Genomic DNA, 57,671 nt, shown 5'->3' with positions numbered 1-57,671 from the left:
AACTGCGGGTATCGTCTGCCGTGCTCGTCCTCCGTGGCCTGAAGCGAGATGCAGTCCGGCGGGCATGCCGCGGCGCAGAGGTAACAGGCCACGCAGCGCTCGCCGCCGTCCGGGTCACGGGTGAGAACGATTCGCCCTCTCCACCTGGGCGGCAGGTAGGGTTTCTGCTCCGGGTACTGGACCGTAACCCGCCGTCGAAGGGCGTGCACACAGACGCGCCACAGAGTTTTCACAAGGCTGAGCATCGCGCACCACCCATTGTCATGTCCTCGAACTCAGCGCCAGCACAATGCCGCCCGTGACGATCAGGTTCAGCAACGCAAGCGGCAGCATGACCTTCCATGCGAACGCCATGAGCTGGTCGTAGCGCGGCCTCGGAAGCGCGGCCCGAAGCAGGATGAAGAAACAGACGAAGACGAAGGTCTTCAGCAGGAACCAGACGAGCGGCGGCAGCCAGGGGCCCAGCCACCCGCCAAAGAAGAGTGTCACGATCATGGTTGATATCAGGGTCATCCCGAGATACTCACCCACAAAGAACATCCCGAACTTCATGCCGGAGTACTCTGTGTGAAAGCCCGCGACGAGCTCGCTTTCCGCCTCGGGCAGATCGAACGGCAGACGGCGCGTCTCAGCGATGCCCGCCACAACGAAGACGAACAGGCCAAGCGCCTGCGGAATACAGAACCACAGATCTTTCTGGGCGTCCACGATGCTGCGCAGATCAAACGTTCCGGCCAGCATAACCACCCCCATCACCGAAAGCCCCATGAAGACCTCATAGCTCAGCATCTGCGCTGACGCGCGCAGCCCTCCCAGGAGGGCATACTTGTTATTGGACGCCCAGCCCGCCAGAACGATGCTGTAGACTCCGAGCGACGACATCGCCAGGAAGAACAGCAGCCCGATGTTCAGATCCGTCACGCCGATGCCCGGCGCGATAGGCACGACCGCGAACGACAGCAGCACGGCGACCATGATCACAGCCGGCGCGAGAATGAAGACCGCCTTCTCGGCGAATGGGGGAACCCAGTCCTCCTTGGCGAACAGTTTGATCGCGTCGGCCGGCACCTGCAGCAGGCCGAAGGGCCCGACACGGTTCGGACCGTACCGATCCTGCCAGAGCGCCAGCAGGCGCCGCTCGAGCCAGATCAGGAACGCAGCCGTGGTGAGCGCCCCGATGAGCACAGCGACGATATTCGCGCCCGATCGCATCAGTTCATTCATGCCGACTCGGCTTTCACTATCCTACCCCACGCAGGCAGGTCGATCCCGATCAAGCCGGGCACGCCGACAGGGAGTCCGGCTAACCCAACAGGCAGCGACGCATTGAGGATCACCGGCAGGCGGTAACCAACCTCGCCCAGGACCAGGTTCACCTCCTCACCAGGACCGGCATCGAGCGCTACGGCATCGGTAGGATTCAGCGCCAGATAGGGCCGGGGCGCGCGTTCCGCCACGGCAGGGGCCAGCATGCTCAGCTCCTCGGTCCCGAAGATGTGAAAGAACGGCGCCACCAGCCACGCATCGCTCCTGCGCTCGAAGGCTCGAGGAGGGTCGCTGAAGTAGCGCGCTGTTCCATTCCCGGCCGGCTCAAGCAGCCGTACGCCGGGATCTCCACCGTGTAATGGGCCACCCACCTCGCTCTGGAACTTGTTGACCGACTGAACGGAGTTCCAGCCTGGCGCCCAGAAGAACGGGATGAGCGGGGACGGCGGTTCACCCGGGTACCCTTCCATCGAAAAGGCGAAAGGCGAGTCGGGATCGTCGGACGCCTTCGGCTCGTGAACGCTCACTTGGGCGTGCATGGCCGTACGGCCGCTGTACCGGGCCGGCTCGCGCGGAATCTTCTGACCCGCCATGCGAAAGTCAGCCGACGGCGCCGCCTCCCGGAGCCGCTTGAACGCCGGCACGGTATGCGCGCACGCAGCAACAATCTCGTCCAGGGTCCGCCAGACGGGGCCGTCCGCGCGGCCAGCGGCTGTCAACAGATCGCGAACCCATTTCCAGCTTTCCTGAATCTCCCCATCCGGCGTCATGACGCTATAAAAGCGTTGAGCGCGTCCTTCACTGCTGAGCAGTGTGCCGCTCGTCTCGGCAAACGTCGCGGCCGGGAGCGTGACGTCGGCTTTTGAGACAGTCGCGTGGTCCAGGTGATCGATCACAATAATGTTGCGGACCGTGTCCAGGAACGCGTCCACAGCGACAGCATCGGCCCGCCGGTAAAGATCGTTCTCCAGAACGATGACCGTATCCGCCCGTCCCTGCTGCGCCATTTCGAAGGCCCGACCGAGACTGTCGCCGCCCATGAGCGCAAGACCAAGGCTGTTGCACTCCGGCATCGTGAAGCACAAGCCGGCGGGCCGGCCTTTCCCGCACAGGGCCCAGGCCACGTTGGCGGCAGCCTGGATCACGGGCTCGCTCCCACAACCGATCCCGGAGATCACAAGCGGACGTGCGGCGCTCGCTAACGCCTGCGCAATACGCCTGGCCACAGGTCGCAGTTCTGCCGGCAGATCAGGCACTGGTGGAGCGTCGTCGCTCACCTCGTGAGCGACCGCGAACCCGAGCCGGGCCAGATCGTCAGGGGCTGCCCGATAGCTCTCCGTCGTCACGTCGTCCAGTCCCGTGCTGCTTGTGGCGGCGAGGAACAGCGGCCCGTTCGCGTGCTGGATCGCTGTCCGGACGGCAGCATCGTGCCACACGGGGATGCGCAACGCGTCGGCGATCTTCATCGGCGCTTGCCGCACCGATTGGCGAAGGGCCAGCGCCAGTCGCGGCGCCGTGTTGGTCACGTCCTCACCCAGCACGAACACGGCATCGGATAGCTCAATGTCCCGGAGCGACGGCGATCGCGCCGGCCCGTCTTGCAGAATCGCGACGATCGCGGACAGCAGGCGCACGTCCCGTTCGCAGATGCCGACAGAAAACTGGTCCGGACCGACGAGGGTACGCAATGCAAAGTTCGCTTCGATCGAGGCCCGAGGCGATCCGATCCCGATCACCCTCGACCGATCTGAAAGAAGCCGGACCAGATGCGGAAGGATGCTGTCCTTGGAGATAGGCTGCTTCTCCTCACCGCGCCCGGTGCGGAGCATCGGGCGGCGGATCCGGCGCTCACTGTTTACGCACTCGTAGCCGTAGCGCCCGCGGTCGCACAGGAAATAGCCGTTGACCTCGCCGTTGTAACGGTTGCGAATGCGTCGCAGCGTACCGTAGCGCTCGCCCGGGATTGTGTTACAGCCCAGCCCGCAGTGGACGCAGATGGAGGGAGCCGTCTGAAGATCCCATTTGCGGGTGTAATGACGCTTCAGGGTCTTATCGGTGAAGACCCCTGTGGGGCAGATCTCCACCAGATTGCCGCTGAACTCGTTTTCCAGCACCCCGTCCTCATGACGGCCGAAGTAGACGTAATTGCGCGCGGCAAAGACGTCGAGGTCCCGGCCTCCCGCATAATCCCGATAGAAGCGAACGCACCGGTAACACTGGATACATCGATTCATTTCATGATTGAGAAAGGGGCCGAGGTACTGATTCCGGTGTGTTCGCTTCTTGAACCGACAGCGGCGATAGATATGACCCGTCATCACCGTCATATCCTGCAGGTGGCACTCGCCTCCTTCATCGCAGACGGGACAATCGTGCGGGTGGTTCTCCATCAACCACTCGATCACGCCGGCCCGGAATGCTGCCGCCTCCGGATCGTCGATCGAGATATGTGTTCCGTCGACGGCCGGCGTCATGCAGGCCATGACGATCCTGCCCTTCGTGTCCTCCTCATCCTCGAACTGCTTAATGGCGCATTGGCGACAGGCGCCCACTGAGTTCAATGCCGGGTGCCAGCAGAAGTACGGAAGGTCGAAGCCCAGCGACAGGCAGGCGTGCAGAAGATTATCGCCGGCATCAACCTCGTACGGCAGCTTGTCGATGTAGATCACGGCCATCGGCTATCTCCACGGGCAACGCCTCTCGCGGATATGCCGTTCGAAGTCTTCGCGGAAGTATTTCAGGGCGCTCCCGAGCGGCTCCATAGCGCCGGGAGCAAGCGGGCAGAATGTCAACCCCGGACCAAGGAACTTGGTGTGGAGAGCCAGCCGCTCCAGATCGCCTGCCTGTCCACTCCCCTCTTCGAGCGCCTGAAGGATCTTGGCCGTCCACGGCAGTCCCTCACGGCAGGGCGTGCACCACCCGCACGATTCCTGCGCAAAGAAAGCCTCCAGATTCCCTACAAAGCCGACCGGACAGGTCCGATCGTCCAGAATGATCATCGTACCGGTGCCCATCCGGCTCCCGGCTTTCGAGACCGACTCAAAATCCATCTTGACATTGAGGTGTGCTTCGGTAAGGAAATCGGTTGAGGCGCCGCCGGGCAGCAGACCATGAAATCTGAATCCGTCGCGCATACCCCCCGCATGCTCTTCAAGGAGCGCCCCGATCGTCGTACCCATCGGCAACTCCCACACGCCCGGCCGCCTGACCCTGCCACTGACGCCATAGAGCTTGGTCCCGCTGTCGCGTGTATCACTCAAGCCTTTGAACCACTCGACCCCATTGTTGACGATGTGAGGGATATTGCAAAGTGTCTCGACATTGTTCACAACGGTAGGCTTGCCCCACAGGCCGGAGATCACCGGATGAGGAGGCTTGTATCGCGGCGTGGCCCGCTTGCCTTCGAGGGCATTGAGCAGGCCCGTCTCCTCACCGCACATATAGCGGCCGGCGCTGATGTGCACATGGAGTTCCAGATGATAGTCGGACCCGAGGATGTTCCTGCCAAGATAGCCGCCCGCGTAGGCCTCAGCGATGGCTTTGGTCAGGAGCCGCTCCGCCTCCCGATACTCCCACCGCAGAAAGATGTAGGCCACCTCAGCCTCGATGGCGTATGAGCCGACGATCATGCCCTCGATGAGTTGATGCGGATTACCTTCGAGGAGGAGGCGATCCTTGAAGGTTCCCGGCTCCATCTCATCGGCATTGGCGATAAAGTACTTGGGTCGAGGCGCCTCCTCACCCATCGGCACAAAGCTCCACTTCAGACCGGTGGGGAAGCCGGCCCCGCCGCGCCCGCGCAAGTTGGAGTCCTTTACCAGCGCGGTCACGCCTTTGGGTGTCATATCACGAAGGGCCTTGCGGACCGCCGTATACCCCCCTGCCCGTTCGTACCCCTTCAGGTCAGGAGGCGGCTCACCGGGCCTGATGTTCATGGTCAGCGGTCGTTCGTTCCCCATCTCCCTTTCCCGGCGTGCCCGCGCAGCCGTACTGGTGAAGGATCGGGTCCAGCGTTGCTGGGCTCACGTCGCCATAGAGGTCCTCATCGACCATCATCGCAGGCGCATGATCACAGGCGCCAAGACAGACATTCGGAAGCAGCGTGAACCGGCCATCGGCGCTCGTCTCCCCGAATGCGATTCCAAGCCGGGCCGTTACCTGTTCGCGGAGACGCTCATATCCCATGATCCAGCAGGAGATACTGTTGCAGAGCAGGATCACGTGCGTCCCCACGGGCTTTCGAAAGATCAGGTTATAGAATGTTGCGACGCCATCAAGCTCGTCCGTCGTCATCTGCAGCAGCCGAGCCAGCTCCTTGAGATCATCATCCGAGACCCAACTGTGATGTCGTTGTACGATCTGCAACGCCTCGATGCACGCGCCCCGCCTCTGCGGGTAGCGCCGTGTCGCGGCCTCGATCGTCTGCTCAATCTCCTTGGGAAGCATCATGCCCTCTCCTCAATCGCCGGGCCACGCATGCCTCATCGGTCCACATCCGCCAGCACGTAATCGAGGCTGCCCAGGATCGCCAGCAGATCAGGAATCATCATCCCGCGACTGATCAGCGGGATCATCTGCAGGTGCGGAAACGACGGCGTCCGGATACGTACCCGGTAGGCAATCGTGCCGCCATCGCTGACCAGGTAGTAGCCGTTGTTGCCCTTGGTCGCCTCGATACCGACGAACGCCTCACCCGGCGGGATGACCGGCCCCCAACTGACGCTGAGGAAGTGCGCGATGAGCGTTTCGATATCGTACATCGTGCGCTCTTTACGGGGCGGGGTCGCGAGGGGATGCGCCGACTTGTACGGGCCAGGAGGCATGGCATTCAGGCATTGCTCGACGATACGCAGGCTTTGTCGGATCTCCTCGACCCTGACGGTCGCTCGGCCGTAGCAGTCGCCGCGTTTCGCAGTCGGAATCGCGAACTCGAACTGGTCATAACCGGAATAGGGTCGCCTCTTGCGAAAATCCCACTCGAATCCACAGGCCCGCAGATTAGGACCGGTGACGCCCCAGTCAATGGCCTCGTCCGGGGTATAGCTGCCCACGCCCTGGGTGCGGGCCTTGAAGATCCGGTTCTCCATCACGAGACTGTCATATTCGGTCAGCCGCCGCGGCATGTATTCGACGAACTCCCGCACCAGTCGGTCCCAGCCCTTCGGAAGGTCTTGCGCCACCCCTCCGATGCGGAACCAGCTCGGATGCATCCGACCGCCGGTGATCGCCTCGACGATGTCGAAGATGCGCTCCCGATCGTTGAACATGTAGAACACCGGCGAAAGCGCGCCCACATCCTGGGCGAAGGTGCCATACCAGACCAGGTGGCTCGCAATCCGGAATAGCTCCGCCATCATGATCCGGATCACCTTCACCCGATCGGGTACTTCGATCCCTGCCAGCCGCTCCACGGCCAGGACATACGCCAGATTATTCATGACCCCGCCGAGGTAGTCCACCCGATCAGTGTAAGGGATGAAGGTGTGCCACGACTGCCGCTCCCCCATCTTTTCCGCTCCCCGATGATGAAAGCCGATGTCGGGAACGGCATTGATGATCTCTTCGCCGTCAAGCTGGAGCACGATGCGCAGGACGCCGTGGGTTCCGGGATGCTGCGGTCCCAGGTTGAGAAACATGAACTCCGTGTCCTCGTCGCGGCGCTTCAACCCCCACTCCTCCGGCCGGAATTGCAACGCCGCCTGCTCGACCTCCTCCTTCTCCTCCGGCAGGCGAAAGGGGTCCATCTCGGTAGCGCGAGCGGGATGCTCCTTGCGCAGCGGGTGCCCCGTCCAGGTGTCGGGCATCAGGATTCGTTTCAGATGCGGATGACCCTCGAATCGAATGCCGAACATATCCCACGTCTCGCGCTCGTACCAGTTCGCCGATGGCCAGATATCGGTTACCGTGGGACAGGAAAGGGAATCGCCTTGGAGCGGGACCTTCAGCCGGATATCCTGGTTTCTTTCAAAGGAGAGGAGATGATAGACCACGGTGAAGTCGCTCTTAGGCTGGCCCCGGCGAGTCTTTCGAGCCCGCTCGTCGATGGCGGTCAGGTCATACAGCATCCGGTACGGGCGATTCACCTCTGCCTTGAGGTAGCGGAGAACGGACCGGATCGCCTCACGAGCGACCCACACGGTGGGAATCTCATCTCGCGTCTGTTGCACCGCGATGACCGCCGCCGCGTCACGTGTCTTCAACTCATCGGTAATCACGCCTTCCGTAGCCATCAGCGGCGTCACTCGTCTCGAACTGTCATGGGGCCTTCGGGTGTGATCGGTCAGACGTCATTCGGTGCGCGCAGCACGGTGGTCCGCTGTCGCGCAGCACGGTTGCCGTCGCGCATGGACGGCAGCGGCGGTCGCGTCACCGATTGTGGCCCCACCATCCAACTCAGCGGCCGACGCTCGGCGCCTACAGCCTGCTGCAGGAGGAGCAGGCCCTCCATAAAGGCCTGCGGCGACGGCGGACAGCCCGGCACATAGACATCGACCGGCAGGAACTTGTCCACCCCCTGAACGACGCTATAGATGTCGTACATCCCGCCGGAGTTGGCGCATGAGCCCATGGAGATCACCCAACGAGGCTCCATCATCTGCTCGTACAGGCGCTTGACAATCGGCGCCATCTTGATGAATACGGTGCCGGCGATGACGATGACATCCGCCTCTCTGGGGGTACCGCGAATAACCTCGGCGCCGAAACGAGCGATGTCGTATTTACTGGTGATGCTGGTCGCCATCTCTACGAAACAGCACGACAGGCCGAAGTTGAACGGCCAGATCGAGTTCTTCCGGCCCCACGCCAGGAGGTCCTGCAGACGGGCCAGGATGAAGCAGCGGCGGACCTCTTCATCGAACGGCGCGTCGCCGCCCCACCCCGACGGCTGTGAAACGCCCGCTTGACTCATGCGCCAGCTCATCAGCCTACCCTGCTTCCGGCGAGCGTGTCGGCCGCCGCCCAAGCGGTCCCCAATCGAGCGCACCCAGGCGCCAGAGATAGACGAGCGCAGCAATCAGGACGCCGACAAAGATCAGGATCTCGACGAACCCTGTCCAGCCCACATCGTCTAGTGCTATTGCCCAGGCGAACAGGAACACCGCCTCCACGTCGAAGATCACGAAGCATACGGCGACAAGGTAAAACTTGACAGAGAGCCGCACGCGCGCGGATCCCGTTGAGAGGATACCGGACTCATATGGCTCCCCCGTCGAGGTCTCGCTGTGACGTTGGCCCAGCAGGGCGGAGAGGCCGATCATCGCGCCAACGACCGCGATCACAGCCGCACAATACAGGGCGAATGGCCACACCGGCTCCATGCTCACCTCCACAGCCCTCCTGCCCCTCCCACTCCTCAACTGCCCTTTACCTGGCAGCCGACACCACATCAGGCATGGTGTCTACTCGACAACCCATACGGTAATGCCCTGTCCTCTCTTGATCAACTCGTCTCCCACATGATGCTGAAACAGCCCCTTCAGCCCGGGAAGCGACTCTCGACCGACGACAACGGTACCGCACCGCGATGCGCGCGCCGTCTCGAGGATCTCCCGCACTACCTCCTCCCCGCTCGTCGATGTGCACAACTGGGTCTCCACGCCTGAAATCGGCATTCCAGCCTTTCGGAGGATCCACTTGGCCCGGGCAAGTACGGGCCGGGCAGCGTTTTCTGCCTGATCAAGCCATCGGGTCTGCGCCGCGTGCTCCGCCGCTTCACGTCTCTCCTCCTGCTCCGGATTTTCAGATCCGCCACACTCAAGCAGCGCGGGAGGCACAGAGGGGAGGACGTGAACCAGTCGCACACGAAATCCACTTCGACGTCCGATCATTGTCGCGACATAGGTTACAGCCCGACTGGACGCCTCTGAGTCATCTACCGCCACGAGAATCCTTTTGCTCTGGTCCATCAGTATGCTCCTGCTCGCAGCACATCATTCATACACGCGCCACCCCGACAGTTGAGTGTCGGTGTCGCCGGTTTTGTTTACCCAGCCTCTCACGTCAGCGACCTACCATTATTGTATACGCGGCAACACCCCAATATGCTGTGAGAGGTCTCACATATCCTACAAGCTGTCGTATTCGCCAGTGTCGCCGACTGACGGGCGACCGCGTCCACATCAGCAGGCACAGGAACCTCCACACAAAGACATTCAACCGGTTACGACCGGGTTGGACCAGCCGCCTGGCGGCGCGAGTAATTCGGCTTCCGCCGGCCCCCAGGTCTTCGGTGCATATTCGCGTGGCGGCGTCTCAACGTTCAGCGCCTGATCAACGATGCGCCAGGCCTCCTCGACGTAATCCTCGCGGGCGAACAATGTAGCGTCCCCCGCCATCGCGTCGGTGAGGACGCGTTCGTAGGCGTCCATCTCCTTGGCGAATGGATGGCGGCTCGCCAGCAGCTCCGAGAGCAGGCTCTGCGATTCTTCAAGGGGCGAGGTAACATTCAAGCCGAAGGCCAGCACGATATCGGGACTGATCCGCAACCGAACGTAGTTCGATTGCAGATCGTACTGCTCGTACATCGTTGGCGGACGTCGCAACCGGATGACAATCTCGGTGCAGGTGACGGCGAGGCATTTACCGGCGCGGATATAAAAGGGAACCCCGCGCCACCGCCAGGAATCGACCTCCAGCTTGAGAGCGGCAAACGTCTCCACTCTGGAATCCGACGCCACGCCCGCCTCGTTCCGGTAGTCTCGAAACTGTCCGCGCACCAGATCCGACGGCGCGAGCGGCGGAATGGCCTTGAGTACCTTCACCTTCTCGTCTCGGATCGATTCACTATCGGTGCGCACGGGCGGTTCCATCGCCAGATTGGCCAGGATATGAAACAGATGGTTTTGCACCACGTCGCGGATCGCGCCGACCTGCTCGTAAAACACCCCCCGGCCTTGCACACCGAACTCTTCCGCCATGGTAATCTGCACGCTTTCGACGTGGGAACGATTCCAGAACGGTTCCAGCATCGCGTTGGCGAACCGGAAGAACAACATACTGTGCACGGGCTGCTTACCGAGGTAGTGGTCGATGCGAAAGATCGCGCTCTCGGTGAACGTGTTGAGCAGAATGTGATTCAGGGCCCGCGCCGAGGACAGGTCGCGGCCGAAAGGCTTTTCGATGATGACGCGCGCGTTAGCGGTGTCGCCCATTCGGGCCAGTTGTTCCACCACCGCACCGAACGCCGCAGGCGGGATGGCGAGGTAATAGGCCGGCCGCTGGGCCCCGCCTAACTCGCGACGCAAGGCCTGAAACGTCTCGGCATCGTTGTAGTCGCCGTCCACATAGCGCAGGTAAGAGCACAGTTGCTCAAAGGCGGCCGGGTCCAATCCACCGTGTCTCTCCACACTGTCCTTCGCCCGAGCCTTCAGTTGGTCCAGGTTCCAACCTGATTTGGCGACGCCGATGATCGGTGCCCGGAGCGTCCCGCGCCTGACCATCGCCTGCAATGCCGGGAAGACCTTCTTGTAGGCCAGATCGCCAGTGGCCCCAAAAAACACCAACGTGTCCGAACGAAAAGCGTCGGGGTTCACGGTTGTGTTGCCTCCGGTTGTTCCAGATGCCCGCCGAAGCCGAGGCGCATGGCCGAAAGCAGTGTGTCCTGACAATCCGCTTCGCCGCGCGAGGCGAACCGTGCGTAGAGCGCGGCGGTCAACACCGGCACCGGCACACCCTCATCCCGCAGCGCCTCTCCGAATGTCCGTGCATTCGCCGATCTCGGCCACGTGATCCAGAGCAGCCGCGCCACGGTCTCCTTCAGTCTTGTTTTCCTACCCATGAGCGTGTCCGCCTCGAGAATTGACGCTTGCCTCATCGCTGCCACAGGATCTGGGCGGCTTCCAGGGGAACAGCGACGCCGTCGTGATACGGGACGATCCTCGCGGTGTAGTCGCTCGCCGGCCGGCTTGCCGGCAACGTGGCGCGGTACACACGGCCGCTGACCGCGCCCACCAGTTGTCGGACACGTTGCATGGCGTGCAGGGACGGCGGTTCTCCGTCAGCGCTGTCGGCGTAGAGTTGCACCCGCACGGTATCCGGATCGAGATCATCGAGGTACACATGCACCTCGAAATCATGCTGCGCCCCGTTGGTGTCGATCGTTACGTCGCCAAATCGCAGCGCGGCCCACTTGTCTGCAAGCGTGCGCTGCCACTCGAACATCTGCCGGCCCCCGGCGCCGTTGTCGGCAGCGCGCGCCCGGTAGGCCGTGGCGGCCGGCAGGTAGTGCTGTTCCGTGTACTCACGTACGGCGCGCCCGGCGGCAAACCGCGGCGTCAACTGCGCCATGCTTGCCCGCATCCGCGCGACCCACGCCCCGGGCATGCCGTTCGCGTCGCGGGTGTAAAACGCGGGGATCACCTCGCGTTCGAGCAGGGCGTACAACGCCTCCGCTTCGGCCGCGTCCCACGTCGGATCGTCGTTGTGCTCCCGGCCGTCGCCCAACGCCCAGCCGACTTCTGGCGTATAGGCTTCCGCCCACCAGCCGTCCAATTCCGACACATTCAGGCCGCCGTTGACAAGCACCTTCATGCCGCTCGTGCCGCAGGCTTCCCACGGTCGCCGGGGGGTGTTGAGCCACACATCCGCCCCTTGCACCAAGCGCTCGGTCAACAGCATGTCGTAATCGCTCAGGAAGATCACATGCGGCCGCACGTCGGGCCGCCGGATGAACCGGATCCATTCCCGGATCATGGCCTGCCCAGCCAGGTCGGCCGGGTGGGCCTTACCGGCAATGATCAGTTGCACTGGACGCTGCGGATCGGCCAGCAGGCGCAGCAGCCGTTCCGGGTCGTGCAGCAGCAGGTTGGGCCGCTTGTAGGTCGCGAACCGGCGGGCGAAGCCGAGCGTCAAGGCGTCCGGATCCAGAAGATGCTGCGCCTCGGCCACGGCCGCGGGCGGCGCCCCGGAGGCGATTAATTGGCGGGCCAATCGTTCGCGCACGTATTCGACAAAGGTCTTGCTGGCAGCCGCGCGCATCTGCCAGAGCTGCGTATCGGAGACGCGGCAGAAGTCCTCCTCCAAGGTGTCCGTCATGCCCAGCCAGCGGCCCTTGCCGCAGGTCTCGGTCCACAGCGCGTCGGCTGCCGCCGAGTCCCAGCTTGGGACGTGGATGCCGTTGGTCACGTGTTGCACCGGCACTTCGGCCTGCGGCCAGTGGGGAAACAACGGCTGAAAAAGGCGCCGGCTCACCGTCGCGTGGAGCCGGCTCACACCATTAATCGCGCCGCTGCCGCGGATCGCCAGGTACGCCATATTGAACTCCTCCGTCGCGTCATTGGGTTGCCGCCGACCCAATGCCAGCAGCTCCTGCACCGAAATGCCAAGCTGCATGCGGGCGTACCGGCTCAGGTATTGCTCTATGAGCGCCGGCGCGAAGCGGTCGAACCCGGCCGGCACGGCGGTATGCGTGGTAAAGAGGTTGCCGGCGCGCGTGACGGCCAACGCCGCAGCGAAGGGCTGACCGGTCTCGTCCATGCACGTCCGAACGCGCTCCACCACGGCAAAGGCCGCATGCCCTTCATTCAGATGACAGACCTCCGGTCGGAGGCCGAGCGCGCAGAGCAGCCGCCAGCCGCCGATGCCGAGCAGCAGCTCCTGCTCCAAGCGCAGCTCCGGTCCGCCGCCGTACAATTCGCTGGTGATCCCGCGATGCGTCGGGGAGTTCGCTGCGTCATTGGTATCGAGCAGGTACAACGTCACGCGGCCGACCTGGACCTGCCAGGCCCGCAGCCACACCGAATAACCGGGCAAGGCGATCTCCAGGCGCAACCACTCGCCGTTCGCTTCGCGCACCGGCGTGATCGGCAATTGCCCGGGCTCGTTGTAGGGAAAGAGCGCCTGTTGCGCCCCCTCTGTGTCGATCACCTGCCGAAAATAGCCTTGCTGGTACAGCAGTCCCACGCCCACGACCGGCACGCCCAGGTCGCTGGCGGCCTTGAGCTGATCGCCCGCCACATTGCCCAACCCGCCCGAGTAGATCGGGAGCGCTTCGCTCAACATAAATTCCATACTGAAATAGGCGACGCAGGTCAGCGGCGACTGCGGGTGCTGTTGCTGGAACCACCCGGGCGTCTCCGCCGCCTGGCGCTTGGCGCGCACCAGGCCGGCCACCGTGTCGCGAAATGTAGGGTCGGCCATCGCGCGCGCGAGGGTGTCCCGCGACACCGTCTGCAGGACAACCCAGGGGTTGTGGGTCAGCTCCCACAGCGCCGGATCGAGCCGCTGCCACACCTCGTCGGCAGCATGATTCCAGGACCAGCGCATGTCGAGCGCCAGCTCCCGCAACGCATCCGCCCCGACGATATCGACGGACGAACACGGGTCTCTGGGATCGCACGATGTCTCAGGCGTGCTCATATGCCCTCCTTGGGCAGCGCAACATTCACCGTCTTGCCGACGATGACTTGCGCCTCTTCGAGGATGCGCCGCAGGTGATCCGGCCCCCGAAAGCTCTCGGCGTATATCTTGTACAACTCCTCCGTCCCCGAGGGCCGGGTCGCGAACCAGCCGTTCTCGGCGATCACTTTCAGGCCGCCGATCGGCGCGCCCGTGCCCGGCACCGTGGTGAGGATCGCCTGGATCTTCTCGCCCGCCAGTTCCTCGAACTCCACCTGTTCGGACCTGATGTTCTTGAGCCGCTCCTTCAGTTCGGGCGTCGCTGGGGCGTCCAATCGCTCGTAAGCCGGCGCGCCGAATTCCTGCGTGAGCTCCTGGTACATCTCGCCGGGGTCGCGCCCGAGCCGCGCCGTCATTTCCGCCGCCAACAACGCCGCGATGATCCCATCCTTGTCTGTAGTCCAGACCGTTCCATCGCGGCGGGCAAACGACAGCCCCGCGCTTTCTTCGCCGCCGAACCCGAGCGAACCGTCACGCAGCCCTTCGACGAAATACTTGAATCCGACCGGCGTCTCGTACAGCTTGCGCCCCAGCCGGGCCGCCACGCGGTCCATCATCTGGCTGCTGACGATGGTCTTGCCCACGGCCGCCTCCTTCGACCAGGCGGGCCGGTGCTGGAACAGATAAAAGATCGCCGCCGCCAGATACTGATTCGGCTGGAGCAGCCCGGCGCTGCGCGTCACGATGCCATGCCGGTCATGGTCGGTGTCGCAGGCAAAAGCCACCTCAAACCGGTCCTTCAGCCCGATCAGCCGTTGCATGGCATCCGGCGACGAGCAATCCATCCGAATCCGGCCGTCCCAGTCCAGCGTCATAAACCGGAAGGTCGGGTCAACAACGTCGCTGACGATCTGCAGATTCAAGCCGTAACGGTCGGTAATCGGCTGCCAATAATGCACACCCGCGCCGCCCAGAGGATCGACTCCCAACCTGATCTTCGCGTCACGAATGACCTCGACATCAATCACATTGCTCAGGTCGTTGACATAGGTTGCGCGGTAGTCATACCGGTGCGTCGTCGCTGCGCATCGGGCCCTCTCGTACGGCACTCGTTTCACGTCGCGCAGACCGGTTTCGAGATACGCATTTGCCTGCCGCTCGATCCAACCCGTGATCTCGGTGTCGGCCGGCCCGCCGTGCGGCGGATTGTATTTAAACCCGCCGTCCTCGGGCGGATTGTGCGACGGCGTGATCACAATGCCGTCGGCCAAACCGGTTGTGCGCCCGCGGTTGTAGGTGAGAATCGCAAGGGAAATCGCCGGCGTGGGCGTGAACTCATCCGGGCCGGCAATCATAACCTCGACCTCGTTGGCGGCCAGCACCTCCAGCGCGCTCACCCGCGCGGGCACCGACAACGCATGCGTATCCATGCCGAGGAAGAGCGGGCCCTCGATATGCTGCGCGCGACGGTACTGACAGATGGCCTGTGTGATCGCCAGAATATGCGCCTCGTTGAACGACTGCTCGAACGCCGAGCCGCGGTGCCCCGACGTGCCGAACGCCACGCGCTGAGCCGGCACAGCCGGGTCCGGCGCCTCGGAATAATACGCCGTGATCAGCCGCGGGACGTTCACCAGCATACTGAGATCGGCCGGCCGGCCGGCTTGCGGACTGTGCTTCATAGCCTCTCTCCCCTGATACGTTGGATCACAACCTTCGCGACCATCATCTGCTCGTGTGGTTTCGCCTCGCGTTCGACGCCGAGACGCGTCGGTCCGCGTTACAGACAAGGGTACGGCCGACCCACATGAGATCGATAGCGTGTATGCGACGCATGGAACGTTTCTTTGTCCCTCCACGCTGTCTATACCGGCGTATGCGTGACATGTTCGGCAGCATCCTGTTCCGGCAGGCGGTCAGCGGCCAACCGTCCGGCGGCATCAAGGCGATCGAGCAGCATGTAAAAATAGACCAACCCGGCGTACGGTTGCCATCGTGCGGTGAGCCGGCGCACGTCGGTGTAGGCCAACGGTCGTCTCAGGCCCAGCCAGCGCCGCAGGTTGTTGCGGGCGCCGACGTCGTCACCGGGACACACATTCAGCCGTCCGAGTCCTCGTAGCAGTGCGTACTCGGCACTCCAACGCCCGATGCCCTGAAATCTGACCAGACGCTCCACGACGGCGTCGTCGTCCGGATCGTTCAGCGCGTCCCAATCGATCTGTTCACCCACGCACGCGCGGGCCAACGCGATCAGCGACGAACCTTTTTGCCGGCTGAAGCCGAGGCGCCGCAATGTCGCCGCGCGTAGGGGCGCTACGTCTTCGGGTCGCGGGAATGCGTAAACGATCTCACCAGCGCCCTCAACCGTAAGGCCGCACTGCTCCGTCAGTCGGTTCAACAGCAGCATGCCAACCGACAATGACATCTGTTGGCAGGCGAGGGCGTTGGCCAGGGTTTCAAACATCGTCGGAAACCGCGGCGGTTTGAGTCCGCGAAATCGGCTAACCAGCGCCTGCAGTTTCGGGTCGGCTGCCGCGCGCCGATAGAACGGCGCCAGGTTGATGCGCAGCCCCAGCAGGCGCTCCAGGGACTCCCTGACCGTCGCCTTCGCGTCGGTTTCGATTCGCGGACCCGTAAGCGTGACCCGCAGGCGCGGCGAATCTAACGAGCCGACCTGCGCGACGGCGACTTCGACGGCGCTGCCCTTCACTACCAGCGCCCGCCCATAGACCCGACCATTCCAACGATCCATCACGTTGTGCGGCCGTCGTCTCAATGCCCAAGCCGTCAGATCCAGGCGAAACGGTGCGACCGGCCGCAGCCAGAACGTGGCAGACGCGCTCACAGTCATTCGCGCCTATTCACACATAGCCGACCGCGCCGACCTGCGCGCACGGCAGTCTTGGTCACGCTTCAATGGTCAGCTCCCGCGACCCGCGATCGACGCGTCATCACTACGACTCGGCTGCGTTGATTGTGCGTCGGCCACGCATCACATGTTGGCGAGTTCCCCAAAGTATTCTTCGTCCTCATTATATCCGCCTTCGCCACGGCGGACATCCCTGCGTCGCGCTCCCCGGCATTTCTTTTTGCGATGATATCCTCCCATACCCTCATATTCTGTGAGAGGTCTCACAGGACTCTCGCCACGTTCATGCTATGTTTCAATTATGGATTTCTGGCGTGACTTCCATGGACCGAACGCGGCGTACGTACTGGAGCTGTATGAACGGTATCGGCAGGATCCCGATTCAGTCGACGCCGCCACCAGAGCGTACTTTGCTCACTGGACGCCACCTGTAGATCGCGCACCGCCCATTTCCGCGCTTACCCTGGACAAGATTGTCGGCGTTATTCATCTCACCCAGGCCATCCGAACCTACGGCCATCTCGCGGCGCAGCTTGACCCGCTGGGTCGCGGGTCAACCGGTGATCCCTCGCTCGAGCCGGCTTTTCACGGCGTCACCGAGGAAGACCTCCACTCGCTCCCGGCCGGCCTGATCGGCGGCCCGGTGACGGAGGGATCGCGTACCGCCTTCGAGGTCGTGCAGATCCTCCGCACGATCTATACCTCCGGCATCGGTTATGATTATGGCCAGATCCGGGTTCCGGAGGAGCGAGACTGGCTGCGAGACGCCGCTGAATCCGGCCGGTTCCGACCGCCTAACGACCCCATCGACCAGGAGGCGCTGTTGGAGCGTCTCACGCAGATCGAAGCCTTTGAGCAGTTCCTGCATCGCGTCTTTCCAGGAAAAACACGCTTTTCGCTCGAGGGCCTGGATATGCTGGTGCCGATCCTGGATGAAGTCATCGGCGGCGCCGCGGAATCCGGCATCCGGAATGTCATGATCGGAATGGCGCACCGGGGTCGGCTCAATGTGCTGGCCCATGTCCTGAACACCCCCTACAGCCTGATCCTCGCGGAGTTCCAAGACCCGATGCGGGGACGCAACTTCACGATCCGCGAAGATCTGAGCTGGACCGGAGATGTGACCTACCATATGGGAGCGCGCCGCGCGCTCAAGGAGGGTCGGCCGATCAACGTCGTGGTCTGTATGCCGCCCAATCCCAGCCATGTGGAATCTGCCAATCCTGTAGTGGAGGGCATGGCCCGGGCCGCCGGCACCCGTGTGAATCAGGCGGGTCCTGGCCGCTATGACCCCGCCGCAGCCTTGCCGATCCTTATTCATGGCGACGCCGCCTTCACCGGCCAAGGGGTAGTCGCAGAGACGCTCAATCTGTCCCGATTGCCGGGCTATCACACCGGCGGCACCATCCATCTCATCGCCAACAACCAGTTGGGCTACACCACCGATCCCAAGGAATCGCGAAGCACGCTGTATGCCAGCGATCCGGCAAAGGGTTTTGAGATTCCGATCGTTCACGTCAATGCCGACGATCCGGAAGCCTGCATTGAGGTGGCCCGCCTGGCCTTCGCCTATCGCAGGATATTCCGAAAGGATTTCCTCATCGATCTGATCGGCTATCGTCGCTACGGTCACAACGAGGGCGACGAGCCTCGGTTCACCCACTCGCTGATGTATGCCGTTATTGACAATCATCCCACCGTCCGCGAGCGGTGGGCTGAGACGCTGTTGAAGCGGGGCCGCGTGACGGGCGACCGGACGGCCCTACTGACGCAGCGCCGGATGCAAGAGCTTCAACGTGTGCTGGAGTCACTGCATCCTGAGGCAGACCTGGCCCAGCGGCAACCCGAGGCCCCACCTCGCGGCATCGCCCGTCGGGTTACCACTGCCGTGCCCGCCCAGCGCCTGCGCGACGCGCATCAGGCGCTGCTGCAGGTGCCGCAAGGCTTTACGCTTCATCCGAAGATCGAGCGCGCCATGCAGCGGCGGCGTAACGTCCTGGATAATCTCGATCAGCCGAGCATCGATTGGGCCGCCGCCGAACAACTGGCATTTGCGTCGATCCTGGAAGACGGCATTGCGATCCGACTGACGGGCGAGGATGTCGAACGCGGCACATTCAGTCAGCGTCACGCCGTCTTCCATGACATGAAGACAGGCGACACCTACACGCCGCTGCAGGCGCTCCCCCAGGCGACCGCCGCCTTCGACGTCTTCAACAGCCCGCTGACCGAGAACGCCGCCATAGGTTATGAATACGGGTACAATCTCCAGGCGCCCGACCATCTGACCATCTGGGAGGCGCAGTACGGTGACTTTGTCAACGGCGCGCAGATGGTGATCGACGAGTTCGTCGCGTCCGCCAGGGCCAAGTGGGGTCAGACCCCTTCGTTGGTCCTGCTGCTTCCCCATGGGTATGAAGGTCAGGGGCCGGACCACTCCAGCGCTCGAGTCGAGCGCTTCCTTGAGCTGGCAGCCGAGATCAGCATCCGGGTGGCCAACTGCACGACCGCCGCTCAATACTTTCACCTGCTGCGGCGGCAGGCTGTTCTGTTGCGGACAGATCCCTTGCCGCTCGTGGTATTGACTCCCAAGAGTCTGCTGCGCCACCCGCTCGCCGGTGCATCTCTCCGGGACCTGTCCGAGGGAGGCTGGCAGCCGGTGATTGATGACGCCACGGCCCGGCAACGCTCCGGAGCAGTGCGGCGGCTGATCCTGTGCAGCGGCAAGCTCTACACCGATCTGGTGACCAGTGAACTGCGAGCTCACACTTCCGCGGTCGCCATTGTACGCATGGAGCAACTGTATCCTTTCCCTGCAGACGATCTCCAGGCGATACCGGTTGCCTATCCCGGCCTGGAAGAGGTAACCTGGGTTCAAGAGGAGCCGGAGAATATGGGCGCCTGGACATACGTGCAGCCCCACCTCCACGAATGGCTCAAGGGGCGCTGGCCTCTGCGCTACATCGGCCGGCCACCGAACTCCAGTCCCGCGGAGGGCTCGGCCGCCTGGCATGCCGCACACCAGAAGCTCTTGATCGAGCATGCGTACGACCTCACGGCAAAAGCCGTCCAGGATCTGATCATCTCGTCGGAGAAGACATAGGCGCGGAGAAGGAGAAGGGGTCTATGTCGACCAAGATCGTCGTCCCCGAGCTCGGCGAATCGGTTATCGACGCTACGGTGCTTCGCTGGCTGAAGCGGGAAGGTGACCGCGTGGCTGTCGGGGAATCGTTGGTCGAACTCGAAACCGATAAGATCAATCTGGAGGTCGGCGCCGAGCACGCAGGCGTGCTGGTCCGGATCGAGACACAGCAGGGCCAAGACGTGAAGCCCGGTGACGTGTTGGGCCTGATCGAGGAGACAGCAGAGGCCATGGAAGCGCCGAGGATCCCCGAGACCGCGCCGCCAGCCGTACAGGAAGCCATGCCTGCCGGCATGCCGACGGCGCCCGCAGAAGCCGCTCCCGTCCAGCAGCCGCCTCGGATTGAGCTCGAGGACCGAGAAGAACGTGTGCGTATGTCGCGCCGCCGGCAGACGATCGCGCGTCGCCTCGTCGAGGCCCAGCGGACGGCGGCCATGCTCACCACCTTCAACGAGATCGATATGAGCGCGGTGAACGATGTCCGGACCCGTCATAAGGAATCATTCCGGGCGAAATATGGCGTGAGCTTGGGTATCATGCCGTTCTTCATTCATGCCGCGATCGTCGCTTTGAAAGCGGTCCCTCGGCTCAATGCCGAGATCCAGGGCGACGAGATGGTCCTCAAACGTCATCACGACATTGGTATCGCTATCGCGGCCTCGGATGGGCTTGTGGTGCCGGTCCTGCGCGACGCGGATCGGATGTCCTTCGCCGGGATCGAGCGAGCCATCGAGGTGTTTGTCCGGAAGGCGGCTGACGGAACCCTGTCCCTGGACGAACTTCGTGGCGGCACCTTTACCATTACCAATGGCGGCGTCTTCGGGTCGCTGCTGAGCACTCCCATCTTGAACCCGCCGCAGGTGGGGATCCTTGGCCTTCATCGGATCCACGATCGGCCGGTTGCGCGCAATGGCGAGGTCGTCATCAGAGCCATGATGTACATCGCGCTCAGCTACGATCACCGCCTGGTGGATGGTCGCGAGGCGGTGCAGTTCCTGGTACGGCTCAAGGAGCTGATCGAGGATCCGGCGGCCTGGCTGCTCGAAGCCTGATCGCCCTTATTCATCACACGCATCACCAACCGAGTGTCGCCCCTCATCCTTGTCCATTGCACCGGCGTCTGTCTCTCCTCCCGACGCTAGCTCGCTGTGACACCTTTCACAGAATTCTTCCATGAGAGGATATAAGCTCAGGTTGTGTATTGCGAAAATCGGCGCTACGTCAGCGAGGTTGCGCGGAGACCTGCTGCGACACAACTGCGAAGATGCTCCTAGCCATCCACAGAAGGCGCATAAGGTGGCAGGGGATCAACGTCGAGCCGGCAACCCGCTGAAGAGACAGGAACGAGCGGGCCAAAGGTGGAGAACGGGCATTGACTATCCTGCCGATCGTCGTGACCGTAGCGGTGGTCATTTGGGCGGCCGCACTCGTCACGACCGCGGCGATCCTGACAGTGCGTGCCCTGCGTCCGCGTGCCGCCGCTGAGGGTTCGATCCCCGAAGGCCCGCAGATCGCGATGCTGCTCCTTGTCGGAATCGGCGGCATCCTGGTTGCGACGGCGCTGGTCACCGCCGCGCTTGTCACGGAGCGGGAATCGCACCTGGCGCATCTCCACGCCACGAATGCCACACTCGAGGCTCAGGTCCGCCTGTACGACAGTCACCTCATACACCTCGAGCAGCGCCTGGACGCCTTAAGGCGGAGCGGGAAAGAATCGAGCCAGCTTGCTGACGAACTCCGCCAGGAGATTTCCGAGTTGCGACAACGGCTGCACAGCTTGCGCTGACGCGAGCCACTCAACCAGGGAAGAGACGTACGAACGGCGTGACGCGCGGCTTCCCCTCCACGGAGCCGTCGTCCCAGGAGCCTATGGCTCAGCTCTTTCATCCGAGCACCAATACGATCGCAAGGGCGAGTGTAGTCGGCGGCCTCGTCCTCCTGGCGGTCGTGGTTACAGCCACTGCAATGGTCAACCGCTCGGACTACGTGACAGAGGTCGGGGTCATCCGCAATCAGCCTGTGGCGTTCAGTCACAAGCACCACGTCACCGATGACGGGATCGACTGCCGCTACTGTCACACCTCGGTCGAGGAGGGGCCATTCGCCGGCATCCCCCCGACAAAGACCTGCATGAATTGCCACTCGCTTATCTGGGCCGACAGTCCCATACTGGAACCGGTTCGGGAGAGTCTGCGCACAGGGAAGTCGATCGAATGGACACGGGTCTACAACCTGCCCGGGTTCGTCTATTTCGATCACAGCATCCACGTGCGAAAGGGGATCGGGTGTTCCACCTGCCACGGACCGGTCGATCAGATGCCGATCATGTGGCGGGCAAACACACTCTACATGGAGTGGTGTCTGGAGTGCCATCGCGCGCCCGAGCGCTTCGTGAGGCCACGCGAATATGTCTTCAGCATGGACTGGGAGCCGCCTGCGGATCAACTGGCGCGTGGGCGGAAGCTGGTACAGGCGTATCACATCCGGAAACTGACGAGCTGCTCCATCTGCCACCGATGACCACTTCATATTCGAAAAGAACTCGGCTTGACCTGGCTGCGATCCGGGCTCGACTGGGTGGGGCAAGGGGAAAGGGGTACTGGCGGAGCCTCGAGGAGTTGGCCGGCAGCGAGGAATGGCAGGAGTTCCTGGACCATGAATTGGCAACGTTTGCGTTCGACTGGATGGATGGCGTAAGTCGCCGCCGGTTTCTCCAGCTCATGGGCGCCTCGCTTGCGTTGGCCGGCCTCGGCGGGTGTGGCAGCGCCGCCCCGGCGCCCACCAATGAGAAGATCGTTCCCTATGTCAAGCAACCCGAGGAGATCATCCCGGGGAAACCGCTCTTCTTCGCAACTGCTATGCCCCTGGCCGGATTCGTGAGCGGCGTGCTGGTCGAGAGCCACGAAGGACGCCCCACGAAGATCGAAGGCAATCCTGATCACCCCGCCAGCCTCGGCGCTACCGATGCCTTCGCGCAGGCCTCTATCCTGACGATGTATGATCCTGATCGCTCGCAGGTCGTCGCTCGCGCAGGACGTATCAGCACCTGGAGCGCCTTTTTTAACGAGGTTGACCTCGCGCTGCAGGCCCAACAGGCCGGCCGAGGCGCCGGATTGCGGATCCTCACCGAGACGGTCACCTCACCCACCCTGGCCCATCAACTCCAGGCGCTGCTCGCCAGGTTCCCCTCGGCCCGATGGCACCAATACGAGCCGGCGGGGCGCGACGCCGCTCGAGCCGGGGCCCGTCTTGCGTTCGGCGAAGCGATTCACACCTACTATCGCGTCGACAAGGCCGATGTCATTCTTGCGCTCGACGCAGAGTTCCTCGCCTCCGGTCCCGGAAGCGTCCGGTACGCTCGCGACTTCGCGGGCGGGCGTCGCGTCAGGACAGGGCATGCAGAGATGAACCGCCTCTATGCGATCGAGAGTACGCCCTCCGTCACCGGGGCGATGGCAGACCACCGCCTGGCCGTGCGTCCCAGCGACATCGACAGCGTGACCCGGGCCATCGCACAGGAATTGGGCGTGCCCGTTCAGCCGGCGGCCCCGGTCACGCTCAACGCGTCCCAAGCCCGATGGGTCGCGGCGCTCGCCCGTGATCTGATACATCACCGCGGATCAAGCCTGGTCGTTCCGGGCGACCAGCAGCCGCCTGCCGTCCATGCGTTGGCTCACGCCATGAATCGTGCGCTGGGCAATGCCGGTCAGACCGTGATCTATACCGATCCGGTCGAAGCCGATCCGGTTGATCAGGTCGAGTCGCTGCGCGAGCTTGTGCGCGACATAGAGGCCGGACGGGTCGCCATCCTCGTCATCATCGGCGGCAACCCGGCGTTTACCGCACCAGCGGATCTCCGCTTCGCTGACAGCCTCTCGAAGGTGGCGTTGCGGGTTCATCTGAGTCTGTACGAGGATGAGACCTCGGCCCTCTGCCACTGGCAGATCCCCGAAGCGCATTACCTGGAGGCCTGGAGCGACGGCAGGGCCTACGACGGGACCGTCTCGATCATCCAGCCGTTGATTGCCCCACTCTACGGTGGCAAGACAGCGCACGAGGTGATCGCCGCCCTTATGGAAGGTCCCGACACGTCAGCATACGACATCGTGCGCGACTACTGGAAAAGCCGGACCAATGTCAAAGATTTTGAACTCTTCTGGCAAACGGCGCTCCATGATGGGCTGATTGCCGGAACAGCGTGTCCCCCCAAGTCGGTCGCACTCAAGCAGGGGAGCGGAACCCAAGCGCCGTCGAATACGGCGCAGCGCGCCGTACCGCCTGTCCCCCGATCCCACGAGGCCAAAAGCCTCGAGATTATCTTTCGCCCCGATCCGACCATCTTCGACGGCCGTTTCGCCAACAACGGCTGGCTTCAGGAGTTACCAAAACCGCTCACCAAGCTGGCGTGGGACAATGCCGCCCTGATGAGCCCTGCCACCGCCGAGCGATTGGGCCTCTCCTACCGCATCGGCTGGACCGGCGGCGAGCACGGCACGGTCTATGCGGACCTGATCGAACTCCACTATCGGGGGCGTATGATGCGCGCCCCGGCCTGGATCGTACCCGGGCATGCCGACGATTGCGTCACGATCCACTACGGCTATGGTCGCACGAAAGCGGGCAAGGTGGGATCAGGCGCCGGGTTCAACGTCTACGCCATCATGACGTCAGACGCCCCGCTAGGCGCCCCCGGCCTCGCAATCAACAAGACAGGCGAACAATACCCCCTCGCCTGCACACAGTTTCATCACTCCATCGAGGGCCGGCATCTCGCGCGAGCCGGGACAATCGAACAATACCTGAAGCATCCCGCGTTCGCTCAAGAGGTCGAGCCGGAGCCGCCGCAACAGCTGAGCCTCTATCCGGGCTTTCAGTATGACGGCTATGCCTGGGGGATGGCGATCGATCTGAACGCCTGCACAGGGTGCGGCGTCTGCGTCGTCGCCTGCCAAGCCGAGAACAACAGCCCTATTGTTGGGAAAGCAGAGGTGCGTCGCGGCCGCGAGATGCACTGGCTTCGCATCGACCGCTACTATCAGGGCGGCCCGGATAATCCGCAGACCGTTCATCAGCCGGTGTTGTGCATGCACTGTGAGAATGCCCCATGCGAGTTGGTCTGCCCCGTCGGCGCAACAAACCATAGCGCCGAGGGGCTGAACGACATGGTCTATAATCGCTGCGTGGGCACGCGCTACTGTTCGAACAACTGTCCCTACAAGGTCCGGCGCTTCAACTTTCTCCAGTACTCGGATTTCACCGCACCCAGCCTGAAGCTGCTTCGTAATCCGAATGTCACAGTGCGAAGCCGCGGCGTAATGGAGAAGTGCACCTACTGCATGCAGCGGATCAATGCCGCCAGGATCGCTGCCGAGAAGGACGATCGACAGATCCGGGATGGGGAGATCGCGACGGCCTGTCAGGCAGCCTGCCCATCGCAGGCGATCGTCTTCGGCAACATCAACGATCCGGATAGCCGCGTCTCCACGCTGAAAGCCGAGTCGCTCAACTACGGTCTGCTCACAGGGTTGAATACCAGACCACGCACCACCTATCTGGCCAAGTTGCGAAACCCCAATGCAGAGATCGAATCGGAGTAGCGAGATGCCACCCGACGAGCCGGAAGTCACGTCGGAGACCGAGTCGCCGCTGCCGCTCATCGGGCCGGGATATGATTATGTGGCAGTCACCGACAAGATCAGTTCTATCGTGCTCACGCAGCCGACGCCCCGCGTGTGGTACATCGGCTTCGGCATCTCCTTCGTCCTGGTTCTGATCCTGCTGTATGCAGTTGCCTACCTGTTCAGTGTCGGGGTCGGCGTCTGGGGCATCAATATCCCGGTGGCTTGGGGATTCGCCATCGTCAACTTCGTCTGGTGGATCGGGATCGGCCATGCGGGCACCTTGATCTCAGCCATCCTGTTGCTGATGCGCCAAAAGTGGCGAAATTCCATCAATCGCTTCGCTGAAGCCATGACGCTGTTTGCTGTAGCCTGCGCGGGGATGTTTCCACTCCTGCATCTGGGGAGGCCGTGGTTCTTCTATTGGCTGTTCCCCTATCCAAGCACCATGGGGATCCAGCCGCAGTTCCGCAGCCCACTGGTGTGGGACGTCTTTGCCGTGTCTACCTATTTTACAGTGTCGCTCCTATTCTGGTATCTCGGCCTGATTCCCGACCTCGCCACGCTACGCGACCGGGCGCGGAAGCGATTACCAAGGTTCGTCTACGGCATCCTGGCCATGGGCTGGCGGGGCTCCGCCATTCACTGGCATCGCTACGAGATGGCCTACCTCCTGCTCGCCGGACTGGCCACGCCGCTGGTGGTGTCGGTCCACACGGTCGTGAGCTTCGACTTTTCCATCGCCCTCGTCCCGGGCTGGCACTCCACGATTTTCCCGCCATATTTCGTCGCGGGCGCGATCTATTCCGGCTTCGCCATGGTGTTGGTCCTCGCCATCCCCATTCGAGCGCTCTATGGGCTGGAAGACTTCATCACCCTCCGCCACCTGCGGAACATGGGCGAGATCATGCTGGCAACGGGCTTGATCGTAGCCTACGGTTACCTGATGGAGACCTTCATGGCCTGGTATAGCGGGAATCTCTACGAATGGTCCATGATGCTCAACCGGATGTTTGGTTCGTACGGCTACATGTATTGGCTTTTGATGCTCTTCAATGTCCTGGTGCCGCAGACGATCTGGATTCCCAGGATCCGGACGAACGTGCCGGCTCTCTTTGCGATCTCACTGAGCGTGCTCTTCGGGATGTGGCTCGAACGATACGTCATCATCGTGGTGAGCCTGAGCCGCGACTTTCTGCCGACCGCTTGGGGCCAGTATGCAGGCACGATCTGGGACTATGCGACCCTGGCCGGTTCGATCGGGCTGTTCCTTACGCTGATGTTCCTGTTTATCCGGTTTCTACCGATGATCTCCATCTTCGAGATGCGAGCGATCCTCCCGAAACCGGACAATATGAGTCCCCGGTGACGCGGTGTGTTTGGAAGCAACAGCACAAGGACTGAAGCATGAAAACCGGACTCCCCCTCTTCGGCCTGATGGCCGAATTTGAGAATCCTGACGTCCTGCTGGCGGCGGCTCGCCGCGCCTATGAGGAGGGCTATCGGTACATGGATGCGTACACCCCTCTGCCGGTTGAAGGGCTGGCCGAGGCTCTCGGCCGCCGGCGTACCTGGGTTCCACTCATCGTGTTGATCGGCGGCCTCATCGGGTGTCTTGGCGGGTTCTACCTGCAGTACTGGGTTGCGGTACTCGATTATCCCATCAATGTCGGAGGACGCCCGTTGAACAGTTGGCCGTCCTTCATCCCTGTCACCTTTGAGCTGACTGTCCTGGTGGCAGCCCTATTCGCGGTCTTCGGGCTCCTCGCGCTATGCGGCCTCCCGATGCCCTATCATCCCGTCTTTAACGTCCGGCGGTTCGAGTTGGCCAGCCGGAGTCGGTTCTTTCTGTGTATCGAGGCGCGAGATCCGCTCTTCGACCGCCAGCGAACCTGGCAGTTCTTAGAGAGCACCTGTCCCCGCGGGGTCTACGATGTGGAACATTAAGCGGATGGGCGTCGAACTCGACCGTCCGTTCCGATGGGCGCATGTCGTGTTCGTAGGCTGCTTGCTGGCAGCCTGCCAGCAACAGATGGCCGACCAGCCGCGGTACAAGCCGCTGGCCAGGAGCAGTTTCTTCGGAGACGAGCGATCGGCGCGACCCCTCGTGCCCGGCACGGTAGCGCGGGGCCGGCTTCTGGCGGATGAGCAGCTCTACACCGGCAGGTCAGCGGGGAGATTAGTGGATACCTTCCCATTCCCGGTAACGCCGGCCCTCCTCGTTCGTGGACAGGAGCGTTTCAACATTTTTTGCGCGCTCTGCCACGATCGGGTGGGAAGCGGCCTGGGGATGGTGGTGCGACGCGGGTTCCGTCAACCGCCTTCGTACCACACTGATCGCCTGCGGCAGGCCCCCATCGGCCATTTCTTCGAGGTCATTACTAACGGCTTCGGAACGATGCCGGATTATGCCGCCCAGATCCAGCCGCGCGACCGCTGGGCGATCATCGCCTACATCCGCGCCCTCCAATTGAGCCAGCACGCAACGCTCGCAGATGTGCCGACAGCAGAGCGTCACCGGCTCCAGAAGCAGGTCAAATGAACGAGCATGAATCCTTTCGCCTACGAATAGATCGTCTCCAACAGCGCGCCTTCCTGGTTGGTCTGGTCGCCGTGACGCTTTGTATCGGAGGAGCAATCTTCAACCCGGGTCAGTTTTTCCAATCGTATCTGCAGGCGTATCTCTTCTGGATCGGGATCAGTCTTGGCTGTCTCGCCGTTTTGATGCTTCACCATCTTGTTGGCGGGTGGTGGGGCTTACCGATTCGGCGGCCGCTCGAGGCCGGATGCAGGACGCTTTCCCTGATGGCTGTTCTGTTTGTGCCGATTCTCCTATGGTCGCGCCTGCTGTATAGCTGGGCGCGCGCTGAGGAGGTGGCAGCAGACGAGTTGCTCCGACATAAGAGCCTGTACCTGAATGTTCCTGCCTTCACAGGCCGCGCTATCGTCTATTTTGCGATCTGGATCAGTGTTGCGCACGTCCTGAACAGATGGTCAGGTGAGCAGGATCGGACCGGTAACCGGTTGATCGCGAAGCGCTTCAAGGACCTCAGTGGGCCCGGGCTTGTTCTTTACGGGCTCACCGTGACCTTCTCGGCTGTTGATTGGGTGATGTCGCTCGAACCTCACTGGCACTCGACCATCTATGGCATGGTCTTCGTCGCCGGCCAAGGTCTCGAAGGGACAGCGTTTGTCATTATTGTTGCGCATCTGCTGACCCGTTGGGGCGCGCTGGCGGATATGGCACCTTCGCAACGATTTCACGACCTGGGCAATCTGACACTGACCTTTCTCATGCTCTGGGCCTATACCGCCTTCTCGCAATTCCTCATCGTGTGGGCCGAGAATCTCACCGACGAAATCCCCTGGTATCTTCATCGAACAATCGGCGGCTGGCAGGGAATGGCTGTGACGCTCATCGTACTTCAGTTCGGTCTGCCGTTCGTACTACTCCTGTCTCGCGGCCTGAAACAGCGTTCACAGCTATTATCACTGATAGCAATCGTAATCCTTTTCATGCGGATGGTGGATCTGGTCTGGCTCGTCGCCCCCGCCTTCCATCCAACAGGCCTGTTTATTCACTGGTTAGATCTCCTGACCCCGATCGGCATGGGTGGGATCTGGATCAGCATCTTTGTGTGGCACCTCAAAACCCGGCCGCTCATCCCTCTGCATGACCCCATGATGGAAGCAGCCCGCGAGCAGGCTGGGGAGGGCCAGACATGAAAAAAGACGACGCCACGCGAGGGGGCGCCGGCTACGAATCCCGGGACATGAGCATCCGCGTTATCGGGACGTTCTTGCTGGGGTTGCTCGCTGTGACCGGTATCGTGCTTCTCGTGATGTGGCTGCTGTTTAAGGTCTTCGTCGCCCAGCAAGCCAAAAGGGATGTGCGTCCCTCGCCGCTGGCAGCGGCGCCGCTGCCTCCCGAACCTCGTTTGCAGGTCACCCCTGGAAGGGAACTCCAGGAGAAACAAGCACAAGAAGATGTCATCCTGAACAGCTACGGCTGGGTGGACCGCGGCGCCGGGGTTGTGCGAATTCCCATCGATCGCGCGATCACGCTGCTGGCGGAGAGGAGGCTGCCGGTGAAGGTCGAGAAAGAGCGGATCCGATGACCGCACAAGCGCACCATCGCCCGTGGCATTTGTCAGTCCGGGAAAGCCGGCTTTGCGCCACTCGCTCCTGGGGCCGGCGCCGCGCCATCCGACCTCGCGTCATCGCTCTTCTATTCGTTTGCTCTGCTATCCTCGCTTGGCCTGCCGCTGGATGGACGCACGATTCACAGGTGGATTCGCGGCCGGTCGTCCTCCGCGAGGTGGCCTTCGATCAACGGGTGAACGAGCAGGTGCCGCTTGACCTTGTGCTTCGCGACGAAGAGGGCCGGCCCGTTTCCCTCGGGCGCTATTTTGGCAAGAAACCGATCGTCCTGGCCCTGGTCTATTACCGCTGCCGGAACCTCTGCCCGGTGGTGCTGGAAGGCCTCGTGAGATCGCTGCGCGCCATCACGTTCGATGTCGGGAAGCAATTCGATGTGGTCGTCGTAAGCTTTGATTCGCGTGATCTCCCTGGGGTCGCGGCGGCGGAGAAGACGAAGGCTGTTCAGCAGTATGGCCGACCAGGGACGGCAGAGGGTTGGCATTTCCTGACGGGCGAGGAGACCATCATCCAGCGGCTGACCCGATCGGTCGGCTTTCGCGCCACATACGACATTGCGATGGACCAATATCGTCATGCGACAGGGATCGTTGTCCTGACGCCGCAGGGCAAACTCTACCGCTATCTGTACGGGATTGAGTATTCCTCCCGGGATCTCAGGCTCAGTCTGATCGAGGCCTCGGGCAACAGGGTCGGAACGCCTCTCGATCAGGTCCTGCTCTTCTGCTACTCCTACGACCCGACAACAGGGAAATACACTGTTCTGGTGATGAATGTCATCCGGCTGGCCGGTCTCATGACGGTTGGCGCCTTGGGCGCGTTCATCGCGGCGATGTGGCGCCGCGACCGTCACGAGTCGAGCGGGCACGATCCGAGGGTATAACACGATGGTGCCCGAGCTTCCCCTGTTTCCCCCACAGGCATCGACGTATGCGGCACGCGAGGATGCCCTCTTTTTTTTCCTTCTGCTGGTCAGCGCATTCTTCGCCGCGCTCATCTTCTTCCTGGTGATCTTTTTTGCCGTGAGGTATCGGAGGCGCTCGCCGACAGAGCGGGCCCGCGTGATCCGGGAGCCGCTCGCGCTCGAGCTGGCCTGGACCCTCATTCCGCTCGGGATAAACGTTATTGCGTTTGTCTGGGGAGCGCAGCTTTTTTTCTTCGCGGCGCGCCCGCCGGCAGCCTCGATAGAGATCGCTGTAGTGGGAAAACAGTGGATGTGGAAGTTTCAGCATCCGGAAGGGCGGAGCGAGATCAACGAGCTGCACGTGCCGGAAGGCCGCCCGATCAAATTGACGATGACATCGCAGGATGCCATTCACAGTCTTTTCGTCCCGGCCTTCCGGATCAAGAAGGATGCGGTGCCAGGCCGCTACACAGTGGCATGGTTCGAGGCGACCAGGACCGGCGACTATCACCTCTTCTGCACCCAGTACTGCGGGGCGTTGCACGCGCACATGATCGGCCGTGTGACGGTCATGAACCCGGTCGCATACCAACAGTGGCTCGGTGGCCCAGCGGTCCCCGCCGTCCCGATGGCCGAGGCCGGCCGCCTGCTGTTTCAGCAACGCGGCTGTATCACGTGCCATCGCCCCGACGGGAAGGGTCTTGGGCCGTCGTTGCTGGGGGTGTTTGGACAGCCGGTACATCTACAGGATGGCAGGATAGTCAAGGCCGACGAGAGTTATATCCGGGAGTCGGTGCTGCTACCACAGGCCAAGATCGTGGCCGGCTACCCCCCCGTCATGCCGTCATTCAAAGGCCAGATCGGCGAGGAAGGGCTGTTGCAGATCATCGCGTATATCAAATCCCTGAAGCGGGAAGAAAAGGGCGAGGCCAAACCATGAACGTACCCCCACTTCAGCAACGAGCGCATTACCTCAACATCGACTACAGAATCAGGTCGTGGCTCTTCACCACCGATCACAAGAGGATTGCGTGGCTATATCTCGCGTCGATCACCACGCTGTTCTTCGTGGGCGCGGCGTTTGCCGTCGCGATCCGGCTCAATCTGTTAACGCCGCAAGGCGATCTGATCCAGGCGGAGACCTACAACAAGATGTTTACCATGCACGGCCTGATCATGATCTTCTTTTTCCTGATCCCATCGATCCCGGCCGTCCTGGGAAACTTCCTCATCCCCATGATGATCGGCGCGCGAGATGTGGCCTTCCCGCGCCTGAACCTGGCGAGCTGGTACATCTTCACGCTGGGCGCGCTATTTACCGTCACCGCGGCGGCGGTCGGCGGCGTCGACACCGGTTGGACCTTCTACACACCCTACAGCACCACCTACTCCATGACGAACGTCGTGCTGACGGTCATCGGGATCTTCGTCGTGGGCTTTTCCTCGATCCTGACCGGGCTGAACTTCATGGTGACCATCCACAAGATGCGCGCCCCCGGCCTGACGTGGTTCCGCCTGCCGCTCTTTATCTGGTCGCTCTATGCGTCGAGCGTCATCTTCGTTCTCGGGACGCCGGTCCTGGCTATTTCGTTGGTACTGGTTGCCGTCGAACGGCTGTTCAGGATCGGCATCTTCGACCCAGCGCTGGGAGGCGATCCCCTGCTGTTTCAGCACCTCTTCTGGTTCTATTCGCATCCGGCCGTGTATGTCATGATTCTGCCCGGAATGGGCGTCGTCAGCGAGCTGATCCCCTGTTTCTCCAAGAAGCGGATCTTCGGCTACCACTACGTGGCCTTCTCCAGTCTGGCCATTGCCGTCATCGGGTTTTTCGTCTGGGGCCACCACATGTTCGTCAGCGGCCAGTCGGTGTACGCCGGCATGGCGTTCTCGGCCCTGAGCTTCCTCGTGGCGGTTCCCTCAGCCATCAAAGTGTTCAACTGGACCGCAACCCTCTACAAGGGGTCGATCTCTCACGAGACGCCGATGCTCTATGCCTTGGGCTTCATCGGCCTGTTTACTATCGGGGGGCTGACGGGGCTCTTTCTGGCCACGATGGGGGTGGACATCCATGTGCATGACACCTACTTCGTGATCGCCCACTTCCATTACATCATGGTGGGCGGCGCTGTCATGGCCTACCTGGGCGGCATCCATTTCTGGTGGCCGAAGATAACCGGACGGATGTACCCGGAGGCGTGGGCCAGATTGGCGGCGTTGATCGTGTTCGTCGGGTTCAACCTGACATTTTTTCCGCAGTTCATCCTGGGCTACCTGGGGATGCCGCGGCGCTATCACATGTACCCGCCGGAGTTTCAGGCCCTGAATGTCCTCTCCACGGCCGGCGCATCTATTCTCGGAGTCGGATACGTGCTGCCCCTCATCTATTTGATCTGGTCGCTCCGGTATGGCGCAATCGCGGACGCCAATCCATGGGACGCGACGGGGCTCGAATGGCAGACGCCCTCGCCGCCCCCCACCGAAAACTTCGAGCACCCGCCGGTGGTGACAGAAGAACCGTACGCCTATCCAACCTGGGAGGGTGAAGATGCGTGAGCGCACGGACCTCCCGGCGCACCAGTTCGAGGATGTAGACCAGCAACACGAAGCGTCGCGGCTGGGGATGTGGATCTTTCTGGCCACAGAGATCCTGTTCTTCGGGGGGATGTTCACCGGCTACGCCTTGTACCGCTCGCTGTATCCGGCGGCCTTCGCCGATGCCAGCCGAACACTCGAGATCGTACTCGGGGCCACCAACACGATGGTGCTGATCGGCAGCAGCCTCACGATGGCCATGGCCGTCCACGCCGCTCAAGTGGGCAGGCGCAAGGCGTTGACCGGCTTCCTTCTGGCAACGATAGGGTTGGGACTGGCGTTTCTGGCGATTAAAGGGATCGAATACGCCCATAAGTTCGAGCACCATCTGGTCCCGGGCAGCGCCTTCATCTACACTGACCGATTTGGCCCGCAGGCGCAGCTCTTCTTCTCATTCTATTTCGTCATGACGGGGATGCACGCCCTCCATATGGTGATCGGGGTCTGTCTGTTGGCTGCGCTTGTCGCCAAGTCTCTGAGGAACCGGTTCTCATCCGCCTACTACACGCCGGTCGAACTCATCGGACTGTACTGGCACTTTGTCGATATCATCTGGATCTTTCTCTTCCCCTTACTCTATCTGATCGACCGTCACTAATGGCGCCGCGCATCGTTCCCCCAAAGGTCTATTATCGGGTGTTCGTCGTGCTGATCCTGCTCACCCTCGCGACTACGGGGATCGCGTACCTTGATCTCCGGTTCCTCAATCCTGTCGCAGCTATCACGATCGCCGTCTGCAAGGCATCGCTGGTGGTCCTCTTCTTCATGCATGTCCGCTACAGCGTTCGACTGACTTGGGTCTTTCTCTGCGCGGGACTTCTCTGGTTGACGGTCCTGATAGGCTTGACCTTGAGCGACGCCCTCACTCGCGACTGGCTTCCCGTCCCTGCACCCTGGAGCGCCACAGCCTCGAAGAATCGCCGGTGAGCCTCTGCTTCTCTCTCAGGGATTTTCCGCCGCCTTTTCAGGTATTCACTCGATAGCGGTCGCCGGATGCGCAGGGTTAAGCTGTTACACCCACAAGGGGTGGTACGTGCATCGACGGGTGATGGAGCGAGGCGCGTGTGGCACAATCGCGCTTGTACTGTAACCCGCACGGTGAACCAACAACACTCCATTGGCACACTGCTTCACAGTATCTGAGGTTAACTACGACGATTCCAACTACCAGGAAAGGATGGTTGAATGATGAAGACATCAAATCAGACGTTGAAAGAATTTCCCGTAATGTACGAAACGAAAAATGATATCCCCCAACAACGGCGCGGCGAACTGATCATACTGCTGAACCAGCGCCTCGCTGACGCGGTGGATCTCCACACGCAGATAAAACAAGCGCATTGGAATGTGAAAGGTCCGCACTTCATCAGCTTGCATGAACTGTTCGATAACATCCATGAAGACATCGGCAAGTACGTGGACGTGATCGCCGAGCGCATTGTGCAATTGGGCGGCATTGCGGCAGGCACGGCGCGCTCGGCCGCGGGCTGCTCCAGGCTCAAAGAGTATCCGCTTGACATTGCCGACGGCTCGGCCCACGTCGAGGCGGTAGCGCAGGCGCTCTCCATCTTCGGATGTGACGCCCGGAGTACGGCCAACGAGGCCGATGAACTGGGCGACACCGATACGTCGGACATCTTCATCGAGATTTCCCGCGGGATTGATAAATGGCTGTGGATGGTCGAAGCGCATTCCCACGCGTCGAAGTAATCGGTCGATCACAACCTCCTTGCACACGACCTTGATGAGTAAAGTGGTTCCGATCGTCGAGACGGTCCTGCCGCTGGCGCAGGCTCGCGAGGCCCAGCGACTCCGCCAGGCCCGGCCACGTCCGCGGCGCGATCGTACTGCGCGTCGCCGGGGAGCAATGAACGCGATGCACGCGCGAACGCGTCGTCCCCACTGGACCGGCGCGCGGCATCCGCCCATCGATTCCTTTTTATATATTTATGTGCGTGGCCTATGGAGTGCATGATCCAGACCCAATAAAAGGAGGTGATATTCCATGCGGGGAAAAGTAGCAGTCGCGTGTATCGCCATCCTGGCAGCGCTCTCCGTAGCTGGAGTAGCGTTTGCTAAGCACATTCTTTATGCCGAGGTCGTCTCGGTCAACGCCTCCACCAGGACTCTGACAGTCGATATTCAGGGGCTGCAGTGGACCTGCAACGTCGTGGAGAGGGCCCATACCCTGGCCGACCTTAAACCAGGCGACAAGATAGGGATCATTTATACCGAAAGTAAAAAGGGCCGACCTTTGTGCCACCATGTATTCCCCGTGCCGACTGGAGGGTAACAATCAGTGACAGCGGGGCCGATGAGACACTGACCGTTCAGTTCGTCACAAAGGAATTAAATGAAGGGCATCCGATCGGACGTCAGATGAGCATTCAAGTAAAGCGCGTGTATGAACAATCGGCCAAGACCGACGGCGTACGGTTTCTGGTTGAGCGGCTTTGGCCGCGCGGGGTAAAGAAGGAAGCGCTGCGGAAGGAGGCATGGCTCAAGAACGTGGCGCCGAGTGACGCGCTGCGTAAGTGGTTCGCGCACGATCCGAAGAAGTGGCCGGAGTTCCAACGCCGCTACGCTGAGGAACTGGACGCGAATCCGACCGCGTGGCAGCCGCTCCTTGACGCAGCGCGCGAGGGCGACGCGACGTTGTTGTACAGCGCCCACGACACCGAACACAATAACGCTATCGCGCTGAAAGCCTACCTTGAGGCGCGACTGAGGAGGCGGTAGCCCCGGCTGTTGGCGCCTGGGGGGCATACGGCCATACGCCGTTGTCGTCTCTTGATCGATAGAGCGGTGGTTTGGGAAACTACGGCCGATTGCATGGCGCAATGGATTGTCCTGAGCAACCAAGGAGGAACGAGCGATGACTGCCGCCGAAGGTTGGCCGATTTTTATGGCGAAACTGAAGACACGTGAAGAGGTCGCGGAACGCACGATGGCGTTCTTTTTCGAAAGGCCTCAGAATTGGACGTTCAAAGCGGGCCAGTTCATCGACATTACGATCATCGATCCGCCGCAGACCGATGCCAAAGGGAACACACGCGGGTTTTCCATCGCCAGCGCGCCGCATGACCCGCATATCATGGTGACGACGAGGCTGCGCGATTCTGCGTTCAAACGCGTGTTGCACAGCATGCCGCTGGGCGCGGAAGCAAAGTTTGAAGGCCCATTTGGAAATCTCACGCTGCACAACAACGCTGCGCGTCCGGCGGTGTTTCTAGCCGGCGGCATCGGCATCACGCCGTTTCGCAGCATCGCCGTGCGCGCGGCGACAGAGAGACTGCCGCACCGGATTGTCCTCTTCTATTCCAACCGCCGGCCCGAAGATGCGCCGTTTCTCGATGAGTTGCGGGCGCTCGAACGTGACAATTCGAATTTCCACTGTATTCCGACGATGACGCAAATGGCGCATTCGAAGCACTCCTGGAGCGGAGAGACGGGGCGCATCGACAAGCAGATGCTGGGGAGGCATCTGGACGGCGTGCGCGACGCCATCTATTACATCGCCGGACCGCCCGCCATGGTCAGCGGCCTACACGCGATGCTGAACAGCGCCGGGATCAACGATGACGACATCCGAATAGAAGAGTTCGCGGGTTACTGATACAGTCCATCCATACGGCTGGGCAAGCAACGATGCAAACACAACAAGGCAAGAAGGAGGGCATCGTCATGCGTGTATCACGGATCGCGCCAAAGGTTGTCCTGAAGAAGGCGGAATACATCGGGAAACATCCGGAGGAACAGGAGCTGTTCCGGGGGTTCGCAACGGTCGATCGTACAAAGATAGCGGACTTGTCTTTCGAAAGACGCTACCCTCGATGCGCGGCCATTTATGCCGAAGGCGATACGAGCGACGCCATCTACATCGTGATGAGTGGTCTGGTGAAGCTGGTATCCCTTTCAGAGACTGGGACGGAGACGATACTGCATATTTTTGCTCCTGGACAGGTCTTCGGAGAACTCCTCCTCGGAGGAGAGGTACGGCCGTTTACTGCGATCGCCATCGAGGATACCATCGTCAGGGCTATCCCCAAACCGCATATTACCGAACTCCTCCACTCCATCCCCTCCCTTGCCCTGAACCTTCTTGCGCTGATCGCGAAGCGCCTGATCGAAACCCAGCAGCGTCTGGCGCAATCCGGGCACTCCTGGTCTTACCACCGGTTGGCGAAAGTCCTGCTCGAGTTAGCGGACAGACACGGGGCAGACGGTCCCGCCGGCACCATGATCCAGCTTCCACTCACCCACGAGGACCTGGCCAACCTGATCGGCACCACAAGAGAAACCGTCACGACCCAGCTCGGCCGTTTCAAGCGGATGGGTCTGGTCAGTCAGCAGGGCCGGCGTTTCTTTATTGCCCGATCCGGTCTCACGATCTTCATCCACTCCGCGTTGTTCCATTCCAACGGTGTTCATCACCCCGCCTCACTGAAGTACAGAGTACGCGCTGAGAATTGCTGCAGTGCGAACAGTTAACGTTGAGTGTTGTAGCCGCCGCAGGCCGGGTCTTCCAGCCCGCCGCGGGATCCGCCAGGTTCACCTGGTGTTGGTCCCAGTAATTTGCTTGCCTGACGCATGCACTTCGCATACAGTCCTTTCGTCCATGTTGACGCAAATAGATGCAGATCAGTCATACCGCTCGGCCGTCTACGGCCCAGGCCCAGCCTCACATCACCAGCCTCGCCGCCGGGGCCGTCCGCAAGAGGGTCGCAGCGCGATGCTGACCTGCTGAACAGCCACTCCCCGATGACGATCCCTTGTCGACAAGCCACGACGAAGAGTACCATGGTCAAGATGCTGACGACGCTGCTGGTTCTCCTGCTGCGGGGTTGTATCCGCGTATGGTCACATGAGCGCAGCTTGTGCGCCACCGCCTTGCAATTCGCTGCAAGGGCGACCGTCCGGGTCGCCCGAGCTTGTCCTGCTGTTCGCTGGACTGGTCCAGGTTTTGCCCCGACGGGCAGGCGCTTGGCGTTATCACGGCTCCGCCCGTAGGACGTTTCGGCACACACATACACCTACCAACAGGAGAGGAGGTCGTCACGATGATTCCGGACAAGCTGTTGGAAGTCTTAAGACAGGATGGGGTTGTTGCCATTGCCACCCTGGGAAAGGATGGCCCGCATATGGTCAACGCCTGGCATAGTGATGTCAGTATCTCATCAGACGGTCGCTTATTGATCCCTGTCGGCGGCATGCACCATACGGAGGCGAACATCGCCTACAACCCCAATGTGCTGATTACCTATCGTTACCTTCGATCCGCCTCGCCTCGCCGAGGCGAACATCGCCTACAACCCCAATGTGCTGATTACAGCGGCAAGTCGACAGGTTGCGGGCTTGCGCGGGGCCGGCGCCGGTTTCCTGATCAGGGGAAAGGCGGCTCTGATCACGTCCGGACCTGATTTTGATGGTATGAAGCCACAGTTCGGTTGGCTGCGAGCTACCTTGGCCGTCACCATTGAATCGGCCACTCAAACCTGTTAACGCTGACGGATATTCCGTACGTTGCAGTGTCGTGACGTCTGGCATTGACGAAGAGGGGAAGGGTGCCGCCTATTTCCGCATCCCGGACGCGCCCAATCCCCCCGACAACGCAAATGGCCCGCTCGGCAAACCGCCAAGCGAGCCATTGGATTCAACAGGTTCTGAGTGGCTGGGGGGCAAGGATTCGAACCTCGATAAGCAGATCCAGAGTCTGCCGTCCTACCGTTGGACGACCCCCCAGCAAAAATGAACGTCCAAAGGGGTTGCCTTTGGACGTTCACACTATCTAAAAATACGAGGGAAAAGTCAAGGTGAAAAACGGGTACGAGTGAGGGTCACGAACCCATCCCATTGGCGTGGGCTTGCGATCTGTCGTGTAACGTCGACAGTTTCAGCATTTCGAACGCCTTGGTGCCCCCGGGGGTCGTCATCACGACCCGATCGCCCTCCTGCTTGCCGATGAGGCTCCGCCCGATCGGTGAGGCCACCGAGATCCAGCCGCGCGTGCTGTCCATCAATTCCGGAAAGACCAGAGTGTAGACGGTTTCCTCTCCGGTCTCCTCGTCAATCAGATGTACGGTGCTGCCCAGAGCGACGCGATCCTTCGGGATCGCCCTCAGGTCGATCTTACTGATCTCGGCGATCCGCTGCTGCAGAAAGGCCATCCGGGCCTTCACAAACCCTTGCCGATCCTTAATGGTTTCATATTCGCCGTTCTCCCGCAGATCGCCCAACTCCCTGGCAGCCTGGATCTTCTTCGGAAGCTCCTGTCTGAACTCCCGATCGAGTTTGTTGAACTCCTGTCGAAGCTCATCAAGCAGCGCCTCAATCTTCATCCTTCCTCCTCCAGTGCCTCCTCGACTCGACGTCGCACAGCATCCCACCCCATCAACTCCATAATCGGAAAGATGGGGGGACTGACGGTCTTTCCGGACAGCGCCACCCTGAACGGCTGAGCCAAGTCGACCAGTTTCAGACCTAGGGTCGTCGCCCGCGCCCGAAACAGCGACTCCAGCGCCCCGGCCGTATAGGCCGGCAGCATGTCGATCTCCGCCAACAGCGCACGGACCCTGGCCTTGGCCTCGACCGTCAGCACCTTCACCGCCGCCGCCCTGTCCCGCTCGATCTTCCCATCAAATACAAATCTGGACGAAGACGCAAGTTCTGTCAAGGTCCTCGCTCGCTCTTGAAACAGGGAGACCACCCGTTGCAGTTGCGCTGCATCTATTGTCGTCAGTTCGTCCCGACTGACGCCGGCCGCTTCCCAGAAGGGTTGGAGCAGCGTCGTCAGTCGCTGCACATCGGCACGCTTGATATACTGGCCGTTCAGCCATTCGAGTTTGACCGGATCGAAGACCGCGGGGGTCTTCCCCACCCGATCAAGGCTGAAGTATCGAATCAACTCTTCCTGAGTGAAGATCTCCTGGTCGCCGTACGACCAGCCAAGCCGCGCGAGGTAATTCACCATCGCTTCCGGCAGATACCCCATCTGCCGGTAGATCATCACCGAGGTGGCGCCGTGCCGTTTCGAGAGACGGGCGCGATCGGGCCCCAAGATCATCGGGATGTGGGCAAAGTGCGGGATGGGAAGACCCAGCGCCTCATACAGGACGATCTGGCGTGGCGTATTCGAGATATGGTCGTCGCCCCTGACGACGTGCGTGATGCCCATCAACACGTCATCGACCACCACCGCAAAATTGTAGGTCGGCATCCCATCGGAGCGCAGGAGGATGAAATCGTCCAGATCGCCGGTCTCGAATCGGATGGGGCCGTGAACGAAATCCGCGATCTCGATGCTCCCCTCCTCTCCGACCAGCAGCCGGACGACCACACCATTGTCGCCCACACCCGACCGATCATTGCCTCGCCGGCGACAGCGCCCGTCATATTTCGGGGAAGTACCGGCCGCCAGCGCCGCCTTGCGCCTCGCCTCCAGTTCGTCCGGCGTACAGGTACAGTAGTAGGCCTTCCCCTCGTCCAGCAGGCGCTGTGCGTAGTCGTGATACAGCTTCAGACGATCGGCCTGTCGGTACGGTCCGACCGGCCCACCCACCTCCGGTCCCTCATCCCAGTCCAGACCAAGCCACCGGAGCGACTCAAGTATCGTCGTCGTCGACTCGTCCGTCGACCGCTCCGGATCCGTATCCTCAATGCGCAGGATGAAGTCGCCGTTCTCATGCCGCGCGAACAGCCAATTATAGAGCGCCGTCCTGGCCCCGCCGACATGCAGATAACCCGTCGGGCTCGGCGCGAATCTGACCCTGACCTTGGACATCGCCATCTGCCTTACGGCTTCGACGGAGGCCCGGCCTCCGCCTCGTCGATCAGCATCACGGGGATGCCGTCCCGTATAGGATAGCGCCGTCCGCACGCCGTACACACAATCCGTGAGGCGGGCTCATCCAGCACCACCTCGGCCTTACATGCGGGACAGGCCAAGATCTCCAGCAATTCCTTATCGATCATCTGCGCCCCCTTCCCCACTATTCCCACTCAACGCTCGCCATTCCGTTATCCTCTCCACTATAGCCTATTGTCGCAGAGGGTTGAAGCGGATTGTGCGGCCGCTTCTCACCGGATCAGAACGGCTGTCGGCGCATCACGATCGCGTCTTCCCGCGGATGCTCATAGTAGTTACGACGACGGCCGATCGGTTGAAAGCCGTACGACTGATACAGCGCAGCAGCCGCCTCATTCGACGCCCTGACCTCCAGGTAGCCTACCGTCACATGTTTGGCGTAGGCGCACGTCAGGATCGCATCCATCAGTTGAGACGCGACCCCGCGGCCGCGATAGCGCGGGTGCACCGCAAGATTGTTGATGTGCAATTCTCCGCTGAAAATCCATGCGCACAGAAATCCGACGATCCGCTCCCCTGTCCCTTGGTCTGCCCTCGCCACAAGCGATGCGGCGAACCTTTCGGAATCCAACTCGTGGACGAACATCTCGTCAGTCCACGGTTCGGCGAACGAGAGGCTCTCAATGACCAGCACGTCAGGCAGGTCCTCTTTGCGCATGACATCGCACGTCACAGTAAGTCTGGTCTTATTTATCGCCACCGTGGGAATGAACCTCTTGACGCTAGGACGCGGCCGGGGCAAGCCCGCCCAGACGTTTCAACTCCGCCTCGGACGGCCGCAAATATTGAGGGATCAGTCCTGCCGGATCATCCCGATGGCCGTCCAGGAGACGCCGGCGTCCGAGCTCTGCCACTGCGGCGGCGCGACCCCCTCGGCCCGCAAGGGGCGGGAAGAGCGCCAGCTCCTTCAACCGGGCTCGCAGCAGGTCTGCATAGACTGCCAACCCATCTCCCACAAAGACAGTCGGCTCGCCGATACCGCTCCAGACGCTATCCGACGCCGTCGCCGCATCGTCGGTCAGCCGAATCAGTCGATCCCCTTGGTGACGAAACCGTGCGAAATAGATTTCGCCTTTCCTGGCGTCGAGGATGGGACAGATCTGGTAGGTGCAAAACGGAAGGGTCCATGCCATGGCCTCAAGCGTCGAGACGCCAACCAGTGGTTGGCCCCCGGCTATCGCCAGTCCCTTCACGGTACTTAACCCGATTCGTAACCCGGTAAACGATCCCGGTCCAACGGCCACGGCGAGTCCCTCAACCTGCCCTAGCCCGACCCCGGCATCCTGTAAGGCCCGGTCGATCAGGGGGAGTAACCGCTCGCTGTGGGTCGCTTTGACGTTCAGCGTGTACTCGCAGATGACCCCCGCCGCTGAGACGAGGGCAACCCCGCCTTGCATTGTCGAGGTCTCGATTCCCATTACCAGCATAGCAGTGTGACGATACTACAGACCGGGCCATCCGGCAAGGGTCTCCGCAGCATTACAAGTCGGCCCACCCGACGCCGCCGATCGCCTTCCTCGGCCGCCCTGTCGGCCCCCCGGCCTGCACGCGCAGCAGCAGGATCAGGCCCGTGAGAAAGAACAGACCGACGGCAAGAATCGCCGCGCGCTGGTTACCCGCCAAGGCGTACGAGATCGCGCCAAAGACCAGCGGCCCAAGGATAGAGGCGCTCTTCCCGCACAGCGCGTAACAGCCGAAGAACTCCCCCTCGCGTCCCTTTGGGATCAGGCCGGCCATGAAGGTCCGACTCGCGGCCTGGATGGCGCCGAGACCCGAGCCTGCCACGGCCGCAACCAGGTAAAACTGCCACTGAGCCTGGACAAAGTAGGCGGCGGTCACCACGCCGATCCAGAGCACCAACATGCAGACCACAACGACCTTTGGGCCGAGCCGATCAGTGGGCTTGCCCCATGCGAACGCCCCGACCAAGGCCGTCGCCTGAACGAGAAGGTACAGACCGATCAACTGTGCCATGTCGAAGCCGAGTGTCCTGGCCGCGAATATCGAGGAAAAAAAGATCACGGTATTGACGCCATCCTCGTACAACAGATAGGCTCCGAGAAACCGCCGCAGTTCACGAAACGTAAGGACGTCTCGGACCGTCCGAAGTGTACCCGACACGCTCTCGCGGACCGCCTCGCCGATGCCGACCCGGCCGGGTCGATCCTCCGGCAGGACAATAAAGGACGGCAGAGCAAAGAGTCCAAAGAGCGCAGCGGTCACCACGAAGCACCAGTGAAGGGCGCCCGCCTTGGCGAACGGAAGCGCAGCAAGCAGGGCGACAATCGAGCCGGCATAGCCGACCGCAAAGCCGTAGGCCGAGACGCGCCCCTGCCACTGCGGAGGCGCAATATCCGACAAATAGGCGTTGTAGAAGACCAGCGCACCCTCAAATCCTACGGTGCCGATGACCCCCAGCACAAAGCCCCGGAGCACCATCCCCTGCTCTACCGTCGCCATCAAGGCCGTTGCGGCGACGCTGAGGTAGGTGACGACACAGAAGAGGCGCTTGCGAATGCCGGCTCGGTCGGCCATACCCCCCACTATCGGGGAGGTGATCGCCACGATAGCCATCGACGTGGCGATCAGACGTCCCCACCACAGGTCGCCCTCGCCGCGGTCGTTACCGACGACGACCTGAGCATAGTAGGTCGCATAGATGGTCGCCGCGATCACCGCTGCGAAGGATGAGTTGGCGAAATCGTAGAGGGTCCAGGCCACGACCTGACGGCGATTCATGAGGCCATCGCCGCATTTCCCATCAGCTCCCGGGCCAATCCGACATACCGATCGCCGACCGCGACGATCTCTATTGTCCGCGTGTCCGATCCGGTGTATTGAAATCTGAACGTCAGCAGTTCGTCCGGCAAGTACGCCCATCCATGCTCGGCCCACTCGATCGCCGTCACGCCCTCCCCCCGCAGATATTCATCCAACCCCAGACCGGCCATCGCCTCCGGGGTCTCAATACGGTAGAGGTCGATATGATAGAGGGGGATCCGGCCCTGGTATCGGTGTACGAGGGTAAAGGTCGGACTGCTGATGCAGGTCGCCTCGTCGACGCCCAGTCCGCGGGCCAGCCCACCGACAAAGAGGGTCTTGCCTGCGCCCAGTTCGCCGATAAGGGCGATCACATCCCCCGCATTCGCAAGTCGGCCCACGGCCTCGCCCAGCGCGCGCGTCTGCTCCGGCGAGGCGGAACGATACACGATCGTCGAGGTGCGGGATGGGCTCACGCCGGACCTGTTATTTCACCGTTGGTTGCGCGGCCGCTTTCAGTCGGCGGATAGCCTCCGGAATCTGTGTCATCAGATCCGACGCCACCATCGCCTCCTGACCGACCGCCTCAGCCGCCAGATCCCCGGCGAGGCCGTGCAGATACACAGCAGCCTTCGCAGCCAAGTCGACATCGACACCCTGTGCCAGAAGACCCCCGATCAGCCCGGTCAGCACGTCGCCGGTCCCGCCCGTCGCCATCCCGGCATTTCCCGTCATGTTGATCGCCACCCGGCCATCCGGATTCGCGACCAGGGTCCGGGCGCCCTTCAAGACCAGATAGACGCCGAGACTCGTCGCGACCTTTTGCGCAATCGGAATCCGGTTTCGAACGATTTCATCCCGATCAATGCCGAGCAGGCGGGCCAGTTCTCCGGGATGGGGGGTGAGGATCGGCGGGGGCGAGACAGTGCGCAGCGTTTCCAGGTTCGGTCCGAGGGCAGTGATGCCGTCGGCATCGACGACGACCTGCGTCCCGACGGTCTGGACAACGGCTCGGACCAACTCAGCGGTCTCAGGATGAATGGACAGGCCGGGACCGATCGCTACGACCCGCTTACCCTTCGCGAGATCCAGGACCCTTTCCAGTGCAGCGAACGACACCGTACGCTCGCCGGTCTCAGGCAGCGGTTCGGTCATCACCTCGGTCAGCTTTGCCTCCATGGCATCGTTGAGGCTCTCCGGCAGTCCCAACGTAACCAATCCCGCGCCGATTCGAAGCGCCGACAACGCGCACATCGCCGCCGCCCCGGTCTTGCCCGGCGAGCCGGCCAGGACCAGGACATGACCGTAGGTCCCCTTATGGGCGTTCGGGTCGCGCGGTGGAAGCGCGCGTACCAGATCCTCGGCCTGGACCAGGGAGACATCAAGCAGTGGATCGGTGAGCAGCGGCCGAGGCAGACCGATATTGACCGTCACCACCCGACCGGCGCAAGCGGCTGCGGGATAGAGGATAAGCGCCCGCTTCGGCAGGCCAAAGGTGACGGTCAAGAGCGCATGAATGCTCGGACCAGGGATGACCCCTTCATCGCTGTTCAGACCCGAGGGGATATCGAGGGCCACGATCGGTCTGCCGGACCGGTTGAGCAGCTCGATGGCTTCCCCGAAGATGCCTTTTGCGGGTCCGGTCGTCCCGGTTCCCAGGATGGCGTCCACCACCAGATCGGCCCGCTCGATCGTCCCTCTGCCAGCCTCGAGCTCCTGACTGCTCGTAACCTCATGGATCGGCATGTCGAGCGTTCGAATGATATCGAGATTCGTCCGGGCATCTCCCCTGATCTCGGATGATCGAGCCAGCAGCACCACGTCGACCGCGAATCCCCGGTTCACGAGGTGGCGAGCGACGACGAAGCCGTCGCCGCCGTTATTGCCCTTTCCGCTGACGACGGCAATACGGCGATGCGACAGATGCGGAAATGCCCGCTCCAGCTCCAGGACGGCCTGGAGTCCGGCATTTTCCATCAGCAGCAGCGACGGGATGGCGTACTCCTCCGTCGCCCGTCGATCGAGTTGTCGCATCTGCTCTGCCGTTACCACATTCACGGCCATCGCGTCCTCCTCGTCAGGTGCTCTCTATCGGCCGTCCGTGGCCACGACGCATGCCATCGCGTAGTCACCCTCATGCGTCAGCGTGACCAGCATCTGCATGATCCCAAGACCATCCGCTACGTCTTTTGCGCGGCCCGAAAGGGCCAGACCGGATGGTTCGTTTCCACCCCCGACGACCTCTACATCCTGCCAGACGACCCCCTGCCCCCATCCGGTTCGAAGCGCCTTGAACGCCGCCTCCTTCGCGGCGAAGCGGACCGCCAGGTGTCGACCCGGCGACCGGTAGCGCCTGATGTGTGCCCGCTCCGACGGCGTGAACAGGCGATCCAACAGACGGGCGCCGTAACGCGCGACGGCTCGCTCAAATCGATCGATCTGAACCAGGTCAATTCCGATCCCGATCACCATTCCCGCACCTTGGAGTGCCATGGAATGAACACTAGTATGCTCCGCTTAATCTCGCCGGACGTCCCTGTCCGGCTCGAATCGGCGCTGGCAGGCTGCGCTGTCCGTGCTGTGCCTGCCATCGACGACGCATCGCACACCAGTGTTCATTCCTGGAATCCGATGCCTTGCGCAAGCAAAGGACATAGGGTCTAGACAAGGGGAGAGCCTTAGCTTTTTCCAACACCCTACACCCTACACCCTACACCCTGCCTTATCTCCATGGCTGCCCGCATCTCGCGTACTGCTCGCTCCAGACCGACGAGAACGGCTCTCGCGATAATACTGTGCCCGATACTCAGCTCTTCCACCTCGGGAATGACCGCAACCGATCCGATATTGCGATAGTCCAGACCGTGCCCCGCATGAATGCGAAGACCCAGCTCCCGTCCCGTATGCGCCGACCGGATGAGGCGCGTCAACTCGGCCTGTTGACCCTTCGGGTCTTTCGCCTCGGCATAGGATCCGGTATGCAGCTCGACAAAGTCGGCGCCGGCCTGCGCTGCAGCCGAGACCTGATGGGATTCAGGATCGATGAAAAGGCTGACGGAGATGCCGCCCTCCCGCAGGCGGCGCACCGCCTGGCTTACCTCATCGATGCGCCCGTGGACGTCCAACCCTCCCTCAGTCGTCAACTCTTCACGTCGTTCCGGAACGAGCGTCGCCATCTCCGGCTTGAGCGCCGAGGCAATCCGGATCATCTCTTCCGTCACGGCCATCTCCAGATTCAGCTTCGTCTTCACCACTCGCCGAAGCAACTCGACATCCCGGTCCTGAATATGCCGACGGTCCTCGCGCAGGTGCACGGTGATTCCGGATGCGCCGGCCAACTCGACCATCAGCGCCGCCTGCACCGGATCAGGCTCCTCGCCCCGTCTCGCCTGCCTGATCGTCGCGATGTGATCGACATTCACACACAATCCAACCATCCGTCACCCCTCGTGCCCCTAACCTTGAACGTTGAACTCGCCTTCAACTCAGTTCTCTCTCGATGACCATCGCGATCGTTCGCGCCACGCGCTCGATCTTCGTGAGTTCCTCGCCCTCCACCATCACACGGGCCACCGGCTCCGTACCGGACAGCCGAACCAGGATCCGTCCCTTGCCCCTCATCCCCGCCTCTGCCGCTCGAATCGCCTCCTGGACCAGTGGCAGTTCTTCAACGGCAGTCCGACGCCAGACAGGCACGTTGATCAAAACCTGCGGGTACGACGTCATACATGTCTTCAGCTCCGAAAGCGGCTTTCCACAACGCCGCATGGTGGCCAGCACCTGCAGGGCGGTGACGATTCCGTCTCCGGTCGTATGATGTTCAAGGAAGATGATATGTCCGGACTGCTCACCCCCCAACATGTATCGCTTGGCCAGCATCTCTTCCAGCACATACCGATCGCCCACCGCGGTTCGTACGACCTTGATTCCGGCCTCCTGCATCGCCAGTTCCAGGCCGATATTGCTCATTACCGTCGCAACAATCGTATCGTCGTACAGGCGACCCTCCCGCTTCAGATCGAGGGCGCAGAGGGCGAGAATATGATCCCCATCCGCCAACTCGCCCTGTTCGTCCACACACAGGACCCGGTCTGCATCCCCGTCATGGGCAAATCCGATATGGGCCTTGTGCTGTACCACTGCCCGCCGCAGCCCCTCGGGATGCAACGACCCACACCCCTTATTGATATTGGTACCGTCGGGTTGCACGTTCAGCGATACGACCTCCGCGTTCAACTCCCGCAGAATGGTCGGCGACACCTTGTAGGCCGCACCGTTGCCGCAGTCAACCACGACCCGCATCCCCTTCAACGTCATACCCTTGGGGAGGGTGTTCTTGGCAAATTCGATATAGCGGCCGACGGCATCCTCTATCCGATAAGCCTTGCCGATCTCGTTCGGAACCGCCCTGATCCCGTCGATTTCTCCATTGCAGACCAACACCTCGATCTGCCGCTCCATCGCATCCGGCAACTTCAGGCCATCGCAGGAGAAAAACTTGATCCCATTGTCCTCGTACGGGTTGTGAGAGGCCGAGATTACCACCCCGGCATCGGCCCGGAGGCTCCGGGTGATGAACGCGATGCCCGGCGTCGGCAGCGGACCGACCAGCAACACATCGACCCCCATCGAGGTGATACCGGCGGTCAAAGCCGTCTCCAACATATAGCCTGTCAGCCGCGTATCCTTTCCGATGACGATCGTCGGTCGTTCTGTCGATCCCCTTAACAGATGAGCGGCCGCCCGCCCAACCTTCACCATGGTCTCCGGGGTCATCGGCTCTTTATTGGCCACACCGCGAATCCCATCGGTACCGAACAGTTTTCGCACCACCCGCCTTCTTTCTTTTCCTGGTCTGTAGCCGCAGTCGTTATCTTATGAAGCCGAGGGTTTGGGATTCATTCTGATCTCGACCGACACCCGCACACGGTCCGGCCCCTGCATCCTGATCGACTTCCCCACCGGCTCAAGCGAGGTCATGGCGCCGAAGTCATGCGATCGGCCTTCAATGCTGACGGTCGAGGTATACACCCTGTCCAGACGATTGACCTCGCTCTTCGGCCCCACCAATCGGACACGATCGGGATGTGCCGAGGCCCGCTTCAGATAGTACCCGGCAGCCGGATTCCCTTCTACCCTGGCCGCTACCCGCACCACCCGCTCCGAGATCGATTCCAGCACCAGCCGGACCCACTTCGGCGAGACCTGGACGACCTCAACGCCGCGCGGAACATCAATCTGGTCGGTTTTGACGGCCACGAGATTCTCGCCTTCCTTCAAGGTTGACAGATCGAGATTGACGTCCACCTCATCAGGCGACAGTCCGGAGATCAGACTTTTCGGGCCCCGCAACTGGACGGTGACGAACTCTCCGGGACCGTTCACGAGCGTCGTATTGTTCGGCAGTCGCGTCAGCGAGATCGGGGCATTGACCGTTCGTTCGTCTCTCTGTTCTCCGGAGACGACCATCCACAAGGCGAAAGCAAGCGCCAGAGACGCCAGCTTCAGCCCGAGATTATCGAAGAGTCCTTTCGCCATCATCCTTTCGCGACCGTCGGATGCGCGGCGCCCCACGCAAGGGCCGGTATATCCGACAGGTCAAGCCGTGCGGTCAATATGCCACGTTCGGCGCCTAGCCTCTGACGACCGAAGATGCGACGACCTCGCTTTTCGACTTCGCACCCGGGCCGCCCACACCGGGCGGTCCCAGCAGTTCGACGAGTCGACGCCGCAGCCTCTGCGCATCAAGACCCTGGCTGATGGCCCCCGCGTGAACGAGCGAGACGCTCCCCATCTCCTCTGAAACAACGATGGCGATGGCATCGGTTTCCTCCGTCAGGCCGATGGCCGCGCGATGACGGGTTCCCAACTCCCTGCTCACATCGGCGGCCAGCGTTAAGGGCAGCAGACACGACGCGGCGGCGACGCGCCCGCCCTGGATCACCACCGCGCCGTCATGCAGCGGCGAACCCTGGCAAAAGATCGATTCCAACAATCGCCTCGACACACGCGCGTCAAGCGACACGCCGGAATCGATATAGTCGGACAGTTTGGTCTCCCGCTCTACGACAATGATCGCGCCGATCTTTTTCGCCGCCATGGAGGCCGCGGATCGGACAATCTCGTCGATCATGTAGGCCTCTTCGCGTTTGGTAAAGGCGCGAAGCAGCCGAGAACGCAGGCCGAACGTCGCGAGTGCCCGTCGAAGCTCCGGTTGAAAGAGAATGATGACCATGAGGAACCAGACACCCAGCGAGTTCTGCAAGACCCAGTTGACGGTCAACAAACCGCCTTTCAACGCAATGCGGGATGCCAGGTAGACAAGCGCGAGACCGAGGATCATCTGCAGCGCCCGCGTCCCCTTGAACATCAGGAGAAGCTGATAGGCGACAAACGCCACGATCAGCACATCGACGGCGTCAATCCACCCAAATTGGGCAATCGTGGACCACATAACTACTACGCCCTCCTGATGGCGTCCAACATCCGGACAAGCTGCGCGCAGGGCCGGATCTCATGCACCCGGACAAAGGCTGCCCCTTGCAGCACCGCCGCAGCGACGCAGGCTGCGGTCCCGTGCTGGCGTTCCTCAACCGGCAGCTTCAGCACATCGCCGACCAGCGACTTGCGCGATGGTCCGATCATGATCGGCTTTCCCAAACGATGCAACTCCCCCAGATGCCGCAAAAGGGCGAGATTGTCCTGCGACCGCTTTCCGAATCCCAAGCCGGGATCGACAATGATGGACTGCGGGTGAACGCCCGCCCGTTCAGCAAAGGTGATACGCTCCGCCAGGAAGTCCGAGACCTCCCCCACCACATCGTCATAGCGCGGCTCGATCTGCATGTCCTGAGGGGTCCCTTTCATGTGCATGATCACCAGACCGGCCCGCTGCTCGGCTACCACCGCCGCCAGATGCCCCTCACCCCGTACACCGTACACGTCGTTAATAATATCCGCCCCTTCTTCCAGGGCGATTCGCGCCACCTCGGGTTTATAGGTATCCACCGATACCGGAATGCTCAGCTTCGGTCGCAGGTCCCGCAGCACCGGAACGATCCGACGCAACTCTTCTTCCACTGGGACAGGGGCGGCGCCCGGACGGGTCGATTCGCCGCCCAACTCCAGAATATCGGCGCCCTCCTCCACCATCCGCATGGCCTGGTCGATGGCTGTCTCGGCATCGAGAAAACGCCCGCCATCAGAAAATGAATCGGGAGTAATGTTCAATACCGCCACGATCCGGGTCTTATCTTGCACATTCAACAGATGATCCCGGCAGCGAAAACTTCCCTGCGTCGATTGCGTCATCGCGTCTGTGGCGTCAATTGCGCCATCGCATCATTGAGTGCGTGATTCGACGTACAAGCCGGCACAGAGGACAGGCGAGAACTTGAGGTCACACACTGCAGACGATGATTGTTCAGGCGTTCCCGCCCGGGCATCAGACGCGCGCCTGGGCCGGGGCGGCGGATCCGTTCACGATCGCATCGATCTGAAAACCATCAAGCACCTCGGTTTCCAGCAGCGCCTTGGCCAGGGCGTGCAGAATGCCGATTCGCTCCATAATCAGCGTCTTGGCCTTTTCATAGTTGGTCACAACGATCTGCTTGACCTCTCGATCGATCTCTACTGCCGTATGCTCGCTATAGTCCTGGTGTTGGGCAATCTCGCGGCCCAGGAAGATCATCTCTTCGCGCTTACCGAATGTCAGCGGACCGAGCTTTTCACTCATCCCCCACTCGCACACCATCTTCCTCGCCAGATCGGTGGCCCGCTCGATATCGTTGCCGGCCCCGGTGGTAATCTGCCCGATAACCAACTCCTCCGCAACGCGACCGCCCATCATGATGGCAATTTCATTGAGGAGGTACTCTTTTGCGTAGTTGTGCTTCTCGTCGACGGGCAACTGCTGGGTCATACCCAGCGCTCTACCACGCGGGATGATCGTCACCTTGTGAATCGGGTCGGTCCCAGGGAGAACCTTCGCCACCAGCGTATGTCCGGCCTCATGATAGGCGGTCACCTTCCGCTCCTGTTCGCTGATCACGATGCTCTTGCGCTCTACGCCCATAAGCACCTTGTCTTTGGCGTTCTCGAAGTCCACCATGCAGACCGTTTTCTTATTTTGCCGGGCGGCCAGCAGGGCCGCCTCATTGACCAGGTTGGCTAAATCGGCTCCGGAAAAACCGGGGGTCCCGCGAGCCAGGAGCGAGAGATCGACATCGGCGTCTATCGGGATCTTTTTCGTATGAACGCGCAGGATCCCTTCGCGGCCCTTCAGATCAGGTCTCGCCACCACGACCTGGCGATCAAACCGCCCCGGTCGAAGCAATGCCGGGTCCAGGACATCGGGGCGGTTGGTTGCTGCAACCAGAATCACCCCGTCATTCGATTCGAAGCCGTCCATTTCAACCAGGAGTTGATTCAGCGTCTGCTCCCGCTCGTCGTGACCGCCGCCCAGACCGGCCCCCCGATGCCTCCCTACCGCGTCGATCTCATCCATAAAAATAATACACGGGGCATGCTTCTTCCCCTGATCAAAGAGGTCGCGTACGCGTGAGGCGCCGACACCGACGAACATTTCGACAAAATCCGAACCCGAGATACTGAAGAACGGCGCATTCGCCTCGCCTGCGATAGCGCGCGCCAACAGCGTCTTCCCCGTACCCGGGGGGCCCATGAGCAACACACCCTTGGGAATCCTCCCGCCCAGTTTCTGAAACTTCGGCGGGTCCTTCAGAAACTCAATGATCTCCCGCAGTTCCTCCTTGGCCTCGTCCGCACCGGCCACATCGGCAAAGGTCACCTTGTTTTGCTTGTCGGACAGCAGGCGAGCCCGGCTCTTGCCGAACGAGAGGGCCTTCACCCCCCCACCCTGCATCTGACGCATAAAGAAGATCCAGACGCCGATGAACAGCAGCATCGGTAGCCATGAGAGCAAGATAGTAATGTACCAAGGATTCTCGTCGACCGGTTTCGCAATAATCCGAACCCCTTTCTGTCGCAGCTCGGAAATCATATCCTTATCGTCGGCGGCGTACGTCCGGAAGTTTTCGCCCGTGGTGAGCTTCCCTTTGATGTCCGGACCCTTCACGATCACCTCCACGACCTCACCCTTGGCCGCCTTGGTCATAAAGTCGCTGAAGATCATCTCCTTTTCCTGTGGCTGGTTCTGGCTGAAAATGTTGAAGACCAGTACCATAATAAGTCCGATGACAAGCCACAGCGCCAGATTCTTGAAGAACGGGCTCAACCTTGTACCTCCTCCCATCGATCTCTCTTCCTCACGCGACATGTCAGTGGGTACGACGGATGGCATTCGTAACTTACTATATCAAATCGCTTGTACGTCTTCAACGCAATACACGATGATCGTCCGTCTAACCGCTGCTCCATGCGCTGGCGGCGCGCCCGTGGGCATGAAAGTTGTAACGCCCAGTGAAATCCCCCCAACGCCCCCTTTTCAAAAGGGGCGTTGGGGGGATTTCACGACGGGAGCGGGGACGTTCGGACCAACGACGGACGAATGTGCGGATTAGCACGGGCGTGCGATCATGTGATTACCGTCCGTCGTCACCTGTAGTAACTGCACAAACCCGAAGGATACGCCGCGTCGCAGCGGTCACCCTGAAACGTTCGTCGGTGCGAAAACCCACAACCCAGACGATCTGACCGCCAGACACCACCAACGGGATCCGCCCGCGGTCTTCGCGCGGCACCTTGGCGTCTACAAAAAAGTCCTGGAGCTTCTTGCGACCACTCATCCCGAAGGGAACAAATCGGTCGCCCGCTTCCCATCCCCTGACATGCAAGGCAGTCCCGGTACGGTCGCCGTCAAGCAGGGCAATCCGGGTATCGCCAGTAGGCCGGACCACCGCCCCCTGTTCCAGCATCTCACTGTGGAGGCTGAGCGAAGCGGTCGGAATGACCGTCAATCCGGGCACGACCAGGGAACAGGCGGCGATGCGGTCCCGCACCCGAGCCCTCTCAATCGCGAAGATCAGGCCCTCGTCGGCTCGCCTCACGCGCAATCCGCCCGGCGCGTGAACGACGCCGCCCGGCGCTTCCAGCAGCCGATCGACAGCCAGAGTCTGTTGAAAGGTCAGCCCCGAACGGCCTGCACCCAACGCTTCTGCGGATCGACGGATAACGCGCCATCTCAGGGCGCTGGGAAGGCCCGCCATGGAGGGAATCGACAGCGCCACCTCTTGAGACGATTGCGAGATCACCAAGGCGTGAAACTCTTTTTCCACCATCTCGTTCAACAACGCGTCTTCGGCCTCGAAGATCGTTGCCGCATTTGCCAGGGCGTACATAATGCGCGGATTGTATCGTTTGGCCAACTCCGGCAACAGTCCCAGTCGGATTCGATTCCGACGATAGGCAAGACTGCGGTTTGACGAATCCTCGACATAAGGAATCCGCTCTTTCCGCGCGTACTGCTCGATCTCCTCCCGTTCGCAATCAATCAATGGACGGACGATCCGGCCCCTCACCGGCGGGATTCCGCCAAGCCCTCGCACGCCCGATCCTCGAAGCAGGTTCATCAGGACGGTCTCCGCCTGATCGTCACGATGATGGCCTAGGGCGATTCTGGCGGCCCGCTGCCTATCCCCCACCTCCTCGAGAAACCGGTAGCGAAGTGTGCGAGCCGCGGCCTGCAGCGAGTCGAATCTGCGGTCTCGCAACATCCTGCCGTCAGCCCTGGTCATCGTCGCTGGAATCTGATGGGTCTCACAATAGTTTCGCACGAAGTCGGCAGCCGCGGCCGATTCTGCCCCGCGAAGATCGTGGTCGAGATGGGCGACATGGAGTACGACGGCATATCGCTCTCGAAGGCGCATCAGAAGATGGAGCATGACCATCGAATCAATGCCGCCGGAGACCGCAATGACGATCCTCTCCCCGACCGTCACCATCCGATGCCGGTCGATCGTCTCTTGCACCTTATGCAGCAGCCGGTCCTTCATCACGTAAGCCCATAAACCCGCATGTAACGGCCATTTACACCCTATCACCCCAGGAACTACTGTAGTGAGCCCTCAGAGCGCTGTCAATATAAATCCTGGGCGCCGAAGCGTATTCCCATGATGGCCACGCAACGGGAAAGGATAGGCCGCCCCTGTGCAGCTTGTGAACATCGACATATCGTTAGTCAGCTCAACATAGATTCACCCAGTATATATATCATTCTAATTACATTAACAGATAAACACTCATCAGATTTATTGGTTCGCTGCTAAAATATACTTGACATTGGTGTAATCGAGTTTTATATATCTTCAAATGAAGAATACGTCATCTTTAGTAACGATCCAAACTGCGGCGTCAGTAGCCGGCATAGAGGCGTAAAATGCGAATGTATATCAACGGTCCTACCGGGGCAACCTGCTTGGCGAAGGAGGGCAAATAATGCGCACGACCTGCCATAACCGTCTCTTCCTCACCCGTCCGGCGCAGGTAACTCTCATCAGTTTTCTGGCCTGGAATCTGGCCGCAGTCATCCCGCCATCCGCACGGGCGGCGGAGCCGACACTGGGGTTGGCAACCGGATTACAGGACGCTCAGGTAGCCATCGATGGCCGGCAGTGGACGACGCTGCCTGCGTCCTCCAGCCCGATATATGGCGGGACCATGCTGCGGTCCGGAAAGGGTACCGCATCGTTGCTGCTGAAGGATGGGACCCAGCTCGAACTGCGGCCGCAAACACTTATCGGGTTGGCCGGATCACGAACTGCGCCTGTGGTGAAAATTGCCGTTGGCCAGGTTCTCTTCAGGATACCCAACTCATCCGGTTCAGTCTTCATTACGCCAAGCGTCCGCTATCAGACCGAACCCGGCAGTGCGGGAAATCGCCCGGCCGTTCTCAAGGCGAACTCGACAACGTTGTCCACCTCTGACTCGGTAGGGACCATCGTCGTCAACGCGCGCGGCGGGTCCCGCCTGAGTCTCGAACAGGGCGGGATGCTTGCCAGGTCCGCGAATGATCCCGGCATCCACGTTGTAAAGGCCGGACAAAGCGTCTATATACCCCAGGTTGGCGCTCCTGATCACGATTTTGGCGTCCTGCTGGCACAGGCGATTCCAGGTGACGCGGCCGACGAAACCGGTTCCACCGGTACCGACACCGGGAACACTGAAACGGAGGAGGCCCCGGTTGTAGAGACGGGATCGGGCACCCGGGCAGAGACAGTTACTGGGGTCCTCGTTGGGCTTGGCGCCATTGGGCTGGGCGTAGGGCTTGGGGTGAGCGAATCGGGCAATAATGGCAAGGCGAGTCCCTCAACTCCGTAGTGAGTCCGTTCGGCCGTTTAGGCTATCCGGACGGTCGGGAGACGAAACGATCCGGCAGACCACACAGATTAAACGGTCCATAATGAGACGAGCGTACATCTATATCAGCTTGGGAATTCTGACCGCCGGCTGCACATCGGCCGGCCCCACCAAAGAAACCCTCATGGTGATGGCGTCTATCTCTCGATCCGCCGAATCGGAAGGCAGCGTTGCGCTCAACAGCAGGATTATCGGCACCGCGGCGCACGACAATAGCTCGACCGGAGACTATACCATCGGCCCAGGGGATCTCCTCGTCATCTCGGTCCTGGACCTGAGCGAAGTCGACAAGATCAAGATCCGGGTAGGGGCAGAGGGGTTCATTCGTCTGCCCCTCATCGATATCGTCAGGGTCAAAGGCCTGACCGCACGTCAACTTGAAGGTAAATTGGCCGACCTGTACGGCGCCGAATATCTTTACGATCCCCAAGTGAGCGTCTTCATCGAGGAGTACCGCAGTCAGCGTGCCGCCGTTCTGGGAGAGGTCAATAAGGCAGGCATCTATGAGGTGAACGACGGACGGACGCTCACCGATATGCTGGCTCAGTCCGGCGGCCTCACCAAAGAGGCCGACCGCATGGTCTACGTTCTGCGAAAACACGGCAGCCCGGGAACCGACGCCGGCAGCTCTGGGGATCTGCTGACAATCGATCTCGATGAACTGCTGGCCGGACGCAACCCCGGCCTGAATATCCGGATCGACTCCGGAGACGTCATCAGCGTCCCGAAGTCGGGCGAATTCCTGCTCGGTGGCGCCGTAAAAAAGCCGGGTCCCTATCCGCTCAAAGGGAAACTGACCGTCGACCAGGCCATCTATTTCGGGGAGGCGCTGAAGGATGAGGCCGACCTGAGTAATATCGAGGTGTTACGGTTTAACGGGCCACAAACCGAGGTGATTCACGTCGACCTTCAACAGTTAAGGCGGGAGGGCAAGCCTGCGCTCGCCGTTCAAAAAAACGATGTCGTGTTTGTCGGAACCAGCGGCCCTAAGGCCGTCCTGTATGGCGCCGTGGACTTTGTCAAGACGATCATCCGCTTCGGATTTAATGCCGGGATGGCCTTCTAGTCTCGATCCTATCAATGATCGCCAAAGAACGGTTCGCGCCGACCGCCGATCACGAAAAAGGATAATACTCGCGCATGGATGCGCTGGTCAAATCAGAGGGTAAGCCGCCCACGCCTCGCGAGCTTTTGCTGCAACGCTATTATCTGCAGCAGGACGAAGAGACGCACCTCCGCGATTACTGGCGAATTATCCTGAAGCACCGGTGGATGGTCCTGACCTTTTTCGCCATTATCGTCACGACCGCAACGATCTACACCTTCAGCCTGACCCCGACCTATCGAGCGACCGCCACCCTCAAGATCGATTATGAGCGGCCGCAGATCCTCTCCTTCCAGGAAATCGGGTCGCCCGGACACCAGAACTACGGTCCGGAATTCATGGGCACCCAGCAGAAGCTGCTGCAGAGCCGAAGCCTGGCAAAGCGGGTCATCGAGACACTGACCGCAAACGGCCATTCGATCGCCTTGGATCCTGGGCCGACCGATTCCGGCGAGCTTGCAGGCGTCTGGCTTGCGTGGATCACCGACATGCTCTCTGGATCGCGCACCTCAAAATCTTTGCCGACGGCCGATCCGGTCTCCCAACCGGAGCCGCCTGTCGGACCGACCGAGGAACAGGTCATGGTTCGTAAGATCGACGTACTGCTCCGGATGCTGACCATAGAACCGGTGCGGACCACGAACCTGGTCAAGATCTCCTTTACCACCCCGTCTCCCGCGCTCTCCTCACTCCTGGCCAACGCCTGGGCGAAGGGCTTCAT

At 61.3% G+C, this 57,671-nt stretch carries 52 protein-coding genes, 1 tRNA gene and 3 pseudogenes (2 of these 56 running past the window's edge); 25 read left to right on the top strand and 31 right to left on the bottom strand.

The window, feature by feature from the left end; all coding sequences use genetic code 11:
- The 14 genes and pseudogenes from C3F12_09935 to C3F12_09870 all read right to left on the bottom strand — a co-directional run.
- Positions 1–245 carry the start of an NADH-quinone oxidoreductase subunit NuoI gene (locus C3F12_09935; GenBank protein PWB46341.1) on the bottom strand. 271 nt of this gene lie to the left of the window's left edge, so 245 of the gene's 516 nt are visible here — the first part of the coding sequence; the start codon lies at positions 243–245; its stop codon lies off the left edge, out of view.
- A gap of 16 nt (positions 246–261) precedes the next feature.
- Positions 262–1,224, bottom strand: a complete 963-nt coding sequence (locus C3F12_09930) for an NADH-quinone oxidoreductase subunit NuoH (GenBank protein PWB46340.1) — start codon at positions 1,222–1,224, stop codon at positions 262–264.
- Positions 1,221–3,941, bottom strand: coding sequence for an NADH-quinone oxidoreductase subunit G (locus C3F12_09925; protein PWB46339.1), 2,721 nt, complete (start codon positions 3,939–3,941; stop codon positions 1,221–1,223). The genes C3F12_09930 and C3F12_09925 overlap by 4 nt, the downstream gene beginning before the upstream one ends.
- A 3-nt stretch (positions 3,942–3,944) precedes the next feature.
- Positions 3,945–5,225: an NADH-quinone oxidoreductase subunit F gene (locus C3F12_09920; protein PWB46338.1), complete on the bottom strand. Its 1,281-nt coding sequence runs from the start codon at positions 5,223–5,225 to the stop codon at positions 3,945–3,947.
- The gene (locus tag C3F12_09915; protein PWB46428.1) at positions 5,182–5,712 is read right to left on the bottom strand and encodes an NADH-quinone oxidoreductase subunit NuoE; all 531 of its coding nucleotides are present in this window, start codon (positions 5,710–5,712) and stop codon (positions 5,182–5,184) included. The genes C3F12_09920 and C3F12_09915 overlap by 44 nt, the downstream gene beginning before the upstream one ends.
- A 35-nt stretch (positions 5,713–5,747) precedes the next feature.
- Entirely contained in the window at positions 5,748–7,496 is a 1,749-nt protein-coding gene (locus C3F12_09910) for an NADH-quinone oxidoreductase subunit C/D (protein ID PWB46337.1), read from the bottom strand.
- 50 nt (positions 7,497–7,546) lie between these two features.
- The gene (locus C3F12_09905; GenBank protein ID PWB46336.1) at positions 7,547–8,188 is read right to left on the bottom strand and encodes an NADH-quinone oxidoreductase subunit B; all 642 of its coding nucleotides are present in this window, start codon (positions 8,186–8,188) and stop codon (positions 7,547–7,549) included.
- 4 nt (positions 8,189–8,192) lie between these two features.
- The gene (locus tag C3F12_09900) at positions 8,193–8,585 is read right to left on the bottom strand and encodes an NADH-quinone oxidoreductase subunit A (GenBank protein ID PWB46427.1); all 393 of its coding nucleotides are present in this window, start codon (positions 8,583–8,585) and stop codon (positions 8,193–8,195) included.
- 81 nt (positions 8,586–8,666) lie between these two features.
- Positions 8,667–9,173: a hypothetical protein gene (locus C3F12_09895; protein ID PWB46335.1), complete on the bottom strand. Its 507-nt coding sequence runs from the start codon at positions 9,171–9,173 to the stop codon at positions 8,667–8,669.
- 246 nt (positions 9,174–9,419) lie between these two features.
- On the bottom strand, positions 9,420–10,769 hold the full coding sequence (gene zwf, locus C3F12_09890; protein PWB46426.1) for a glucose-6-phosphate dehydrogenase: 1,350 nt from the start codon (positions 10,767–10,769) through the stop codon (positions 9,420–9,422).
- Between the two features lie 26 nt (positions 10,770–10,795).
- A pseudogene (locus C3F12_09885) lies at positions 10,796–10,957 on the bottom strand (6-phosphogluconate dehydrogenase (decarboxylating)).
- Positions 10,958–11,076: 119 nt separating this feature from the next.
- Positions 11,077–13,623: a DUF3417 domain-containing protein gene (locus C3F12_09880; GenBank protein PWB46334.1), complete on the bottom strand. Its 2,547-nt coding sequence runs from the start codon at positions 13,621–13,623 to the stop codon at positions 11,077–11,079.
- Complete coding sequence (locus tag C3F12_09875; GenBank protein ID PWB46333.1) at positions 13,620–15,284, bottom strand: alpha-D-glucose phosphate-specific phosphoglucomutase; 1,665 nt, start codon at positions 15,282–15,284, stop codon at positions 13,620–13,622. The genes C3F12_09880 and C3F12_09875 overlap by 4 nt, the downstream gene beginning before the upstream one ends.
- Positions 15,285–15,466: 182 nt before the next feature.
- Positions 15,467–16,453 (bottom strand): DNA-3-methyladenine glycosylase 2 family protein, encoded by a 987-nt coding sequence (locus C3F12_09870; GenBank protein ID PWB46332.1) that lies wholly within the window; start codon positions 16,451–16,453, stop codon positions 15,467–15,469.
- 319 nt (positions 16,454–16,772) lie between these two features.
- Between C3F12_09870 and C3F12_09865 the strand changes: the two genes are divergently transcribed.
- From C3F12_09865 to C3F12_09760, 22 genes and pseudogenes are all read left to right on the top strand, one after another.
- Complete coding sequence (locus C3F12_09865) at positions 16,773–19,574, top strand: 2-oxoglutarate dehydrogenase E1 component (GenBank protein PWB46331.1); 2,802 nt, start codon at positions 16,773–16,775, stop codon at positions 19,572–19,574.
- A gap of 23 nt (positions 19,575–19,597) precedes the next feature.
- Entirely contained in the window at positions 19,598–20,665 is a 1,068-nt protein-coding gene (sucB, locus tag C3F12_09860) for a dihydrolipoyllysine-residue succinyltransferase (GenBank protein ID PWB46330.1), read from the top strand.
- Positions 20,666–20,985: 320 nt separating this feature from the next.
- Positions 20,986–21,399: a hypothetical protein gene (locus C3F12_09855; GenBank protein PWB46329.1), complete on the top strand. Its 414-nt coding sequence runs from the start codon at positions 20,986–20,988 to the stop codon at positions 21,397–21,399.
- Positions 21,400–21,482: 83 nt separating this feature from the next.
- On the top strand, positions 21,483–22,133 hold the full coding sequence (locus tag C3F12_09850) for a cytochrome C (GenBank protein ID PWB46328.1): 651 nt from the start codon (positions 21,483–21,485) through the stop codon (positions 22,131–22,133).
- Entirely contained in the window at positions 22,130–25,210 is a 3,081-nt protein-coding gene (locus C3F12_09845) for a molybdopterin oxidoreductase (GenBank protein PWB46327.1), read from the top strand. The genes C3F12_09850 and C3F12_09845 overlap by 4 nt, the downstream gene beginning before the upstream one ends.
- Positions 25,211–25,214: 4 nt before the next feature.
- Positions 25,215–26,600 (top strand): hydrogenase, encoded by a 1,386-nt coding sequence (locus C3F12_09840; protein ID PWB46326.1) that lies wholly within the window; start codon positions 25,215–25,217, stop codon positions 26,598–26,600.
- Positions 26,601–26,668: 68 nt separating this feature from the next.
- Positions 26,669–27,178 carry a DUF3341 domain-containing protein gene (locus C3F12_09835; protein ID PWB46425.1) on the top strand — a complete coding sequence of 170 codons (510 nt, stop codon included), beginning with the start codon at positions 26,669–26,671 and terminating at the stop codon, positions 27,176–27,178.
- Between the two features lie 4 nt (positions 27,179–27,182).
- Positions 27,183–27,773: a quinol:cytochrome C oxidoreductase gene (locus tag C3F12_09830; protein PWB46325.1), complete on the top strand. Its 591-nt coding sequence runs from the start codon at positions 27,183–27,185 to the stop codon at positions 27,771–27,773.
- Positions 27,770–28,957 (top strand): hypothetical protein, encoded by a 1,188-nt coding sequence (locus C3F12_09825; GenBank protein PWB46324.1) that lies wholly within the window; start codon positions 27,770–27,772, stop codon positions 28,955–28,957. The genes C3F12_09830 and C3F12_09825 overlap by 4 nt, the downstream gene beginning before the upstream one ends.
- Positions 28,954–29,349: a hypothetical protein gene (locus C3F12_09820; protein PWB46323.1), complete on the top strand. Its 396-nt coding sequence runs from the start codon at positions 28,954–28,956 to the stop codon at positions 29,347–29,349. Before C3F12_09825 ends, C3F12_09820 begins: the two co-directional genes overlap by 4 nt.
- Before the next feature lie 170 nt (positions 29,350–29,519).
- Positions 29,520–30,272, top strand: coding sequence for an SCO family protein (locus tag C3F12_09815; protein PWB46322.1), 753 nt, complete (start codon positions 29,520–29,522; stop codon positions 30,270–30,272).
- Positions 30,273–30,279: 7 nt separating this feature from the next.
- A complete protein-coding gene (gene coxB, locus C3F12_09810; protein ID PWB46424.1) occupies positions 30,280–31,233 on the top strand; it encodes a cytochrome c oxidase subunit II in 954 nt (317 codons plus the stop codon).
- Positions 31,230–32,846: a cytochrome c oxidase subunit I gene (gene ctaD, locus C3F12_09805; GenBank protein PWB46321.1), complete on the top strand. Its 1,617-nt coding sequence runs from the start codon at positions 31,230–31,232 to the stop codon at positions 32,844–32,846. Before coxB ends, ctaD begins: the two co-directional genes overlap by 4 nt.
- Positions 32,839–33,483: a cytochrome oxidase subunit III gene (locus C3F12_09800; protein PWB46320.1), complete on the top strand. Its 645-nt coding sequence runs from the start codon at positions 32,839–32,841 to the stop codon at positions 33,481–33,483. Before ctaD ends, C3F12_09800 begins: the two co-directional genes overlap by 8 nt.
- Positions 33,483–33,812, top strand: a complete 330-nt coding sequence (locus C3F12_09795; protein ID PWB46319.1) for a hypothetical protein — start codon at positions 33,483–33,485, stop codon at positions 33,810–33,812. Before C3F12_09800 ends, C3F12_09795 begins: the two co-directional genes overlap by 1 nt.
- A 261-nt stretch (positions 33,813–34,073) precedes the next feature.
- Positions 34,074–34,595: a DNA starvation/stationary phase protection protein Dps gene (locus C3F12_09790; GenBank protein PWB46423.1), complete on the top strand. Its 522-nt coding sequence runs from the start codon at positions 34,074–34,076 to the stop codon at positions 34,593–34,595.
- A 295-nt stretch (positions 34,596–34,890) separates the two neighbouring features.
- Positions 34,891–35,178, top strand: a complete 288-nt coding sequence (locus tag C3F12_09785; protein PWB46318.1) for a hypothetical protein — start codon at positions 34,891–34,893, stop codon at positions 35,176–35,178.
- A gap of 86 nt (positions 35,179–35,264) precedes the next feature.
- Positions 35,265–35,624 (top strand): DUF488 domain-containing protein, encoded by a 360-nt coding sequence (locus tag C3F12_09780; protein PWB46317.1) that lies wholly within the window; start codon positions 35,265–35,267, stop codon positions 35,622–35,624.
- Positions 35,625–35,760: 136 nt separating this feature from the next.
- Positions 35,761–36,501 (top strand): oxidoreductase, encoded by a 741-nt coding sequence (locus C3F12_09775; GenBank protein PWB46316.1) that lies wholly within the window; start codon positions 35,761–35,763, stop codon positions 36,499–36,501.
- 32 nt (positions 36,502–36,533) lie between these two features.
- Positions 36,534–37,376: a hypothetical protein gene (locus C3F12_09770; GenBank protein ID PWB46315.1), complete on the top strand. Its 843-nt coding sequence runs from the start codon at positions 36,534–36,536 to the stop codon at positions 37,374–37,376.
- Between the two features lie 569 nt (positions 37,377–37,945).
- Positions 37,946–38,146: pseudogene (locus C3F12_09765) on the top strand (FMN-binding protein).
- Positions 38,147–38,177: 31 nt separating this feature from the next.
- Positions 38,178–38,387 (top strand): annotated as a pseudogene (locus tag C3F12_09760) (FMN-binding protein).
- Positions 38,388–38,553: 166 nt separating this feature from the next.
- On the opposite strand, the gene C3F12_09755 reads toward C3F12_09760, so the two are convergent.
- The 17 genes from C3F12_09755 to tilS all read right to left on the bottom strand — a co-directional run bounded on the left by C3F12_09755 (position 38,554) and on the right by tilS (position 54,482).
- Positions 38,554–38,627: transfer RNA gene (locus C3F12_09755), tRNA-Gln, on the bottom strand.
- Between the two features lie 95 nt (positions 38,628–38,722).
- The gene (locus C3F12_09750; GenBank protein PWB46314.1) at positions 38,723–39,223 is read right to left on the bottom strand and encodes a transcription elongation factor GreA; all 501 of its coding nucleotides are present in this window, start codon (positions 39,221–39,223) and stop codon (positions 38,723–38,725) included.
- Positions 39,220–40,665, bottom strand: a complete 1,446-nt coding sequence (locus tag C3F12_09745; protein ID PWB46422.1) for a glutamate--tRNA ligase — start codon at positions 40,663–40,665, stop codon at positions 39,220–39,222. The genes C3F12_09750 and C3F12_09745 overlap by 4 nt, the downstream gene beginning before the upstream one ends.
- 11 nt (positions 40,666–40,676) lie before the next feature.
- Positions 40,677–40,856 (bottom strand): hypothetical protein, encoded by a 180-nt coding sequence (locus C3F12_09740; protein PWB46313.1) that lies wholly within the window; start codon positions 40,854–40,856, stop codon positions 40,677–40,679.
- 113 nt (positions 40,857–40,969) lie between these two features.
- Positions 40,970–41,407: a ribosomal-protein-alanine N-acetyltransferase gene (gene rimI / locus C3F12_09735; GenBank protein ID PWB46312.1), complete on the bottom strand. Its 438-nt coding sequence runs from the start codon at positions 41,405–41,407 to the stop codon at positions 40,970–40,972.
- Between the two features lie 64 nt (positions 41,408–41,471).
- Positions 41,472–42,176: a tRNA (adenosine(37)-N6)-threonylcarbamoyltransferase complex dimerization subunit type 1 TsaB gene (gene tsaB / locus C3F12_09730; protein ID PWB46311.1), complete on the bottom strand. Its 705-nt coding sequence runs from the start codon at positions 42,174–42,176 to the stop codon at positions 41,472–41,474.
- A 52-nt stretch (positions 42,177–42,228) separates the two neighbouring features.
- Positions 42,229–43,488, bottom strand: a complete 1,260-nt coding sequence (locus C3F12_09725) for an MFS transporter (protein PWB46310.1) — start codon at positions 43,486–43,488, stop codon at positions 42,229–42,231.
- Positions 43,485–43,985 (bottom strand): tRNA (adenosine(37)-N6)-threonylcarbamoyltransferase complex ATPase subunit type 1 TsaE, encoded by a 501-nt coding sequence (locus C3F12_09720; protein ID PWB46309.1) that lies wholly within the window; start codon positions 43,983–43,985, stop codon positions 43,485–43,487. The genes C3F12_09725 and C3F12_09720 overlap by 4 nt, the downstream gene beginning before the upstream one ends.
- Positions 43,986–43,995: 10 nt before the next feature.
- A complete protein-coding gene (locus C3F12_09715; protein PWB46308.1) occupies positions 43,996–45,573 on the bottom strand; it encodes a bifunctional ADP-dependent NAD(P)H-hydrate dehydratase/NAD(P)H-hydrate epimerase in 1,578 nt (525 codons plus the stop codon).
- Between the two features lie 24 nt (positions 45,574–45,597).
- Positions 45,598–46,002, bottom strand: coding sequence for a holo-[acyl-carrier-protein] synthase (acpS, locus tag C3F12_09710; GenBank protein ID PWB46307.1), 405 nt, complete (start codon positions 46,000–46,002; stop codon positions 45,598–45,600).
- A gap of 203 nt (positions 46,003–46,205) precedes the next feature.
- Entirely contained in the window at positions 46,206–46,946 is a 741-nt protein-coding gene (locus tag C3F12_09705) for a pyridoxine 5'-phosphate synthase (GenBank protein ID PWB46306.1), read from the bottom strand.
- A 43-nt stretch (positions 46,947–46,989) separates the two neighbouring features.
- Positions 46,990–48,339 carry a phosphoglucosamine mutase gene (locus C3F12_09700; protein ID PWB46421.1) on the bottom strand — a complete coding sequence of 450 codons (1,350 nt, stop codon included), beginning with the start codon at positions 48,337–48,339 and terminating at the stop codon, positions 46,990–46,992.
- 45 nt (positions 48,340–48,384) lie between these two features.
- A complete protein-coding gene (locus C3F12_09695) occupies positions 48,385–49,050 on the bottom strand; it encodes a hypothetical protein (GenBank protein PWB46305.1) in 666 nt (221 codons plus the stop codon).
- Between the two features lie 91 nt (positions 49,051–49,141).
- Positions 49,142–49,963 carry a TIGR00159 family protein gene (locus tag C3F12_09690; GenBank protein ID PWB46304.1) on the bottom strand — a complete coding sequence of 274 codons (822 nt, stop codon included), beginning with the start codon at positions 49,961–49,963 and terminating at the stop codon, positions 49,142–49,144.
- 5 nt (positions 49,964–49,968) lie between these two features.
- A complete protein-coding gene (gene folP / locus C3F12_09685) occupies positions 49,969–50,820 on the bottom strand; it encodes a dihydropteroate synthase (protein ID PWB46303.1) in 852 nt (283 codons plus the stop codon).
- A gap of 133 nt (positions 50,821–50,953) precedes the next feature.
- Positions 50,954–52,765: a cell division protein FtsH gene (locus tag C3F12_09680; GenBank protein PWB46302.1), complete on the bottom strand. Its 1,812-nt coding sequence runs from the start codon at positions 52,763–52,765 to the stop codon at positions 50,954–50,956.
- A 307-nt stretch (positions 52,766–53,072) separates the two neighbouring features.
- A complete protein-coding gene (tilS, locus tag C3F12_09675) occupies positions 53,073–54,482 on the bottom strand; it encodes a tRNA lysidine(34) synthetase TilS (protein ID PWB46301.1) in 1,410 nt (469 codons plus the stop codon).
- A 442-nt stretch (positions 54,483–54,924) separates the two neighbouring features.
- On the opposite strand from tilS, the gene C3F12_09670 reads away from it, so the two are divergent.
- The 3 genes from C3F12_09670 to C3F12_09660 all read left to right on the top strand — a co-directional run.
- A complete protein-coding gene (locus tag C3F12_09670; protein ID PWB46300.1) occupies positions 54,925–55,806 on the top strand; it encodes a hypothetical protein in 882 nt (293 codons plus the stop codon).
- The gene (locus tag C3F12_09665; protein ID PWB46299.1) at positions 55,778–56,911 is read left to right on the top strand and encodes a hypothetical protein; all 1,134 of its coding nucleotides are present in this window, start codon (positions 55,778–55,780) and stop codon (positions 56,909–56,911) included. The genes C3F12_09670 and C3F12_09665 overlap by 29 nt, the downstream gene beginning before the upstream one ends.
- A 74-nt stretch (positions 56,912–56,985) precedes the next feature.
- Positions 56,986–57,671 carry the 5' end (the start) of a hypothetical protein gene (locus C3F12_09660; protein ID PWB46298.1) on the top strand. Its footprint extends 1,729 nt past the window's final position, so the window shows 686 of its 2,415 coding nt (coding positions 1–686); its start codon is at positions 56,986–56,988; the stop codon falls past the right edge of the window.

It is taken from the genome of Candidatus Methylomirabilota bacterium (assembly GCA_003104975.1).
Lineage (GTDB): Bacteria > Methylomirabilota > Methylomirabilia > Methylomirabilales > Methylomirabilaceae > Methylomirabilis.
The sequence above is the reverse complement of the archived record's forward strand: the minus strand, read 5'-3'. Positions and strand labels throughout refer to the sequence as shown.

Excerpts from the sequence above, each read along its gene's own strand:
- C3F12_09930 (PWB46340.1), bottom strand. The coding sequence starts at position 1,224 with ATGAATGAACTGATGCGATCGGGCGCGAATATCGTCGCTGTGCTCATC.
- C3F12_09925 (PWB46339.1), bottom strand. The coding sequence starts at position 3,941 with ATGGCCGTGATCTACATCGACAAGCTGCCGTACGAGGTTGATGCCGGC.
- C3F12_09920 (PWB46338.1), bottom strand. The coding sequence starts at position 5,225 with ATGGGGAACGAACGACCGCTGACCATGAACATCAGGCCCGGTGAGCCG.
- C3F12_09915 (PWB46428.1), bottom strand. The coding sequence starts at position 5,712 with ATGCTTCCCAAGGAGATTGAGCAGACGATCGAGGCCGCGACACGGCGC.
- C3F12_09910 (PWB46337.1), bottom strand. The coding sequence starts at position 7,496 with ATGGCTACGGAAGGCGTGATTACCGATGAGTTGAAGACACGTGACGCG.
- C3F12_09905 (PWB46336.1), bottom strand. The coding sequence starts at position 8,188 with ATGAGCTGGCGCATGAGTCAAGCGGGCGTTTCACAGCCGTCGGGGTGG.
- C3F12_09900 (PWB46427.1), bottom strand. The coding sequence starts at position 8,585 with ATGGAGCCGGTGTGGCCATTCGCCCTGTATTGTGCGGCTGTGATCGCG.
- C3F12_09895 (PWB46335.1), bottom strand. The coding sequence starts at position 9,173 with ATGGACCAGAGCAAAAGGATTCTCGTGGCGGTAGATGACTCAGAGGCG.
- C3F12_09880 (PWB46334.1), bottom strand. The coding sequence starts at position 13,623 with ATGAGCACGCCTGAGACATCGTGCGATCCCAGAGACCCGTGTTCGTCC.
- C3F12_09875 (PWB46333.1), bottom strand. The coding sequence starts at position 15,284 with ATGAAGCACAGTCCGCAAGCCGGCCGGCCGGCCGATCTCAGTATGCTG.
- C3F12_09870 (PWB46332.1), bottom strand. The coding sequence starts at position 16,453 with ATGACTGTGAGCGCGTCTGCCACGTTCTGGCTGCGGCCGGTCGCACCG.
- C3F12_09865 (PWB46331.1), top strand. The coding sequence starts at position 16,773 with ATGGATTTCTGGCGTGACTTCCATGGACCGAACGCGGCGTACGTACTG.
- sucB (PWB46330.1), top strand. The coding sequence starts at position 19,598 with ATGTCGACCAAGATCGTCGTCCCCGAGCTCGGCGAATCGGTTATCGAC.
- C3F12_09850 (PWB46328.1), top strand. The coding sequence starts at position 21,483 with ATGGCTCAGCTCTTTCATCCGAGCACCAATACGATCGCAAGGGCGAGT.
- C3F12_09845 (PWB46327.1), top strand. The coding sequence starts at position 22,130 with ATGACCACTTCATATTCGAAAAGAACTCGGCTTGACCTGGCTGCGATC.
- C3F12_09840 (PWB46326.1), top strand. The coding sequence starts at position 25,215 with ATGCCACCCGACGAGCCGGAAGTCACGTCGGAGACCGAGTCGCCGCTG.
- C3F12_09835 (PWB46425.1), top strand. The coding sequence starts at position 26,669 with ATGGCCGAATTTGAGAATCCTGACGTCCTGCTGGCGGCGGCTCGCCGC.
- C3F12_09830 (PWB46325.1), top strand. The coding sequence starts at position 27,183 with ATGGGCGTCGAACTCGACCGTCCGTTCCGATGGGCGCATGTCGTGTTC.
- C3F12_09825 (PWB46324.1), top strand. The coding sequence starts at position 27,770 with ATGAACGAGCATGAATCCTTTCGCCTACGAATAGATCGTCTCCAACAG.
- C3F12_09820 (PWB46323.1), top strand. The coding sequence starts at position 28,954 with ATGAAAAAAGACGACGCCACGCGAGGGGGCGCCGGCTACGAATCCCGG.
- ctaD (PWB46321.1), top strand. The coding sequence starts at position 31,230 with ATGAACGTACCCCCACTTCAGCAACGAGCGCATTACCTCAACATCGAC.
- C3F12_09800 (PWB46320.1), top strand. The coding sequence starts at position 32,839 with ATGCGTGAGCGCACGGACCTCCCGGCGCACCAGTTCGAGGATGTAGAC.
- C3F12_09795 (PWB46319.1), top strand. The coding sequence starts at position 33,483 with ATGGCGCCGCGCATCGTTCCCCCAAAGGTCTATTATCGGGTGTTCGTC.
- C3F12_09790 (PWB46423.1), top strand. The coding sequence starts at position 34,074 with ATGAAGACATCAAATCAGACGTTGAAAGAATTTCCCGTAATGTACGAA.
- C3F12_09785 (PWB46318.1), top strand. The coding sequence starts at position 34,891 with ATGCGGGGAAAAGTAGCAGTCGCGTGTATCGCCATCCTGGCAGCGCTC.
- C3F12_09780 (PWB46317.1), top strand. The coding sequence starts at position 35,265 with ATGAGCATTCAAGTAAAGCGCGTGTATGAACAATCGGCCAAGACCGAC.
- C3F12_09775 (PWB46316.1), top strand. The coding sequence starts at position 35,761 with ATGACTGCCGCCGAAGGTTGGCCGATTTTTATGGCGAAACTGAAGACA.
- C3F12_09770 (PWB46315.1), top strand. The coding sequence starts at position 36,534 with ATGCAAACACAACAAGGCAAGAAGGAGGGCATCGTCATGCGTGTATCA.
- C3F12_09750 (PWB46314.1), bottom strand. The coding sequence starts at position 39,223 with ATGAAGATTGAGGCGCTGCTTGATGAGCTTCGACAGGAGTTCAACAAA.
- C3F12_09745 (PWB46422.1), bottom strand. The coding sequence starts at position 40,665 with ATGTCCAAGGTCAGGGTCAGATTCGCGCCGAGCCCGACGGGTTATCTG.
- C3F12_09740 (PWB46313.1), bottom strand. The coding sequence starts at position 40,856 with ATGATCGATAAGGAATTGCTGGAGATCTTGGCCTGTCCCGCATGTAAG.
- rimI (PWB46312.1), bottom strand. The coding sequence starts at position 41,407 with ATGCGCAAAGAGGACCTGCCTGACGTGCTGGTCATTGAGAGCCTCTCG.
- tsaB (PWB46311.1), bottom strand. The coding sequence starts at position 42,176 with ATGCTGGTAATGGGAATCGAGACCTCGACAATGCAAGGCGGGGTTGCC.
- C3F12_09725 (PWB46310.1), bottom strand. The coding sequence starts at position 43,488 with ATGAATCGCCGTCAGGTCGTGGCCTGGACCCTCTACGATTTCGCCAAC.
- C3F12_09715 (PWB46308.1), bottom strand. The coding sequence starts at position 45,573 with ATGGCCGTGAATGTGGTAACGGCAGAGCAGATGCGACAACTCGATCGA.
- acpS (PWB46307.1), bottom strand. The coding sequence starts at position 46,002 with ATGGCACTCCAAGGTGCGGGAATGGTGATCGGGATCGGAATTGACCTG.
- C3F12_09705 (PWB46306.1), bottom strand. The coding sequence starts at position 46,946 with ATGGTTGGATTGTGTGTGAATGTCGATCACATCGCGACGATCAGGCAG.
- C3F12_09695 (PWB46305.1), bottom strand. The coding sequence starts at position 49,050 with ATGATGGCGAAAGGACTCTTCGATAATCTCGGGCTGAAGCTGGCGTCT.
- C3F12_09690 (PWB46304.1), bottom strand. The coding sequence starts at position 49,963 with ATGTGGTCCACGATTGCCCAATTTGGGTGGATTGACGCCGTCGATGTG.
- folP (PWB46303.1), bottom strand. The coding sequence starts at position 50,820 with ATGACGCAATCGACGCAGGGAAGTTTTCGCTGCCGGGATCATCTGTTG.
- tilS (PWB46301.1), bottom strand. The coding sequence starts at position 54,482 with ATGAAGGACCGGCTGCTGCATAAGGTGCAAGAGACGATCGACCGGCAT.
- C3F12_09670 (PWB46300.1), top strand. The coding sequence starts at position 54,925 with ATGCGCACGACCTGCCATAACCGTCTCTTCCTCACCCGTCCGGCGCAG.
- C3F12_09665 (PWB46299.1), top strand. The coding sequence starts at position 55,778 with ATGGCAAGGCGAGTCCCTCAACTCCGTAGTGAGTCCGTTCGGCCGTTT.